Annotated in this window: 64 protein-coding genes and 1 riboswitch (1 of these 65 cut by a window edge); of the genes, 6 read left to right on the top strand and 58 right to left on the bottom strand. The window is 40.5% G+C overall.

Annotated elements, in window-relative coordinates; translation table 11 throughout:
• The 21 genes from BK139_RS15585 to BK139_RS15485 all read right to left on the bottom strand — a co-directional run.
• Positions 1–150 carry the 5' end (the start) of a prephenate dehydrogenase gene (locus BK139_RS15585; protein WP_076260485.1) on the bottom strand. The gene continues 957 nt to the left of window position 1, outside the view, so the window shows 150 of its 1107 coding nt (coding positions 1–150); it begins with the start codon at positions 148–150; its stop codon lies beyond the left edge, outside the window.
• A gap of 95 nt (positions 151–245) precedes the next feature.
• Positions 246–1346, bottom strand: coding sequence for a histidinol-phosphate transaminase (hisC, locus tag BK139_RS15580; RefSeq protein ID WP_076260482.1), 1101 nt, complete (start codon positions 1344–1346; stop codon positions 246–248).
• Between the two features lie 87 nt (positions 1347–1433).
• Positions 1434–1808, bottom strand: a complete 375-nt coding sequence (gene aroH, locus BK139_RS15575; RefSeq protein ID WP_076260480.1) for a chorismate mutase — start codon at positions 1806–1808, stop codon at positions 1434–1436.
• 274 nt (positions 1809–2082) lie between these two features.
• The gene (aroB, locus tag BK139_RS15570) at positions 2083–3159 is read right to left on the bottom strand and encodes a 3-dehydroquinate synthase (RefSeq protein ID WP_076260478.1); all 1077 of its coding nucleotides are present in this window, start codon (positions 3157–3159) and stop codon (positions 2083–2085) included.
• A complete protein-coding gene (aroC, locus tag BK139_RS15565) occupies positions 3159–4331 on the bottom strand; it encodes a chorismate synthase (RefSeq protein ID WP_076260476.1) in 1173 nt (390 codons plus the stop codon). Before aroC ends, aroB begins: the two co-directional genes overlap by 1 nt.
• 201 nt (positions 4332–4532) lie before the next feature.
• Positions 4533–5306: a CheR family methyltransferase gene (locus tag BK139_RS15560; protein ID WP_076260474.1), complete on the bottom strand. Its 774-nt coding sequence runs from the start codon at positions 5304–5306 to the stop codon at positions 4533–4535.
• A 120-nt stretch (positions 5307–5426) separates the two neighbouring features.
• Positions 5427–5873 (bottom strand): nucleoside-diphosphate kinase, encoded by a 447-nt coding sequence (gene ndk, locus BK139_RS15555; RefSeq protein WP_035330143.1) that lies wholly within the window; start codon positions 5871–5873, stop codon positions 5427–5429.
• A gap of 166 nt (positions 5874–6039) precedes the next feature.
• Complete coding sequence (gene hepT / locus BK139_RS15550) at positions 6040–7002, bottom strand: heptaprenyl diphosphate synthase component II (protein WP_076260472.1); 963 nt, start codon at positions 7000–7002, stop codon at positions 6040–6042.
• A gap of 80 nt (positions 7003–7082) precedes the next feature.
• A complete protein-coding gene (gene menG, locus BK139_RS15545; protein ID WP_076260470.1) occupies positions 7083–7784 on the bottom strand; it encodes a demethylmenaquinone methyltransferase in 702 nt (233 codons plus the stop codon).
• Positions 7785–7787: 3 nt separating this feature from the next.
• Complete coding sequence (locus BK139_RS15540; RefSeq protein WP_076260468.1) at positions 7788–8597, bottom strand: heptaprenyl diphosphate synthase component 1; 810 nt, start codon at positions 8595–8597, stop codon at positions 7788–7790.
• A gap of 280 nt (positions 8598–8877) precedes the next feature.
• Positions 8878–9114, bottom strand: coding sequence for a trp RNA-binding attenuation protein MtrB (gene mtrB / locus BK139_RS15535; protein ID WP_048008168.1), 237 nt, complete (start codon positions 9112–9114; stop codon positions 8878–8880).
• 120 nt (positions 9115–9234) lie between these two features.
• On the bottom strand, positions 9235–9801 hold the full coding sequence (gene folE / locus BK139_RS15530) for a GTP cyclohydrolase I FolE (protein ID WP_035330138.1): 567 nt from the start codon (positions 9799–9801) through the stop codon (positions 9235–9237).
• Between the two features lie 222 nt (positions 9802–10023).
• Positions 10024–10296, bottom strand: coding sequence for a non-specific DNA-binding protein Hbs (gene hbs / locus BK139_RS15525; protein ID WP_009332755.1), 273 nt, complete (start codon positions 10294–10296; stop codon positions 10024–10026).
• Between the two features lie 590 nt (positions 10297–10886).
• The gene (gene spoIVA / locus BK139_RS15520) at positions 10887–12365 is read right to left on the bottom strand and encodes a stage IV sporulation protein A (RefSeq protein WP_076260466.1); all 1479 of its coding nucleotides are present in this window, start codon (positions 12363–12365) and stop codon (positions 10887–10889) included.
• A 350-nt stretch (positions 12366–12715) separates the two neighbouring features.
• On the bottom strand, positions 12716–13429 hold the full coding sequence (locus tag BK139_RS15515) for a hypothetical protein (RefSeq protein ID WP_076260463.1): 714 nt from the start codon (positions 13427–13429) through the stop codon (positions 12716–12718).
• 25 nt (positions 13430–13454) lie between these two features.
• Positions 13455–13658 carry a DUF2768 domain-containing protein gene (locus BK139_RS15510; protein WP_076260460.1) on the bottom strand — a complete coding sequence of 68 codons (204 nt, stop codon included), beginning with the start codon at positions 13656–13658 and terminating at the stop codon, positions 13455–13457.
• Between the two features lie 243 nt (positions 13659–13901).
• Positions 13902–14963, bottom strand: coding sequence for an NAD(P)H-dependent glycerol-3-phosphate dehydrogenase (locus tag BK139_RS15505; protein WP_175609138.1), 1062 nt, complete (start codon positions 14961–14963; stop codon positions 13902–13904).
• A 95-nt stretch (positions 14964–15058) separates the two neighbouring features.
• Positions 15059–16369, bottom strand: coding sequence for a ribosome biogenesis GTPase Der (gene der / locus BK139_RS15500; protein WP_076260458.1), 1311 nt, complete (start codon positions 16367–16369; stop codon positions 15059–15061).
• 240 nt (positions 16370–16609) lie between these two features.
• Positions 16610–16795 carry a capping complex subunit for YIEGIA gene (locus BK139_RS15495; RefSeq protein WP_048008161.1) on the bottom strand — a complete coding sequence of 62 codons (186 nt, stop codon included), beginning with the start codon at positions 16793–16795 and terminating at the stop codon, positions 16610–16612.
• 3 nt (positions 16796–16798) lie between these two features.
• On the bottom strand, positions 16799–17686 hold the full coding sequence (locus BK139_RS15490; RefSeq protein ID WP_076260456.1) for a YIEGIA family protein: 888 nt from the start codon (positions 17684–17686) through the stop codon (positions 16799–16801).
• Complete coding sequence (locus tag BK139_RS15485; protein WP_076260453.1) at positions 17683–18291, bottom strand: YphA family membrane protein; 609 nt, start codon at positions 18289–18291, stop codon at positions 17683–17685. The genes BK139_RS15490 and BK139_RS15485 overlap by 4 nt, the downstream gene beginning before the upstream one ends.
• A gap of 147 nt (positions 18292–18438) precedes the next feature.
• Between BK139_RS15485 and BK139_RS15480 the strand changes: the two genes are divergently transcribed.
• Positions 18439–18582: a YpzI family protein gene (locus BK139_RS15480; protein ID WP_076260451.1), complete on the top strand. Its 144-nt coding sequence runs from the start codon at positions 18439–18441 to the stop codon at positions 18580–18582.
• Positions 18583–18652: 70 nt separating this feature from the next.
• Here the strand turns inward: BK139_RS15480 and fni are convergent, their stop codons facing one another.
• From fni to prsW, 9 genes are all read right to left on the bottom strand, one after another.
• The gene (gene fni, locus BK139_RS15475) at positions 18653–19714 is read right to left on the bottom strand and encodes a type 2 isopentenyl-diphosphate Delta-isomerase (RefSeq protein ID WP_076260448.1); all 1062 of its coding nucleotides are present in this window, start codon (positions 19712–19714) and stop codon (positions 18653–18655) included.
• A 12-nt stretch (positions 19715–19726) separates the two neighbouring features.
• Positions 19727–20866, bottom strand: a complete 1140-nt coding sequence (gene rpsA / locus BK139_RS15470) for a 30S ribosomal protein S1 (RefSeq protein WP_076260446.1) — start codon at positions 20864–20866, stop codon at positions 19727–19729.
• A gap of 254 nt (positions 20867–21120) precedes the next feature.
• Positions 21121–21702 (bottom strand): lysophospholipid acyltransferase family protein, encoded by a 582-nt coding sequence (locus tag BK139_RS15465; protein WP_076260444.1) that lies wholly within the window; start codon positions 21700–21702, stop codon positions 21121–21123.
• Positions 21699–22379, bottom strand: coding sequence for a (d)CMP kinase (cmk, locus tag BK139_RS15460; RefSeq protein ID WP_076260442.1), 681 nt, complete (start codon positions 22377–22379; stop codon positions 21699–21701). Before cmk ends, BK139_RS15465 begins: the two co-directional genes overlap by 4 nt.
• 167 nt (positions 22380–22546) lie before the next feature.
• Positions 22547–22768 carry a YpfB family protein gene (locus BK139_RS15455; protein ID WP_440231836.1) on the bottom strand — a complete coding sequence of 74 codons (222 nt, stop codon included), beginning with the start codon at positions 22766–22768 and terminating at the stop codon, positions 22547–22549.
• A 49-nt stretch (positions 22769–22817) separates the two neighbouring features.
• Positions 22818–23477 carry a flagellar brake protein gene (locus tag BK139_RS15450; protein WP_076260440.1) on the bottom strand — a complete coding sequence of 220 codons (660 nt, stop codon included), beginning with the start codon at positions 23475–23477 and terminating at the stop codon, positions 22818–22820.
• A 263-nt stretch (positions 23478–23740) separates the two neighbouring features.
• On the bottom strand, positions 23741–25090 hold the full coding sequence (gene ypeB, locus BK139_RS15445) for a germination protein YpeB (protein ID WP_076260437.1): 1350 nt from the start codon (positions 25088–25090) through the stop codon (positions 23741–23743).
• A gap of 14 nt (positions 25091–25104) precedes the next feature.
• On the bottom strand, positions 25105–25941 hold the full coding sequence (gene sleB / locus BK139_RS15440; protein WP_076260435.1) for a spore cortex-lytic enzyme: 837 nt from the start codon (positions 25939–25941) through the stop codon (positions 25105–25107).
• A gap of 525 nt (positions 25942–26466) precedes the next feature.
• Positions 26467–27156, bottom strand: a complete 690-nt coding sequence (gene prsW, locus BK139_RS15435) for a glutamic-type intramembrane protease PrsW (RefSeq protein WP_076260433.1) — start codon at positions 27154–27156, stop codon at positions 26467–26469.
• Between the two features lie 132 nt (positions 27157–27288).
• Between prsW and BK139_RS15430 the strand changes: the two genes are divergently transcribed.
• Entirely contained in the window at positions 27289–28257 is a 969-nt protein-coding gene (locus BK139_RS15430; RefSeq protein WP_076260430.1) for an asparaginase, read from the top strand.
• Positions 28258–28279: 22 nt separating this feature from the next.
• On the opposite strand, the gene BK139_RS15425 is transcribed toward BK139_RS15430, so the two are convergent.
• From BK139_RS15425 to BK139_RS15395, 7 genes are all read right to left on the bottom strand, one after another.
• Positions 28280–29260, bottom strand: coding sequence for a YpdA family putative bacillithiol disulfide reductase (locus BK139_RS15425; protein WP_076260427.1), 981 nt, complete (start codon positions 29258–29260; stop codon positions 28280–28282).
• Between the two features lie 115 nt (positions 29261–29375).
• A complete protein-coding gene (locus tag BK139_RS15420; RefSeq protein ID WP_076260425.1) occupies positions 29376–30650 on the bottom strand; it encodes a Glu/Leu/Phe/Val family dehydrogenase in 1275 nt (424 codons plus the stop codon).
• Between the two features lie 390 nt (positions 30651–31040).
• On the bottom strand, positions 31041–31622 hold the full coding sequence (locus BK139_RS15415) for a genetic competence negative regulator (protein ID WP_076260422.1): 582 nt from the start codon (positions 31620–31622) through the stop codon (positions 31041–31043).
• Positions 31623–31748: 126 nt separating this feature from the next.
• Positions 31749–32654 (bottom strand): MerR family transcriptional regulator, encoded by a 906-nt coding sequence (locus BK139_RS15410; RefSeq protein WP_076260420.1) that lies wholly within the window; start codon positions 32652–32654, stop codon positions 31749–31751.
• 122 nt (positions 32655–32776) lie between these two features.
• Complete coding sequence (locus BK139_RS15405) at positions 32777–33565, bottom strand: metallophosphoesterase (protein ID WP_076260418.1); 789 nt, start codon at positions 33563–33565, stop codon at positions 32777–32779.
• Positions 33566–33593: 28 nt separating this feature from the next.
• Positions 33594–33998, bottom strand: a complete 405-nt coding sequence (locus BK139_RS15400; RefSeq protein ID WP_076260416.1) for a hypothetical protein — start codon at positions 33996–33998, stop codon at positions 33594–33596.
• Between the two features lie 59 nt (positions 33999–34057).
• Positions 34058–34690 (bottom strand): CBS domain-containing protein, encoded by a 633-nt coding sequence (locus tag BK139_RS15395; protein WP_061792426.1) that lies wholly within the window; start codon positions 34688–34690, stop codon positions 34058–34060.
• Positions 34691–34836: 146 nt separating this feature from the next.
• Here BK139_RS15395 and BK139_RS15390 point away from each other — a divergent pair, with 146 nt between their 5' ends.
• The 3 genes from BK139_RS15390 to cotJC all read left to right on the top strand — a co-directional run bounded on the left by BK139_RS15390 (position 34837) and on the right by cotJC (position 35971).
• A complete protein-coding gene (locus tag BK139_RS15390; protein ID WP_076260414.1) occupies positions 34837–35064 on the top strand; it encodes a spore coat associated protein CotJA in 228 nt (75 codons plus the stop codon).
• A complete protein-coding gene (locus tag BK139_RS15385) occupies positions 35064–35324 on the top strand; it encodes a spore coat protein CotJB (RefSeq protein WP_048008141.1) in 261 nt (86 codons plus the stop codon). Before BK139_RS15390 ends, BK139_RS15385 begins: the two co-directional genes overlap by 1 nt.
• Before the next feature lie 77 nt (positions 35325–35401).
• Entirely contained in the window at positions 35402–35971 is a 570-nt protein-coding gene (gene cotJC, locus BK139_RS15380) for a spore coat protein CotJC (RefSeq protein WP_061792468.1), read from the top strand.
• 38 nt (positions 35972–36009) lie between these two features.
• On the opposite strand, the gene BK139_RS15375 is transcribed toward cotJC, so the two are convergent.
• From BK139_RS15375 to BK139_RS15355, 5 genes are all read right to left on the bottom strand, one after another.
• Positions 36010–36468: a YpbF family protein gene (locus tag BK139_RS15375; RefSeq protein ID WP_076260412.1), complete on the bottom strand. Its 459-nt coding sequence runs from the start codon at positions 36466–36468 to the stop codon at positions 36010–36012.
• Between the two features lie 88 nt (positions 36469–36556).
• Complete coding sequence (locus BK139_RS15370) at positions 36557–37291, bottom strand: LysM peptidoglycan-binding domain-containing protein (RefSeq protein WP_076260410.1); 735 nt, start codon at positions 37289–37291, stop codon at positions 36557–36559.
• Positions 37292–37343: 52 nt separating this feature from the next.
• On the bottom strand, positions 37344–37955 hold the full coding sequence (locus BK139_RS15365) for a CPBP family intramembrane glutamic endopeptidase (protein ID WP_076260408.1): 612 nt from the start codon (positions 37953–37955) through the stop codon (positions 37344–37346).
• A gap of 6 nt (positions 37956–37961) precedes the next feature.
• Positions 37962–39461 carry a RecQ family ATP-dependent DNA helicase gene (locus BK139_RS15360; RefSeq protein WP_076260406.1) on the bottom strand — a complete coding sequence of 500 codons (1500 nt, stop codon included), beginning with the start codon at positions 39459–39461 and terminating at the stop codon, positions 37962–37964.
• Positions 39458–40294 carry a YpbB family protein gene (locus BK139_RS15355; RefSeq protein ID WP_286148979.1) on the bottom strand — a complete coding sequence of 279 codons (837 nt, stop codon included), beginning with the start codon at positions 40292–40294 and terminating at the stop codon, positions 39458–39460. Before BK139_RS15355 ends, BK139_RS15360 begins: the two co-directional genes overlap by 4 nt.
• Positions 40295–40775: 481 nt before the next feature.
• On the opposite strand from BK139_RS15355, the gene BK139_RS15350 reads away from it, so the two are divergent.
• The gene (locus BK139_RS15350) at positions 40776–41024 is read left to right on the top strand and encodes a ferredoxin (RefSeq protein WP_026584182.1); all 249 of its coding nucleotides are present in this window, start codon (positions 40776–40778) and stop codon (positions 41022–41024) included.
• A gap of 125 nt (positions 41025–41149) precedes the next feature.
• Here the strand turns inward: BK139_RS15350 and BK139_RS15345 are convergent, their stop codons facing one another.
• The 16 genes from BK139_RS15345 to BK139_RS15270 form a co-directional block, all read right to left on the bottom strand.
• Positions 41150–41734, bottom strand: coding sequence for an ECF transporter S component (locus tag BK139_RS15345; RefSeq protein WP_076260402.1), 585 nt, complete (start codon positions 41732–41734; stop codon positions 41150–41152).
• Positions 41735–41896: 162 nt separating this feature from the next.
• Positions 41897–42068, bottom strand: a riboswitch (FMN riboswitch).
• Positions 42069–42224: 156 nt separating this feature from the next.
• Positions 42225–43037, bottom strand: coding sequence for a histidinol-phosphatase (locus BK139_RS15340; RefSeq protein ID WP_076260400.1), 813 nt, complete (start codon positions 43035–43037; stop codon positions 42225–42227).
• Positions 43038–43105: 68 nt separating this feature from the next.
• Positions 43106–44005, bottom strand: a complete 900-nt coding sequence (locus BK139_RS15335) for a M23 family metallopeptidase (protein ID WP_076260399.1) — start codon at positions 44003–44005, stop codon at positions 43106–43108.
• 213 nt (positions 44006–44218) lie between these two features.
• Positions 44219–45481, bottom strand: coding sequence for a hypothetical protein (locus tag BK139_RS15330; protein ID WP_076260397.1), 1263 nt, complete (start codon positions 45479–45481; stop codon positions 44219–44221).
• Entirely contained in the window at positions 45456–46007 is a 552-nt protein-coding gene (gene sigX / locus BK139_RS15325) for an RNA polymerase sigma factor SigX (RefSeq protein ID WP_048008130.1), read from the bottom strand. The genes BK139_RS15330 and sigX overlap by 26 nt, the downstream gene beginning before the upstream one ends.
• Positions 46008–46259: 252 nt before the next feature.
• Positions 46260–48044: an ATP-binding protein gene (locus BK139_RS15320; RefSeq protein ID WP_076260395.1), complete on the bottom strand. Its 1785-nt coding sequence runs from the start codon at positions 48042–48044 to the stop codon at positions 46260–46262.
• Positions 48041–48757: a response regulator transcription factor gene (locus BK139_RS15315; protein WP_048008128.1), complete on the bottom strand. Its 717-nt coding sequence runs from the start codon at positions 48755–48757 to the stop codon at positions 48041–48043. Before BK139_RS15315 ends, BK139_RS15320 begins: the two co-directional genes overlap by 4 nt.
• Positions 48758–48759: 2 nt before the next feature.
• Positions 48760–49023, bottom strand: coding sequence for a hypothetical protein (locus tag BK139_RS15310; RefSeq protein ID WP_076260393.1), 264 nt, complete (start codon positions 49021–49023; stop codon positions 48760–48762).
• A gap of 93 nt (positions 49024–49116) precedes the next feature.
• Positions 49117–50298 (bottom strand): c-type cytochrome biogenesis protein CcsB, encoded by a 1182-nt coding sequence (gene ccsB / locus BK139_RS15305; RefSeq protein WP_048008127.1) that lies wholly within the window; start codon positions 50296–50298, stop codon positions 49117–49119.
• A gap of 12 nt (positions 50299–50310) precedes the next feature.
• Complete coding sequence (gene resB / locus BK139_RS15300) at positions 50311–51942, bottom strand: cytochrome c biogenesis protein ResB (protein ID WP_076260391.1); 1632 nt, start codon at positions 51940–51942, stop codon at positions 50311–50313.
• A gap of 19 nt (positions 51943–51961) precedes the next feature.
• On the bottom strand, positions 51962–52486 hold the full coding sequence (gene resA, locus BK139_RS15295) for a thiol-disulfide oxidoreductase ResA (protein WP_048008125.1): 525 nt from the start codon (positions 52484–52486) through the stop codon (positions 51962–51964).
• 185 nt (positions 52487–52671) lie between these two features.
• The gene (rluB, locus tag BK139_RS15290) at positions 52672–53397 is read right to left on the bottom strand and encodes a 23S rRNA pseudouridine(2605) synthase RluB (protein ID WP_076260389.1); all 726 of its coding nucleotides are present in this window, start codon (positions 53395–53397) and stop codon (positions 52672–52674) included.
• A 210-nt stretch (positions 53398–53607) separates the two neighbouring features.
• Positions 53608–54144 carry a spore maturation protein gene (locus BK139_RS15285; RefSeq protein WP_048008123.1) on the bottom strand — a complete coding sequence of 179 codons (537 nt, stop codon included), beginning with the start codon at positions 54142–54144 and terminating at the stop codon, positions 53608–53610.
• Positions 54145–54151: 7 nt separating this feature from the next.
• Positions 54152–54739 (bottom strand): nucleoside recognition domain-containing protein, encoded by a 588-nt coding sequence (locus BK139_RS15280; RefSeq protein WP_035330092.1) that lies wholly within the window; start codon positions 54737–54739, stop codon positions 54152–54154.
• A complete protein-coding gene (locus tag BK139_RS15275; RefSeq protein WP_076260387.1) occupies positions 54732–55883 on the bottom strand; it encodes a D-alanyl-D-alanine carboxypeptidase family protein in 1152 nt (383 codons plus the stop codon). The genes BK139_RS15280 and BK139_RS15275 overlap by 8 nt, the downstream gene beginning before the upstream one ends.
• A 222-nt stretch (positions 55884–56105) precedes the next feature.
• Entirely contained in the window at positions 56106–56996 is an 891-nt protein-coding gene (locus tag BK139_RS15270; protein ID WP_076260385.1) for a superoxide dismutase, read from the bottom strand.
• Positions 56997–57232 lie beyond the last annotated feature (236 nt).

Genomic DNA, 57232 nt, shown 5'->3' with positions numbered 1-57232 from the left:
GTCTGCGACCCCCAGCATTTCGGCAAGGCGCCCCTGCTCTTTATTTACATCAAAGCCAATGATCGTGCTTTCACTATGTTTTCTTTTTATTGATAAGGCCAAAGAACCTCCGATCAAACCAAGGCCAATAATAAAGATCTTCCCTCTCATCCTCTCACCGCCTTTATTAAAAATAATTCAGAGGCATCATGATGCCTCTGAATGGTTATCAAAATAGTGTTCAATACTGCTAACCTAAAATTTCCCTAAAATGCTGCAGCCTGCTTTGCAAGATATTGATCCATAGCGGCAAGCACACCATCATTCTGTTCCTTAGAACCTACCGTGACACGGACATAGCCCTGGAAGCCAAGTGCCTTGCCGGAACGGACGATATACCCTTTTTGAAGCAAAAATTGAAATACTTCATCTGAATCGGCATTAAAGTTCATTAAAATAAAATTCCCCTGTGAAGGATAATAACCCAGTCCGTGCTCTTCACAGAAAGCATAGAATTGTTCCAGCCCTTCGCGATTTTTCTGTTTGCACTCTTCAATGAAATTCTGATCCCCTATGGCTGCAGCAGCGGCAGCCTGAGCAAACTTATTAACATTAAACGGCTCTCTTACCGGTTCCAGAGCTCTGATAGTTTGAGGATCCGCAATTCCATAGCCTACCCGCAGGCTTGCTAATCCATATATTTTAGAGAACGTTCGCAGGACAATCAAATTTTTAAAATTCCCGATTAAATCCAATGAATTGCAGTAATCCTCTGCTGTAACATATTCATAATAAGCTTCATCAAGGACAACCAATACATCTTGAGGCACCTTTTTCAGAAATGGAAGCAATGCAGACTCATTAATATAGTTCCCTGTCGGATTGTTTGGACTGCACACCCAAACTACAGCAGTTTTTTCATCGATGGCAGCCAGCATTCCATCAAGGTCATGCTCACCTTCAACCAGTGGAATTTCCCTGATTTCCGCACCTTCTACCACAGCATTATGCCTATATTGCGGAAATGTTGGCGCCGCCATAACAGTATTGGTTTCCGGACTTAATAAAGCTCTGGAAATCATTTGAATAATTTCATCCGAACCATTGCCAAAAATCAGCTGGTCTTCCTGTATGCTTAAGTGCCCAGCCAAAACCGACCGCAGCTCAGAAGCATAACCATCGGGATACAGGGCAAAAAATGATGGCGACTGATTCATCGTAAAAAGAACTTTTTCAGAGCATCCAAAAGGATTCTCATTTGAAGCAAGCTTAACTATTTGATTCAGTCCATATTCCTTTTTTACTTGATCAATTGATTTTCCCGGCTGGTAAGGAGTTAAATTCAACAGCTGTTCCTTCCATTTCATTCAAATCCACCTCTTTTTTTATCGCTTTCACTAATTATCGTATTAAAGTGTTGTTGATCTGCTCCTATATTATCACAAAACTCTCCATTAAGAAGAGTTCGTGGTATTTAGATCTGGCCGAAGCTTGATGGCTCCACGCAAATAAATATGGCGGATATTCTGCTGAGGTGCATCTGTATTCACATGCATCATTAACCGGATACAATTAGGGAGTGATCCTTCAACAGGAATTTCTTTCATGCACATGACAGGAACATATGTCCAGCCTTCTATTGAACGGATTGCCTTTGCGGGAAAGGCTGCTGTTAATTCTTCCGTAACGGATATAAAGACAGAAGCTACATTTTCAGATAAAATCTTATTCTCCTGAATCATTTGCCTGATCAGCAGCTCAGTCGCTTCTAATATCTCAGCTTCACAATTCTTACCTACGGTGACGGCTCCCCTCACCCCTCGAATCACTTGCAGCACCTCCCATTGCTGTTTTGTCAGCCTTTTTATCGCAGTCTAACGGGCAGTAAGACCCCCACTTCAAGACTTAGTTGAATCAAAGAAGGATAAGTGGAGGTCAACTGCCCGTAAGGCCCGAAGAACAAAGACTAAAAACGTCACATCCTGTGGCAACGTCTTTGTGACCCACTTCCTGTGGGCCTCAACTAACAATCAGCGGGGGATAAAGCCCCCCCCCCACTGATTGAAGTTTCACTTTATCTCTTAGTCATATAGTCAAGCCTATTTATTTTGTAAAAAGATCAAGCTCCCGCAAAATCAGGTCATCAGAAACCTGATATATGACAGGCTTACCCACTTCCTCTAAAAGGACAAAGCGGACATTCTGGCCTTCTGATTTTTTATCCTGCTTCATCCGCTCAAGCAGTTTTGAATGTGATAAATCTTCAGGGAGATCTGTTTTGTAGCCAAGCTGATCAAGCCAGCGCTTGAATTCGTTAACATCAAAGCAAAGATTCAGCAGTGTTTTACTTAATTGAAGTGCGAATAGCATACCTACTGCAACAGATTCGCCATGTGTCCATTCCCCATAGCCTTTCTCCGCTTCAATTGCATGGCCCAGGGTATGGCCGAAATTCAGAAATGCCCGAACCCCGGCTTCCTTTTCATCCTCTGCAACGATCCTGCCTTTAATCTCTATTCCCTTTGTGAGCATCTTGCTTAATTCATCAGAGGGAAGGCTCTCAAGGGTAAGGATGTTGTTTTTAAGGTTCAAATAAAAGTATCTATCATCTATAAGGCTATGCTTTATGACTTCTGCAAACCCTGAGCGCAGCTCTTTTTGAGGCAGGGAATCAAGAAACGCAAGGTCATAAAATACTGCCTGGGGCTGGTAAAAAGACCCTACCATATTTTTTCCTGAAGGATGGTTGATGGCAACTTTTCCTCCCACAGCGCTATCATGTGCCAGGATGGTAGTTGGAATCTGAATGAAGGGTATTCCCCTCATAAATGTGGCTGCCACAAAACCTGCCAAATCTCCGACAGCTCCCCCGCCAAATGCCAGGATCAGAGATTTTCGGTCAAGTTTTTGTTCCAGAGCAAATGATAAACACTGGTAGTATACTTCAAAGGTTTTGGCTTTCTCGCCGCTTGGCACTGTACAGACTTTTGGCTCCAGCCCCTTAAGTGCCGCTTCCAGCTCTGGCAGGTGTAAGTCCCTAACTGTTTCATCGGTAATGATCATTACATTCGTCAAGGCTGGAAAAGTATCTTTAATATATGATCCCAATCCTTCAATTGCTCCGGTCCCTATATAAACCGTATAGGCTCTATCGGGTGTTTTGATTAAAATCCTTTTCATTAAAACTCCCTCGCAAATTGCCTTTGCTGTTCAACGGACGCTTTTAATGTCTCAAACCGGTCAGAATAGAACTGGTCTACAATGGCTGAAGCCAGTTCCCAGGCAATCACATTTTCTGCAACGACTGCAGCTGCCGGCACTGCACAGCTGTCAGAACGCTCTATGCTTGCTGAGAAAGGTTCCTTTGTTTCAATATCGACACTCTGCAGCGGTTTATAGAGTGTCGGTATTGGCTTCATTACTCCTCTGATGACGATTGGCATTCCAGTTGACATGCCCCCTTCTAAGCCGCCAAGACGGTTCGTTTTCCGATAATAGCCCTTATCCGGATCCCATGCGATTTCATCATGAACTTCACTTCCAGGCTTCCTTGCAGCCTCGAAACCTATGCCAAACTCCACACCTTTAAAAGCATTAATGCTCACCATTGCACCTGCAAGCTTTGAATCAAGCTTTCGGTCATAGTGTACATAACTTCCAACTCCCGGCGGCATTCCTTCAACAATAACCTCCACTACTCCGCCAATGGAATCGCCATTTTCCTTAGCGGAATCAATCGCAGCCATCATTTTTTGGGCGGCAGCCTGATCCAGGCAGCGAACAGGCGATTCTTCTGTAATTTTCTTTAACTCCTTAAGTGAAGAATAATCTCTTTGGCCTGAAACAACACCGCCAATTTCAATAACATGTGCTGCAACCTCAATCCCCAGCTGAGAAAGCAGTTTTTTTGCAGCTGCACCGGCAGCCACTCTTACTGTGGTTTCTCTGGCTGAAGAACGCTCCAAAACATTTCTCATATCCCTGTGTCCATATTTTAGTGCTCCATTTAAATCAGCATGGCCTGGGCGAGGACGGGAAATTTTTCTTTTCACTTCTGCCTCATCCTCAGTATTAAGAGGATCCTGGCCCATAATTTTTGTCCAGTGCTTCCAATCATTATTCTCAACAACGAGTGCTACCGGGGATCCCAGTGTGTATCCATGTCTGATCCCCGCTGTTATTTGAACAGTATCTTTTTCAATTTGCATCCTTCTGCCTCTGCCATAACCTTTCTGGCGTCTGGCAAGCTCTTCGTTTATATCTGAATCTACGAGCGGCATTCCTGCTGGCAGTCCCTCTATTATAGTAGTCAGCTGCGGTCCGTGAGATTCACCAGATGTAAGATATCTCAAAACTCTTTCCCCCTTCAACTCATTAAAGGATTATGTATCAATATAACATAATGATAAATATAAGAATAGATAAAATTGAAAATTCCTATAATATTTTATTTCTTCTTATGAATGGAGCCATTTTAACACGAATAGTTATTTACTACCAAACTAAAAAACAAAAGAAAAAGAGGATGACCAAATAATCATCCTCCTTGTTTATTATTCTTTTCTATAAAAAAAAGTTTCAGCAGATTCCAGTTGATAGCGGCCTGAGTTAAAAATCTGTTCAGTGCTTCCAACAAAGAATATCCCATCTTTTCTTAATGCACCGCTGAATTTATGATAAAGCTGATCCTTTGCTTCCTCTGTAAAATATATTAGAACGTTCCTGCATACGATAAGATCATACGGACCGCCAAAATCATCTGAAAGGAGATTTTGCTTTTTAAAGGTTACTGTCCTTTTTATATCCTCGGATATTTTATAGAAACTTCCTTCGCGCTGAAAAAACTTTTGTTTCATCATGTCAGGAACTTCATTTAGCGAACGCTCAGGGTAAATACCCATCCGTGCCCTTGCCAGGGCATTTTCATCAATATCAGTTGCAGTTATCCTGATTTCGGACATTGGCAGCATTTTTGATAAAATCATGGCAATTGTATAAGGTTCTTCACCAGTGGAACAGGCTGCACTCCAGATTTTCAGATTCCTATTTTGATCTAATAGTCCGGGCAGAATATTTTTTTCGAGCACCTCCCACCTTTGTGAATTCCGGTAAAATTCGGAAACATTTATTGTCATCCTGTCCAAAAAGTCATTCAGCAGTTCTCTATTATTGACTATCGCGCTAAAAAAACTTCCAAATGATTGAAAGCCTTTTTTCTCATACAGGGATATGAGCCTTCTCTTCATTTGAGCTTCTTTGTACAGAGAAAGATCAATTCCTGTTTTTCTTTTTATATTTTGAATAAATTCCTGATAATCGTCTGCCATTCTATTTCCCCTCTGATATTATCGGTGAGTTTTTTTCTTTTATCGTTATATCCATCCAGTTGAAAAAATGAATTCGGTTACAAAAAAAGCACTTGTCATGGACAAGTACTTTTAAATAAATTAGTTAATCCAGTCATTCATTAATTTTTTGTATTCCACTTTCTCTTCTTCTTTGAAGAAAAGGCCAATTTCACGTTCTGCACTTACAGGTGAATCGGATCCATGGATTACATTTTTTCCAACTGTAATGCCGAAATCTCCTCGGATTGTTCCTGGAGCAGCATCTTTAGGATTTGTTGAACCCATCATCTGACGAGCTGTTGCGATAACATTTTCACCTTCCCACACCATTGCGAAAACTGGTCCGGATGTAATAAAGTCAACAAGCTCTCCAAAGAATGGACGCTCTTTATGCTCTCCATAATGCTCTTCCGCAAGTTCCTGGCTAATGCTCATTAGCTTGCCACCTACTAGCTGAAAGCCTTTCTTTTCGAAACGGGAAACGATTTCCCCGATTAAATTGCGCTGTACACCGTCTGGTTTAACCATTAAAAAAGTTCTTTCCATTGAATTCCACTCCTAAAACTTATGTATAGTTATAATGTTAATCCACGAAAATATTAACATTGTTTTGAAAATTTAGCAACAGAAATTTGAAAGCGCTTTTAATTTTAACTTCCCAAAAACAGAAATTGCCGGCACCCGGTAGAGTGCTGGCAATAGATACAGTAAATTAAAATTTTCTTTTGCCTATAAATTTTGCAATATCCCGTAAAGCTTTCTTGGACCTGGAATGAGGCAGCTCTTCGAGTACCCCTAAAGCTTTCTGCAGATATTTATCACTAATTTGAAGAGACTTTTCAATTGCACCGGAGTCTTTGACCAAGGCAATTATGTTCTCTATATCACTTCTTTCAGTTCCTTCGTGGACTCTCCTGATTTGTTCGGAGATTCTATGATCCTCCATTGCAAATAAAGCAGGAAGGGTAATGTTTCCCTGATGGAGATCTCCTCCTGCCGGCTTGCCAAGTTCTTTTTCTGTGCCGACAAAATCCAGGACATCGTCGATGATCTGATAGGACATTCCCACATAATAGCCGAATTTAAAAAGTTTTCTATGTATATCTTCCTCTACATTAGCCGCAATTCCTCCAAGCTGACAGCTCACAGCAATCAGCATGGCTGTTTTCCTTTTAATTCTCCGGAAATATGTCCTGATATTCTGGTCATAGTTATACTTATCTTTAATTTGCTCTATTTCGCCTATACACAGCTCCACAAGTGTATGAGAGAGAATTTTATGGGCATGCGGATTTTCCACATTTGTAATTAATTCCAGTGCACGCGCAAAAATATAATCACCGGTATACATGGCAATTTTATTATCCCATTTTGCTTTGATGGTAGGCTGTCCCCTGCGCAGTTCTGCATCATCAATAACATCATCATGGACAAGCGACGCCATATGGATAAGCTCCAGTGATACAGCTACGTTTTTAATTTTATCAATATCGTATTCTCCGAACTTCGCAGCCAGCAAAACGAAAACTGGGCGGATTCTTTTCCCCCCGGCCTGCAGCAGATGCAGGGAAGCCTGATGCAATAGGGGAGACTCAGCTTTAATCGTCTCCTCCAACTCGTTTTCTATAACATTTAAATCTGAATTTAAAAATGAATACATCATTTTCAATTTCATTGAATACTCACCCAGCTTATCGATCCCGTCTGATCTATTCTCTATCTTCCATGAGAAACATACAGAACAAGTTATTATTTTTATTTCGTTCCAATGTGTACGGCAGCCACTCCGCCGCTATAAGGCTTGAATGTAACGTTATTAAAGCCTGCTTCCTCGAACATTCCTGCAAGTTCTTTCATCCCGGGAAAGTCTCTCGCAGATTCCTGCAGCCAGGAATATTCATTAAAACTTTTGGCAAAAAGCTTTCCGAACATAGGCATAATAAAGCGGAAGTAGAAATAATATGCCTGCTTGTATCCGAACATTGTTGGCTGAGAAGTCTCCAGACAAACTGCTAACCCCCCCGGCTTTACAACACGGTGCATTTCTTTTAACACCTGCAGGTAATCCGGAACGTTGCGCAGACCAAAACCGATTGTAACATAATCGAAGGAATTGTCAGCGAAAGGAAGCTCCATTGCATTACCATGGACAAGCTCAACTTGCTTCAGTTTCCGCTCCTTGATTTTTTCCTCACCGATTTTCAGCATATTTTTGCTGAAATCCAAGCCTGTCACTTTACCGCTTTCACCTACGGCTTCAGCGAGCGCAATGGACCAATCGGCTGTACCGCAGCATACATCAAGCGCTTTTGCACCTTTTTGAACATTCATCTTTTTCATTGTATCTTTGCGCCATCTTAAATGCTGCTGAAAGCTGATAACCGAATTCATTTTATCGTAGTTGCCATAAATCTTTTCAAATACGCTATGAACACGTTCTTCTTTTGATTGCTGCATATTTTATCCTTCTTCCACAAAAGTTTTAGCCACAGACTGATTATTATTGAAAATGCAGTGAATACGCTGCTCTAATAATTCATTTGCCATAGGAAATTTAAGCAGTGATTGATCGACAATATTCCTTGAAAAATCAATATACCTGTCGCAAATGAGAATTAAATATTTCCGCTGCTCAGCAGACATCTCTTTCACTTTTGGGAAAGTCAGCTTTTTAAGCGCTTCAAAAACAACTGAGGTGCCTTCCTTCATGAACTGCTGCTTCTCCATAATCAGGCGCTTAATGAATAAAAGATTGGATATTACGTCTTTCCATGCTGTTTTGCTGAATGCATCAGCCAGCTTTTCAAAAAGTGAAGCCTCTACTTTCCTGACTGAACTCATCAGAGTGTCGACCGCTTCAGGAGATTTCTGATATAGTGAAATTTTATGCTCATTTACATCTTTGATCCCATCTGCGAAGACCCTGATCATGTTGATATCATCAAGAGCTGCGAGAATCTTGTAATATAATCCGCTGTAATAAACACCAGCAAGGACAGTAAGCTGTCTATGTTTAAGACCTTTGTCTTCAGATTCATCGTTCTTAACAAGTTCGTGGGTATCAAGGGCGATTTGGATAAGCATTGCAGTTACTGCATATTTTTCTGCTTTTGATTCAGGTATCTCCACATCATCAAGTAAAGAGATAAAAAGCAGAAGCTTGTCTTCATCAATAACAGGTGAATCAATATACCTGAGCAGATAAGGGTGGTTAACTTTTTTTTCAATCTGTTCTTTCACATCTGCTAATTTAATCTTCACATCATGCATGCCATCACCCTTGTTTCCCCTTAATTTTCTTTTCCCAACCGCTATTTCTCCATGTGAATACTGCGACAAAGAGAACGGATACAAAACGCCTTACACATTATTATCTATTTTTAGCAAATTCATGGTTTCCTATTAAATATAAAACGGGCAAAAAAACCTTTTACCCGGTATCTTGTATTCAAGAGAATTATTCAAGCAGAGACAATTATATCATAAATGACAGGAACATGTCAGGACATTATCTTATGAAAATATTCTGCCCTTCAATTCCAGGGGAAAGCTATTTCTTAGCCTCACTTTCAAGTTCTCCATAGCTAGTCATGATCCTGGCATTCCCCCGGATCTTAATCGCAGAAGTATGCTCAGTAAATTGCGCAATCATGACTTCTCCCTGGTCAAGTTTTTCTGAATGGTGGAATCTTGTATCGGATCCTCTTGTTAACCCTATTACATTAACACCGTCTTCTTTTGCTTTAATTACAATATAATCGTTTCCTGATGGATTCTTCTTTTCCATTCATACCATCCTTTGCTAAATGTTGGTGATTGATAATTATTTACAAAAAAAGGCTAAAAGTTTTATCTTTCAGCCTTTGACCTGTTTATTGCCTAAATTCATTCATAAACAGAGTCCATATTATTGTTTTATCAGTGAAAGGACTTCTGCACGTGCTCTTGCATCCTCTGCAAATACGCCTCTTACTGCTGATGTCACCGTTTTTGAACCGGGCTTTTTAACTCCTCGCATTGTCATGCACATATGCTCTGCTTCCACAACAACCATCACACCATGCGGCTCAAGCTTTTCCAGGATCGAATTTGCTACAGTAGATGTAATGCGTTCCTGAAGCTGAGGACGTTTCGCAACTGCCTCTACAGCTCTGGCAAGTTTGCTTAAACCTGTTACTCTGCCATTCCGCGGAATGTATGCTACATGGGCAACCCCAAAGAAAGGCACAAGATGATGCTCACACATAGAGTAGAATGGAATATCTTTAACTAAAACAAGCTCTTCATGGTCTTCGCCAAATACTGTTTCAAAGTATTCTTTAGGATCCTGGTTCAGTCCCATAAAAACTTCTTCATACATTTTAGCGACTCGCTTTGGTGTATCAAGAAGTCCTTCCCGATTTGGGTCTTCACCGATTGCTTCCAATATTAAACGCACCGCATCTTCGATCTGGGCACGATTTACCTCTGCCATAATTATGCCTCCTATGTATTAACACTGTGGTAATAATATGTTCATATTAGCATAACCCCCTCATTCAGGCAAAACTGAAACTTCTTTCTAAGAGTTCTAATAAAATACCTGGAACAGGGTGAATCCTCTGCTTTTTAAGGGCCAGTAACGCAAAAAAAGAAAAAACCGCGAATATATCGCGGTTTTTAGCTCAAGCATAAGCTTTAAGCACTTGTATGTAGATTATTTAACTGCATCTTTAAGCGCTTTGCCTGGTTTGAAAGCAGGAACTTTGCTTGCAGCGATTTCGATTTCTTCGCCAGTTTGCGGGTTGCGTCCTTTGCGGGCAGCACGTTCGCGAACTTCAAAGTTTCCGAAACCGATTAGTTGTACCTTATCACCATTTTTCAAAGCATCAAGGATTGTATCGAAAACAGCATCAACTGCTTTAGTCGCGTCTTTTTTAGAAAGTTCGCCAGCCTCAGCAACTGCGTTAATTAGTTCTGTTTTGTTCATGCCTTTCACCTCCTCCCAAATATGGATAAAACCCAGTAAAATAAGATTCCTTACATACATTTGTAAACAAAATTACTGAATTCTATACGTTATGGCGTGTTTTTGTTTAACAAGCCTTATATTAAATGATAAATTGAAATTTTTCAATCAAAAAATCATTATAAACCCTTTTAAAATAAGGGTTTGGCCGCCATAACGGTAATTCTGTTAAAAGATTATCACAATCAAATGCTGTTATCAAGAATATTTCATGATTTAATGGGAATCTTTTCTTATCTGCAACATATTTGTAATACGCTGACCTGGTTTTAATACCCTAAGCGTGCGGGTTGAAACATATTTTTTCAAATTGCAAGGTTTGCCATTTCCTTTAAGGTGCTCTGGGTTCGGACTTAGAACATTGGATTTTAGCTTTTTATGTCCGAAGTTGGCGCAGGTTCTGACTCAGTTCACTGGATTTTCCCTTTTTGTGTTCGAAGTTGGCACGGGTTCTGACTCTGAGCACTGGATTTCCCCATCTTTGTCCGAGGTTGGCACAGATCTCGACTCATTCCGCCGCCAATAAAAAAAGACTCCAAAAGGAGCCTTCATTAAAGAATTATCGCAATTAATCCGCCAGAGCCTTCGTTGATGATTCTTTCTAAAGTCTCTTTGAGTTTATATCTTGCGTTTTCAGGCATTAGGGACAATTTTGCCTGAATTCCTTCTCTTACGATGGAGCTGAGGCTGCGTCCAAAGATGTCGGAGTTCCAGATTGAAAGCGGATCATCTTCAAAGTCCTGCATCAGGTATCGGACGAGTTCTTCGCTTTGCTTTTCCGTTCCGATGATAGGAGAGAACTCAGATTCCACATCTACTTTTATCATATGAATGGATGGAGCAACAGCCTTAAGCCTTACACCAAAGCGTGATCCATGACGTGTAATTTCCGGTTCATCGAGGCTCATATCAGCCAGTGAAGGAGCAGCAATGCCGTAGCCGGTTTGCTTCACCATTCTCAGTGCATCGGAAATTTGGTCATACTCTGCTTTAGCATGGGCAAATTCCTGCATCAGCTCAAGCAAGTGGTCTTTTCCGCGGATTTCAACACCCACTATCTCTTTAAGGACCTCATCGTAAAGATCGTCCGGCGCATATAAATCAATTTCGGCTACTCCCTGCCCCATTTCAATTCCTGCAAGGCCTGCCCGGTCAATGAATTCAAAGTCGCTGAATTGATGGACCACACGGTCAACATCTCTTAGCCTCTTAATATCCTTAACCGTTTCTTTAACTGCTTCCTGATAGCTTTCACGAAGCCAGTGATCTTCATGCAGCACCATTACCCAGCTTGGAAGATTTACATTCACTTCCAGTACCGGGAACTCGTAAAGAGCTTCACGCATAACATTTAATACATCTGATTCTCTCATGCCCTCTACGCTCATGGCCAGGACAGGGATATCATATTTTTCAGCAAGATCATTTCTGAGGGCATCCGTATTTGGGTGATGTGGCTGGACGCTGTTAATGATCATGATAAACGGCTTGCCAACTTCCTTTAACTCCTCAATAACTCTTTCTTCAGCCTCAATATAGTTTGCACGCGGTATCTCCCCAATTGTTCCGTCTGTTGTAATTACCACTCCGATTGTAGAATGCTCCTGAATCACCTTTCTTGTTCCTATTTCAGCAGCTTCGTGAAAAGGAATCGGCTCTTCATACCATGGTGTATTGATCATTCTCGGGCCATTTTCGTCTTCATAGCCCTTCGCTCCCGGCACTGTATAACCCACACAGTCCACAAGCCTGATATTTACATCCAGCCCTTCTGCTACATGAACTGTAGCAGCCTGGTTAGGAACAAATTTCGGTTCTGTGGTCATAATTGTCTTGCCGGCAGCACTTTGGGGAAGCTCATCCTGTGTGCGGGCACGTTCTGCTTCGTTTTCCATATTTGGCAGTACAACCAATTCCATGAACTTTTTTATAAATGTAGATTTGCCGGTGCGAACTGCGCCAACTACTCCGAAATATATATCGCCGCCAGTTCTTTCGGCAATATCTTTAAAAATATCAACCTTTTCCAAGTGATCCCCTCCTGAAATCTTGAGTTAATGGGATAATATTATCCTATCTATTATGTTTGGACATTATATGTGTATGATGTTGTCCTACATTGTTATGACAGTTTTTTTCTTTTTTGCCCCCCTATCTAGGAAAGTGCACTGCACCTGTCAGCCCAGCTGGAGAATCTTCAATCCTATAACAGTCTGGAATGGACAGCAGGCCATTCCAAATTTCCTTTTTTATTTACAAACTCACCTGCGCCTTTATTTCTTTGCCTTTATGCTTTTAGTCATTAGTTGAAGAGTGGTTATAAAAATAAATAAAAAATAACCCTTCTCCTACAATATATTTTGCAGGAGAAGGGTTATGACTATTTCACCAAAAAGATTGGATCATTTGTGCCAGGCTCAATTGTATAAGGCAGTGAATAGGCGGGAACAAAATCAGAATCCTCCACAAGAAGACTTCTAATATCCTTTCCAGGTTCAGGTTTGTTCTTCTTATTCTCCAATACCTTATACAAATCAACCCGATAATCTACATATACCTCAGCATTTCCGGTTACGACGTATGGAAGGCTCTGGCCGCTATACGGACTGAGGGCTTTTGGCTCTTCCTTAAATCCTAATTTTTTGAAATCCATTGTATAAACATTTTCAGCAATTTGCTCTTTATATGGCGGGAATCCATGTGCCTTAACCCTCAGGTTAATATCCCTGATTGTTTCCGCAATTCTCAAATCAAAAATTTTCACTTTCGGATCTGTTTCTGCGTCAACAATCACATATTGAAAAACTCCTCCGGATTCAAAAGCATTTCCAGGGGGTTCTGCCATGTATTCCGGAGCAATTTTCTTGAAGTCAATTGGATACTTTTGATAGATAGGGGTTGTCTGGCCCTTGGTTTTTATTGGCAGGAGACCTCCATTTGCTTCCCTATATTGATCCACTGCAGACTGTACAGACTGAATCTGATCCTTATAGGCTATCTGGTTTTGAGATAATTTCTCTTTAGGGTACATACAGCCTGTCAAAATCAAAGCACAGCTTAGTAAAAGCAAAAACATGTTAATAGCTTTTTTCATGTAATCAACCCTTTATGTAAAAGTGCTAGCTGCTTGTCGGACCGCTGAACACGACAATCACTATAATAATTCCGCTTATTATCATTAAAAAGTAGGCAACGATAGCTGTTATAAGCTTAAAAACTCCAGCTTTCAGCTTGTAGCGGCTAAGATAAATCAATATTATGGATAAAAACATGAATCCCATCGAAGCAAGGGATATCCACATTTTCATTAAAGCCGGCGACATACAAATCAACTCCCTTTTCCGAAGTGTATTATACCATATTAAATGGATAAATCTAAAAGCTTTTCATCACGAAAAAATGAAGACAAAAAAAACTGAGGCAAAGAAGGGGCAATTCTTTACCTCAGCCATTTGACTAAATAACCCAGCACCCTGTTCATTACACTAGTTTGCTTCGTTGCATTGTATGCAGGAACCTGCTGTCTCGCATCATCTAATGCCTATATTTTTAAATTTAAATAGATATCAGATTTTTTTATTCCCGCTTTGATCTTCCAAAACGTTAGCAAGGTCTTCCATCTCATGTGTTTTCCCTCTTGCCATCAGTAGATCAACAGCATCCTTCGCATTAACATTATTAAAAAGGACATCATACAGAACATTGGTAATAGGCATTTTTACGTCATATTTTTGAGCCAGCTGATGTGCTGCTTTTGTTGTTCTGACACCCTCTACGACCATGCCCATATTATCCAGGACTTCCTGCAGATTATGTCCTTTTCCAAGAAGGTTGCCTGCTCTCCAATTGCGTGAATGGACCGAAGTACATGTAACGATCAAATCCCCGATTCCAGCTAATCCGGAGAAAGTAAGCGGACTTGCCCCCATCTTCATTCCGAGACGGGCAATTTCAGCAAGACCTCTCGTTATCAGAGCTGCCTTTGCATTGTCTCCATAACCTAAGCCATCTGTAATTCCCGCAGCAAGGGCAATAATATTTTTCAAAGCACCGCCAATTTCCACTCCAATGATATCTGGGTTGGTATATACTCTGAAATTGTTATTAATAAACAGATCCTGAATTTTTTCGGCAGCATTCATATTTTTTGATGATACTGTTACAGTTGTCGGATGTCTGAGACTAACTTCTTCCGCATGGCTTGGGCCAGATAGCACAACTACACTGTCCAGAAGATCTCCGGGCATTTCCTCTTCAATCATTTCAGATATCCTGAGAAGTGAATCAGGTTCAATTCCTTTACTTACATGTACAATAGTTAGGGGCTCTCTTCTAATTCCCTTGATCTTCCCCATTACTTCACGAATGGCCTTTGTCGGAACTGCCAAAATCAGCGTATCTGTTCCGGTTAAAGCCTCTTCAAGCGATGTGTATCCTTTTATTTCTGCAGGCAGCTGTATCCCTGATAAATATTTTTGATTAGTATGGTGCTTATTAATTTCCTCTATCTGATCAGGATTATGGCCCCAAAGTCTGACATCATGCTCATTATCTGCAAGCACCATCGCCAGGGCAGTACCCCAGCTGCCGGCACCAGCTACAGCTACGCTTTCTTTTTTCCGCTCCATTTGATCACTGCCTTTTAATGTATTTGGATGCATCAAAAATTCATCCGATTCTGCAGCCAGACACATTATAAAGCTATCCGGCCGGAGTTATCGCATTATTTTCTTTCCCTTGCAAATATCTTAATAGGTGTGCCTTCAAAACCAAAAGCGTCCCTGATTCGGTTTTCCAGGAACCTTTCATAAGAAAAATGAAGAAGTTCAGGATCATTGACAAATACAACAAATGTCGGCGGCTTTACAGCAACCTGTGTGGTGTAATAAATTCTGAGGCGTCTTCCTTTATCTGTTGGCGTCGGATTCATTGCAACAGCATCCATGACAACATCATTCAGGGCGCTTGTTTCAACACGCAAAGAATGATTTTCACTGGCTGTGTTAATCATTGGAATAAGTGTATGAATACGCTTTTTCGTTTTGGCAGAAAGGAAAACAACAGGTGCATAATCCAGGAATTGAAAATGCTCACGGATATTTTGTTCAAATGCCTTCATTGTTTTCTCATCTTTTTCAACAGCATCCCACTTATTGACAACGATAACAACAGCTCTGCCTGCTTCATGAGCATAACCGGCTATGCGCTTATCCTGTTCAATGATTCCTTCTTCCCCATCAATGACCACCAGGACAACATCGGAACGTTCAATTGCCCTCAAAGCTCTTAGTACACTATATTTTTCTGTTGTTTCATACACTTTCCCTTTTTTTCGCATACCCGCAGTATCAATGATGACATATTCCTGTCCATCCACTTTCACCTTCGAGTCGATTGCATCTCTTGTAGTGCCTGCAATATTGCTGACAATGACCCGTTCTTCGCCAAGCATTGCATTTACAAGGGAGGATTTCCCGACATTCGGACGGCCAATTAATGAAAACTTAATGACATCTTCTCCATATTCACTTTGGCCATGTTTTGGGAAATGCTTGGCAGCTTCATCAAGCAAGTCTCCAAGACCAAGACCATGGGAACCTGAAATCGGAAACGGCTCACCAAAGCCAAGTGCATAAAAGTCATAAATCAAATCCCGCATCTCAGGGTTATCGATTTTATTCACACCCAGAACTACAGGCTTTTTGGCTTTATATAAAATTTTCGCAACTTCTTCATCTGCGCTTGTGACACCCTCTCTTCCGTTCACAAGAAAGACAATGACATCTGCTTCATCTATCGCAATTTCTGCCTGAAGACGAATTTGCTCTAAAAATGGCTCGTCCCCAATATCAATTCCGCCTGTATCAATAATATTAAAATCATGAGTCAGCCATTCTGCAGAACTATAAATTCTGTCCCTGGTCACTCCCGGAATATCTTCGACAATTGATATCCGTTCTCCTACAATTCTGTTAAATATCGTTGATTTTCCAACGTTAGGACGCCCGACAATAGCCAAAACTGGTTTTGCCATGAACATCACCCTTTCGATTCTTTATTCTTAAATTGTTTAACTTTGAGTCTATGTTACAGAAATGCCTGTTACTTAAAGTAAGCATACAGATGGCTGTCCACAATAACACTACATTGATGTTAAAACCATCCAAAGCGCTTTACATTTATAAAATAAACCCTTCTCACAGATAGAAGGGTCTAACTTAGATATTTTAACAAAGAGAAACCTTCACGGCAATGAAAAACTTGGAAACCTCCTTTAATGCTTAACAATTACATATAGTTCTTCTGTTAAGGCATGGGCAATTCCGTCTAGAATTGCTTCAAGATTGGCTGCAATGATTTCCATTTCTTTTTTATCTTCACAATGAAAAACAGCAGTTCCTGAAGGTATCTTGGATGGATTTGTTGTAATTGCAGCCAGTATGTATTTTTCAAGCACCATAAACTAACTTCCTTTCCCGTTCGTTTGCCGTTCAGAAGGCATCCTAATCGCATTTTCGAGTGTCGGGACTGCTTCAATGACTTTTAGGGCTTTATTAATATCCTTTTCCTGGGGCAAAACAAATACTCCTACACGCCCATCATCCAGATCCCTTTTCGCCAGAGGAACAAGCGCAGGAGTCCCGGAATCCCGGTAAACACCCAAAGCCGTAGAAACATCATGCAATATAGCCTGCCTCTGTCCCAGATTGGCAATAGTGGACCGGGCATTGAAATTTTTTGGATTTAAAATAAATCCCATGCCATATCGGAGCACTTCCTCTTGCCTTTCAGGCAAGCCTATATTCATAATGTAAATATTGTCCACATACAAGCCCGCTCCATCAAAACGCGGTTCCATAAATTCAACATCAACAATATCCTTCAGCTTTCCACCCGACATTAATTTCGTGCAAATCAGTATGGCAAGAACGGCTGCCGCAAGACCTCCCCATATATTAAACAGCAGATAGCCTAGAGTACTAAGCAATGATGTGAAGATTACAAGATAATTCCTGCTTTCAAAGGCTATTGCTACACCTTCTATATATGTTTTGCCTCTTGGAACCATTTCATAGCTGTCCAGCTCAGTAAGTGTGTTTCTCTCCATATTTCTGACTTCTCTAAACTGGGATGCTGCAAGAGTCAGAAAGGTGATGGCTGTGAAGTCTTCCTCCATAATTGAAGGAATAGCTACAGTTCCCAGGCCTGCAGCAATGAATCCCAGTGCAACATGTATAATTTTCCCATGCAAATATGTAGGGTATTGACGGTAATCGGTCCGAAGCATATAAATACGGGTCAAGGTTCCTGTTGCCAGACCAAAAAGGATCGGGTACGTGTATTCACTCATGACAATTTTTGTTTCTCCCTTTCAAAATGTTTAAAGTTGGCTTCAATATATTTGACCGTCCAATGTACTGCAATCCATAAAGCAGATATGGAAATTGAAATGCCCATAATATCCAAAAAGGCCAATGACCCAATCGTATACGGAAAGGAAAATGGTTTAAGGATAAAGGCATATAGAAATTCTCCCTGGATTCCCCCGAGCAATATTAACGGCAGCCTGAGCATTCTGTTTTTTTGCAGGAGTACAGCCATATAAACCATAAGGACAGAAAGCATCCATTCCCGGGAAAAAATCACCCAAACAGGATCAAACAGTTCAAAAAGGTGAAATGTGACATAGGCCATCATCAGGATGAATGTGCAAAAAAGGAAATAAAGTTTGCTCAGTTTTTTTAGTCTCCCGGCGTAAATATATAGTGATACAAGCAGAAAAAGTCCAGCGATGCCAATTTCATAATTAAGGATATTAAGTGTCAAGGGTGACAGGATCATTAAACATAAGATCCAGGCAGACAATAAAAACCTGAATTTATTAGTTCGAGCCATAAAAAAAGTCGCCATAATCCAAACCATCCAGGAAATCCAATAAAAAAATAATCCTTCCATCCTCTACCTCCTATCATTTCCATTATGCCTACTTCGTATGTAAATTAACCCTGTAAGTTCAAAAGCTGCGCCTTTAGAATCCCAGATGCCTTTTTTTGCATAATTCTCTTCCGGTCACTTCATCTTAATAACATGGAGGTGTTAAATATGGGCAAAGACAGACAGGAAAGAAAGCTGAAAAATAGCGGAAAAGTGGAGTCCGATCGCGACCAGGCACTTCACTATCCTGGAGCTTCCAAGATGCAGAGTCCCGAAGAAGCCAGATCTCTGAATGATTCGAAATACAGTTAAGAAAAGCTGCTGCGCCTTGCTATGCACTGCAGCCAGAATGAAAAAAATAGCTCTCGTCAAATGACGAGAGCTATTTTTTGATGGTCCGCCTGGAATATGCTTTTGTATCAATTCCGCGTTCATTCAGCCAATGGTGGGTTCTTCCAGATATAATAATAGGAGACTGCTGGAGTTCCGCAATGCTTTTAGCCCCCAAGGCAGTCATGATCATCTTCAATTCAGAATGAATACTGTTAATCTCTTCGATAAGTGCCTCAAGTCCTTCTTTCATCAGGACCTTTAAAAAGAATCCCGCCATCCCAGCAGCTCCTGCACCAAGTGCAATTGCCTTTGCTATTTCATGGCTTGTCCGAATGCCCCCGGAAGCAATAACAGAAACGCCTGCTTTTAAAGATGAAGCTTCTGCAATGGAGACAGCTGTCGGTATTCCCCATTCATCGAAAAACGTTAACAGCCTATCTCTTCTTGCATTTTCAATACGGGAGAAATTTGTTCCTCCAAAACCGCCGATATCAATGCCTGTAACGCCGACGGAAGCAAGCATTGAAGCTGCTTCTTTATTTATGCCAAACCCTACTTCTTTTACTACTATTGGAACTTCGGAATGGGCGACGATATTTTCAATTCTTTCTAATGCACCGCGAAAATCACGGTCCCCTTCCGGCATGGTCAATTCCTGTACAGCATTTAAATGAATTTGCAGTGCATCTGCTTCAATCATATCAACTGCTGCTTTTGCCTGATCGATTGTAGCTTCACTTCCTAAGTTGCCAAAAATAATGCCTCGGGGGTTTTCTCGTCTGACAATCCTGTAGGATTCTGCTTCACTTGGATCCTTAAGTGCAGACATCTGAGACCCTACTGCCATAGCAAGGCCTGTTGATTTGGCAGCCAAGGCGAGATCCCGGTTAATTTGAACCGTTCTTTCTCCTCCGCCTCCTGTCATGGCATTTATAAAAATTGGCGAACTTAATGAAAGTTCGCCAATTGAAGTGCCTAAATCTGCCTGATCCAGAAACGCATCAGGAAGGCTTTGATGTACAAAAGCAACATCCGCTAAACCGGTATTGCTGCTCTGGCCTGTTGCTAAAGCATGCTGGATATGATCCCATTTACGTTTTGATCTGGACACAATTTATCACCATTACTTTTTTAAATTCTTTAGCTGGTCGCCAATCATATCACCAAGCGAGAAGCCTTTTGTTTCTTCAGGAAGTTCATAGTCAGTCACTTCTTCCTGCTCTTTTTCAAGAAGATCTTTAATGCTCAATGACAGACGCTGATCCTGTTCGTTCACATCAAGAACCTTCACTTTCACTTCCTGTCCTTCGCTTAGAACTTCATGTGGAGTTCCGATATGCTTATGAGCAATTTGAGAAATATGGACAAGTCCTTCAACACCAGGGAAAACTTCAACAAATGCTCCGTATGAAACAAGTCTTCTTACTGTTCCATCAAGTGTGCTGCCTTTAGGAGCCTTCTCGCTGATGTTATCCCATGGTCCAGGCAGAGTCTCCTTAATGGATAGTGAAATGCGTTCATTGTCGCGGTCAACGCTTAATACTTTCACTTTTACTTTTTGGCCTTCCTCGACAACATCTGAAGGCTTTTCCACATGCTCATAGGAAAGCTGGGAAATATGAACAAGTCCATCGATTCCGCCGATATCAACAAATGCTCCAAAGTCAGTAATTCTTTGAACTGTTCCATCCAGAATCTGGCCTGCCTGAAGGGACTCCAGCACTTGATGTTTCTGCTTGCCTTTTTCTTCCTCTATTACAGCACGATGCGAAAGAATCAGGCGATTTTTATCTTTATCAAGCTCAACAATTTTAAATGTCATCGTTTTGCCTTTATAGTCAGTAAAATCTTCAACAAAATGAGCTTCAACCAGGGAAGCAGGAACAAATCCGCGAACCCCCAGGTCTACTACTAATCCGCCTTTAACTACATCTTTTATTTCTGCTTCAAAAACTTCACCCTCATTGAATTTCTTTTCGAGAGTTTCCCATGACTTACCGGCATCAACTTTACGCTTTGAAAGAATAAGAGCATCTTCCTCGACTTTTAAAACCTCAAGCTCGAGTTGATCCCCTTCAGATACCGCATCGCCGGCTTTTTCAATGTGCAGGCTTGAAAGCTCGCTGATTGGGATAATCCCATCCAGTTTGCTGTCAGCAAGATCAACGATGACTTGCTTTTCTTCAACCTTGGTAACTTGGCCTTTTACCTTGTCACCCACCTCAAAATTTTTAACTTCTACTTGATTCATTTCTTCTGACATATGTATTCCTCCTTAATCCAATGGCTGCTTTCAAATTTTTAATCTGTATTCAACTGCCTGCCATCCAGGCAAGAACCCTGTGTCAGCAGCAGAAATACTCGAATGGCTAATTATTTGCAGGCTATTTTTCAACTGTTTTTGATTATAAAATTGTTCAGTAAAGGAAAGCCTTATTTTTCGAATATTTTCGCCTTTTAAAAAAATGCCTTTTTACTAACTTCTTACAAAAGAAGTTTTTTGTCAAGCAAGAAGGTCTAAGAGTAATCTTCAATTAATTTACGGATTTCAGACATAATCATATCGGTGGTTTCCTCCGCTGATGCCTTTCTTTCTCTGAGCTCTTTCATATTAATTGGTTTCCCGTAAACAACTTTTAATTTTGAAAAAGCTTTATAAGGACCAATAATGGCGCAAGGAACAACATGCGCTTCCGATCTGAGAGCAAAAAAACCTGCTCCGGCCAGCCCTTTTCCCAGCTGTCCCGTTTTACTCCTAGTACCCTCCGGAAACAGACCTAAAACATTTCCTTCTTTTAGAATTCCAAGACCTTTTCTTAATGCTTCCCTGTCACTCATTCCTCTTTTGACAGGAAAAGCATTTAGATGGGGAACAATTTTCCCGAGGACCGGAACATTAAAAAGCTCTTCTTTGGCCATAAAATATACTGGCCTTGGTGCATTAATGCCGACTACGGGAGGATCCAGATTATCTATATGATTAGAGCAAAGGAGAACTCCGCCTTCTTCCGGAAAGTTCTCCTTTCCGATTACTTCAAATCTGTAAATGGGTTTTAGTACTCCATAGACTGCCGCTTTGGCAAAAGCGTAGAGATTCACTTAGAACCAATCCTTTCAATAGCCAGATCCATTATCCTGTCGACTACCTGCCCAATTGACAAGGATGTTGTATCAATCTCTTTTGCATCAGCCGCTTTTCTTAATGGAGCTATTTCACGTTCAGAATCCAGCTTGTCCCTAAGAGAGATTTCCTCTTTCAGCTTGTCCAGGTCAGATGAATATCCCTTTTGGATATTTTCGTTATGCCGCCTAAGAGCTCTTTCATCGACAGAAGCCAGAAGGAAAACCTTCACTTCTGCATGGGGCAGGACATGTGTTCCGATATCCCTGCCATCCATTACCACTCCTCCATTTAAAGCAAAGCTTTGCTGGCGCGAAACCATTTCTTCCCTAACCAGCTTATGCATGGAGACAACGGAAACAGAATTTGTCACTTCAGAAGTCCTGATTTCATTTGTCACATCCTGGCCGTCCATATAAATTAGCTGCCCTTTTTCACCTGGCTGCAGTTCAATAACTGTATTGTTTAAAATCTCCATAAGAGAGGCTTCATCTTCAAGGCTTGCATTTTTCTGAATTGCTTTATAAGTCAAGGCTCGATACATGGCACCAGTATCAATATATATGTAAGATAATTTCTCCGCCACGATCTTTGCTACTGTACTTTTCCCTGCAGCAGCTGGGCCGTCAATTGCGATTGATATACGTTTACTCATAGTTCCTCCTGTGTAACCCTGGCCGCTTTATCCCCAGGTTTATTCCGCTTTATTTTAACATAAGAAGTCTGCTTCAGTGCATAAATAAGCTGTATTTTAAGTCTTACAAATTTTTAAAAGCAGTCTTTAAAAATTTCACCACAAAAAAATAAGCAGGCGCCTGCCTGCTAATTATTTTTCCTGAAAGTTTCAAGCAGCTCAGTAAAATTCTGATCTGTGACACCTTCATACTGTGTCAGCTGCTTTAATTCCGGAAAAGCATCCATATGATGAAAGAAAAATTGAGTGATCAGCAGGAAAACAAATTGCACAATTATTAACTTAAGAATAATCCTCTCTACCGTTTTCATCATTGCCATCTCTCCAACTGAAATATAAAATTTAGCCATAGACTTCACCATCTATTATGAGAGATGAATATAAAAAATATTCCTTTATTCATTTTTCCAGGCCTTTTTTCTTCATGGCCAATTGCCTATCGAAACAAAATCGCAGAAGCATTTGCCTATCCTGCGGGGTTATATCCATGAACTGTACAGAAATAAGCGATATACCATTTCTTGGTTCAGAAACTCTTATTACTTTACTTTTAAGCTTCAAATAATAATTTACACCGTTTTGCATGGCTAATACGAAATAAGTAAGTATTTGCATATTGGCTTTTAAGGAATTGTCCATCTTAGCGATGATTGCAGCCCCGCCTGCACTTATATCATCCGTAACGGATACAAAAGGAGTAAACTCTTTATTTACCGCATGGATTGCAACATCAACAGGTGTTTCAACCCGTACAAACTGCCGCCTTTGAATTTTCACTAAATGTTCATCCCCGGGATATGATAAAATCATCATCGGGATTTTTTGCTTAACTCTTCCGAGAACCTCGCTTTCGAAAAGGTATACTGTTCCATCATCAGCCAAAAAGGTAGCCTTCAGCTGAGTACCATCGACCAGAAATGCAGTTTTATTCGTTTCCTGATTTATTGGATAATCAATATATAGGTTATTTCCTTCTCTTTCGGCAAGCTTGCATTTATAATTCTCAGGTTTTTCAGAGTACGTCAATTCGAGCATCAATGCTTCACCAATATTTATCACACTTCCACACTTCCCCATAATAAAAGGATAATCTTGTCATTTAATTATGAACGCTATATAAGAATCCTGCAATAACATTTTTATTTCTTTATAGGCAAAAAGACTCAGTTATTTTGAATAGATTACTGTTCTTCACCTCTCAATGCTGTCCGTCGATTTTCCGCTCAAGGCTGCTCGCTTCAATCAATTCTGCAAAAAAAATACAAAAATCAACAAACCTTCGAAAATAGCCAAATAAAAAAAGAAAGCCTATCCGGCTTTCTCTACACTACATCTTCATATATTGGTTCTGCATTCTTAAGCTTTTCTACTTTTTCTTCCTGTCCAGTTTCTGCATTTATATAAATCCTGTAGGTATCTTCACCCAGTGTGCCCATAAATTCATAACAGGAAACTTCCTGATTCAAATCGTTAATAATTATTGCACGCCTGTCTTCCATGACCTTCAGCTGCGGATTCACCCTGGATCTTGCCTCTTCTGCAGTAATTGCAGGCTCAGGAATTTCACGCTGGTGATGAGATTTTAAATAATCCTCAGCAGAAAAAGCAGTCATGCTGCCATTGTCAAGCGCAATTTTCACACGAATGGAGTCTGGATAAATTCTTACACCATCCTGATTCGACACGAAGGTGAATACCCCTAAATTGTCATATTGGGCACTTTCGAATAAATCCAGGTCTTTAAAACCATTGTCCTTAAGAAATTTAACTGCATTATTGCTTGCTTCATTAAGACTTACTTTTTGTTTCGCCACTTTCCGGTCGAGGATAAACCAGATTGGATAGCCGCCTTTTTTGGTAATATCCATGTTTGCTTCTTCATTTGTTTTCTTGTTTTGGATACTTACACTGAAAAACCCGTAATCAGATCCTTTGCCGTTTTCCGTTACTCTGATATTCACATTCTTTCCCAAACCTGCATAATGCTGACCAATACGTGCAGCTTCTTTTTCTGTTATTTCTTTGCCCTTCAGATATTTGTAGTTTTCATCCTTTTTCTGCATATTTACAAATGCAGGCCCAAAGTCTGTCTCTCCATAGCCTTCAACTGTTTTTTCCACTGTTTTAAAGCCATCTATGATTGTATTATCTGCAGGTTCTTTATTGGACGCGAGAGCCATTTCCACATCCATCCACCTTAAGTTTTTTTCAAGAACCATATGCTGTACTTTACGTAAATCCTGCTGAACATCCGCAGATTGCTTATAAAGCTGTTTGAGCGTTTGGTATTCCTTTTCCGATAATGGCTCCTTCTCTAAGTCTCTTACTGCTGTCCGATAACTGAAATCTCCGATATTGGATAGAAACTCTTCGGTTTTATTGAAAGGAAGAAGTGTCAGAGGCAGCTGGCCTACATCCGAGTGGGCTTCTGAAGTCAATCTCCATACTTCTGCCAATTCAGGTGATAGTGAAGCTCTCGAATTCATCGCTAACGTTGTTCCGATTTTGTCATGCAATAGATCGACTTGATAAGTTAAATCATGAAATGCTCTTTGATAATTATTTTCAGCATTAATGAGGATTGCATTTTTCTCCCGGTGTTCCTGATAACCCCAAAACGCTGTACCGGCAACACCCAGCGCAAGTACCCCAATAAGAATTCCTCTAAGCATGATTATTCACCCCTCTATTTACAGAATATATGTTTTCCAATCCGCTTGATTTGCGGCCGTGTCCAAATCCATCCGCTTGTAGCGGTATCCGGATTAAAATAATACAGCGCCTCTCCTGTCGGATCCCATCCATTAATCGCATCCAGCACTGCTTTTTTTGCCGTCTCATTCGGCGTTAGCCATATCTGGCCATCGGCAACGGCAGTAAAAGCACGAGGCTCAAAAATAACACCAGAAACAGTATTTGGGAATGAAGCACTGTTTACACGGTTTAAGATAACTGCAGCAACTGCCACCTGGCCTGTATAAGGTTCTCCTCTTGATTCTCCATAGACTGCATTGGCCATTAGCTGAATATCATTTTCCGAGAATCCATTAGGGACATTTGAAGCAGTGGGCTGTTTGGGAGCTTCCTGCTGCTGTGCTGTTCCCCCCGTTGACCCTTGCTGAGGCTTAGTCTGCTTTTCAGTTTCCACCCCGCCATAATGGGTAAATTTATTGCCCTTATTGATTTGTTCTTTCACATATTGTTCATTATATTTAGATGCTTTCACGAGCTTGTTTTTTGTTTCCTGGCCTGCAAGCCCGTCAATGGGAAGTCCAAATTCATATTGGAAGTTCCTAAGTGCCCAATAGGTTCCCCACCCAAAGACTCCATCAATCTTCCCATTGTAAAAGCCTAGATACTGCAGTCGGGATTGAAGTTCTATTACATCGTCACCTACAGCCCCGTGCTGAATCACCTGATTTGAAAAGGCATTGGCTTTTTCCATATTCCCGCTCAATGGAATTCCCAGAACACAAAGGGAGATTATGAGTAACACCTTTCCAGCCATAAATTTCTTTTTCATGGATTATAACCTCCAAAAGTCAATCTTTTATCATTGACCCTATTTTTTGTAGTCCCTGGCTTTTTATTCAATAACTTGAATCATTTATTAAGGTTGCCGGCAAATAAGAAAAGCGCAAGCGCCTTGCCCACCCCCGACAAGCACAAGACGAGCCTCCTGGAAAGGCGTTCTTTGCCTTTTTGGGAGGATTGCCCGAAATGTGGAGGCGACTGCTCTTTCAAAGAACGCAGACTAAGAGCGCCACGTCCTGTGGCAACGTCTGCATGACCCGCATCCTCCCAAAAGCTGTAGCTTTTGGTCGTGCGATGTTTATGCTGACGAAGCCTTCCTTGTCCTGCGGGCCTCAGGCATAAGACGGTTCCTGTAAGAAGGCGTATTTCCTTCTGGAAGGAAACGGCTTATGATCCCGAGTCCCTAGGAGCCGAAACAAGACAAGCTTGTGACATCGAGGGGGTAGGCGCTGGAGCTAGACAGTTATCTAACTTCAGAATTTATACATTCTTATCTTTATAAAAAAACCCTCCATCAGGAATGGAGAGTTTTCTGTATTTCAAATTGATTATTCATATGCCTTACGCTATGAGCCCTTGCTTTTTTTACTTTTCTTAAGCCCAGCCACCAAAGGAAGATCATAAAAGGAAACATGATAAAGATCCAATGTTTTAGGGAAATAAGGATATAGTCGTAAATACCGTGGAGGAGAAAAGGTATAAAAAGTGAAAAGGCTATCCATTTTCTTGTAGATGTTGCCGAGAATTTTCCTTTTCCTATATAATAGCCCATGATAACACCGAAGAGAGCATGACTGGAAACCGGGAGCAAGGCCCTCCCAAGTGCGTGTTCCACCCCTAGCCCGATGAGATAGAAGATATTTTCTGCAGTAGCAAAGCCGAGTGATACAGAGGCACCATACACAATTCCATCATATGGTTCATCAAAGGTTATATGCTGATAAATAGTATAGAATAATATAAACCATTTAAAGAACTCTTCAAGCATGCTTGATGATAGAAAAGCATCCGCAAAACTGGACTGGAGCACCCCTTCAGCTTCTAAAACATATTGAATGAACATGATGGGGAACACAAGCAAGGCACCAAACAAAAAAGTTTTAAAAACCATTGATATGGGTTCTGACTCATATTGATCTTTTAAATAAAAATAACTTAATAGTGCCAGTCCCGGCGCGATGCCAGCGGATAATATTCCCAGCATGAGCTGTCCTCTTTTCAATCTGTTTTCTTAATCGTATCATGATATAGAGAGAATTAAAATGATTATTCAAATATTGGAAAAGAAATATTTCACTTCATATTTATTTTTCAAAGCGAAAATTGGGGGATTCACATGGAGAAAAAAAAGATACTTGTTATACACACAGGAGGCACCATTTCAATGAGCGAGGATGCAGCAACAGGTGCCGTAAAACCAACAGATAATAATCCATTAACTGAAAAAACAAAAGAACTGCTGTCCCTTGCAGAATTACTGGTTGAAGAGCCATTCCACCTTCCTTCACCGCATATTACGCCAAAGGAAATGCTTAAATTAAAGGAAATCATTGAAAACAGCCTTGCAAAGGAAGAGATTAGCGGCGTAGTGATTACCCATGGAACTGATACATTAGAAGAGACAGCCTACTTTTTGGACTTAAGTGTGAAAACATCCCTTCCGATCGTTGTTACAGGTGCAATGAGATCGAGTAATGAAATCGGTTCAGACGGACTTTACAACCTCATTTCTTCTATTCGTGTGGCTGCATGTGAAGAAGCAAAAGACAAAGGGGTCCTAGTCGTTTTAAATGATGAAATCCATACAGCAGAAAATGTTACAAAAACACATACGAGTAATGTCTCTACTTTCCAGAGCCCTCAGTATGGGCCAATTGGAATAGTCACAAAGAGAGGTGTATTATTCCATAACACGCCGACAAATAGAGAATACTACCCAATGGATACAGTTGAAAAAAAAGTCACACTCATTAAAGCTTTTGCCGGAATGGATTCTTCTTTGCTTCATGCGATAGGGAACTTAGATTTCGATGGTGTTGTTATCGAAGCACTTGGACAAGGCAATCTGCCTCCGGCCACAATTGAGGGCATTAAAGCCCTTACTGAAAAAAACATTCCGATTGTATTGGTTTCCCGCTGCTTCAATGGAATTGCACAAGATGTTTATGGTTATGACGGAGGCGGAAAACACCTCAAGGACATGGGGGTTATATTTTCAAATGGGCTTAATGGACAAAAAGCCAGGATTAAACTGTTAATAGGACTGGAAACACAGCAAAATATCGAAGAGATTTTTCAAATATAATTAAAAGGCTGATCTGAAATGATCAGCCTTTGCAGTTTCCGCTCTCTTTTTCAATTATTGCTTTTGCTATTTGTCCGCCGTGAAATCTTCCATTTTCAATAAAAATTTCGTTAGCATTATTTCCGGCAGCTATTACACCTGCAATAAATATTCCAGGGACATTCGTTTCCATTGTTTCAGGGTTAAAGTGAGGGCGCCCGGTTTCATCATTAATTTGAATCCCCATATTTCTTAAAAATCCGTGATCAGGATGATAACCAGTCATGGCAAACACAAAATCGTTCTTAATGTCAAAGGTTTTACCATCCACTGAATATAATAGCTTGTTTTCACTAATTTCTTTCACATGTGCATTGAATTCCATTTTAATGACGCCATTTCTCACTAAAGCCTCAAACTCAGGCAGAATCCAGGGCTTTATGCTTGGTGAATATTCTGTTCCACGATATATCACCGTAACTCTTGCTCCTGCTTTTACCAGTTCAATTGCTGCATCAACGCTTGAGTTCTTCCCTCCGATAACTGCTACGTCTTTATCAAAGAATGGGTGAGCTTCTTTGAAATAGTGAAATACCTTTGAAAGATCCTCACCGGGAACTTCCATGAAATTGGGATTATCATAATAACCTGTAGCAATTATGACGTTATTGACTGTATAAGCCCCCTTATCAGTTTGTACTTCAAATGCTTCGGAATGATTTTTTACTACATTTAGAACTTTTTCGTAAGCATTGATCTTAATGCCCTTCCTTTTCACCACTTCCCGGTAATACGTTAGCGCCTGGTTTCTCTTAGGCTTGTAATTTTCCGTTATGAAGGGCACCCCGCCGATTTCGAGCTTCTCACTTGTGCTGAAGAAAGTCTGGTGTGTCGGGTAGTTGTATATTGCATTTACGATATTGCCCTTTTCGATAACAAGGGGGTTTTTTCCAGCTTCCTGAAGGGCTATGGCAGCTGCCAGTCCGCAGGGCCCTCCCCCAACAATAATAGCGTCTATATTCAAGATTCTCACTCCTTAAATGCCAAAAACAAGTATTTCATGCTGCTGTTTATAAAAAATCTCCCATCAGTTTATGATAGGAGATTTTTTATGATTATTCAAATGTGAAGATTTACAGTTAAATCCACCCGCGGAATCTTGAAGCTTCCGCCATTTTTCTGACACCTACCATATAGGCAGCCAGACGCATATCGACACGGCGTGTTTGGGATGTCTGATAGATATTATCGAATGACTTAACCATGACTTTCTCAAGCTTTTCTTCTACTTCTTCTTCAGTCCAGTAATATCCCTGATTATTTTGAACCCATTCGAAATAGGATACTGTTACACCGCCGGCAGAAGCCAGTACATCAGGGACAAGCAGGATTCCCCGCTCAGACAGAATCCGTGTTGCTTCCAAAGTAGTTGGACCGTTAGCCGCCTCCACTACAATGCCAGCTCTTATGTTAGGTGCATTTTCTTCTGTTATCTGGTTTTCTATGGCTGCCGGGACCAGAATATCGCAATCAAGTTCAAGCAGCTCTTTATTTGAAATTGTATCATTAAACAATTTTGTCACAGTGCCAAAGCTGTCACGGCGATCCAAGAGATAATCAATATCAAGGCCGTTCGGATCATATAAACCGCCATAAGCATCTGAAATACCAACAACCTTTGCACCTGCATCATGCATAAACTTTGAGAGGAAACTTCCAGCGTTTCCGAATCCCTGAACAACAACTCTTGCACCTTCAAGGTTGATGCCTTTTTTCTTGGCAGCTTCCCGAATGCAAATTGTAACCCCTTTAGCTGTTGCTGATTCCCGTCCATGGGAACCCCCAAGTACAAGTGGTTTACCGGTAATAAAGCCTGGGGAATTAAATTCATCAATCCGGCTGTATTCATCCATCATCCATGCCATGATCTGCGAGTTGGTAAATACATCAGGCGCAGGAATATCCTTAGTAGGACCTACAATTTGACTGATTGCCCGAACATATCCGCGGCTTAACCGCTCTAACTCACCGAAGGACATATCGCGCGGGTCACAAACGATTCCGCCTTTACCTCCGCCATATGGAAGATCTACAATTCCGCATTTCAAGCTCATCCAAATTGACAGTGCCTTTACTTCCTTTTCAGTTACATTCGGGTGAAAACGAATACCGCCTTTAGTAGGACCAACAGCATCATTATGCTGGGCCCGGTAGCCAGTAAAGACTTTTACTGTTCCGTCATCCATCCGTACAGGAATTTTCACTGTCATCATACGAATTGGCTCTTTAAGAAGCTCATAAACCTCATCAGAATAACCCAGCTTCCCTAAAGCCTTATGTATGACCGTTTGAGTCGACTTTAAAACGTCCAATTTTTCAGCTTTATTTGAATCAGTACCTTTCTCGGCTACCATTTGTAAACCTCCTAGAAAAATCACTTTCATTAGTTGTCCGCTTCCATGGAATAGTATACACCTTTGCCTAATTTATGCAAGAAGAATAATACAGTTTTCCGCATTTTTTGATATTTTTATGAAAACGCTATCAGCGTTGATATTAAAGGGAATTTTCTGTTTACTCCCAGTACTCCTTTTCCCGCTGAAGAGCAATAGAAACATCCTGTTTCCTTTTGTAAAGTAAAAGCTTTATATATGATATTATTGCAGCTGTTTGACTATATTTGGTTTACCCAATTTTTATATAATTCATGAGCTATTAATCCAGATTCGTTGCTGGATGCAGCAAATGCATATTGCAAAAGAGTGACCTGCATAAAAAAAAGAGGTTGGATCCCCTCTTCCACATTAAGAGAAATATTCCACCAGCTTTTTTACAGCATCGGCTTCAATCAGCACTTTCCCATATTCCTGAATAACGTGAATGCTTGTAAAAGCTGAATCACCGTACTCAGCTAAAATGGCAATTACCCGGTGAATATTTTTTTCCCCCTCCAAATCTCTTGCATGATAAAAATACTTTTCTTTATAATAGTACAGGCTTCCTTCCTCAATCTGCACGCTGTTCAGACTTCTTGCCATTTGAATTACATCTTCAAAATCCCGGAATTCGAATAATATATCTTCACTGCCATCAACAGTTACCTGCATTTCAATAAAACCATCCTCAAGGAGCTCTTCATCCATCTGCTCCTCCATTGTAACAATCATCACCATTCCCTGTGCCTGCATGGAGAATATTTCCACTGCAACTGAGCCATGAATGTCTACACCGAATTCTTCACTTGCTTCTTCCAGCATTTCATGAAAAAGCTGATGCCATTTTAATGAATCCTTCAAGACATCTTCCTTAGTCAGTCCCCTATCATTCAAGTCATCTAAAGTGAGAAAGATTTTAATTTTATTATAATTCAATCGTTCTAAGCGCATGGTAAGCCCCCTGACCTGAACCAACTCTTTGGTTTAGTGTATGATATATTGCTTAGTTTGTGAGTCGTCTTTTTTTCTGTGACTAAAAAAAGAAAAGACCCGGCAATTTACCGCCAGATCATTTGTTTATAGGAGCCGTTCTTTAATCCACTCTTCCCATTCTTGCGGAGAACTGCCGGGTATAAACTGTTTATAATTCATTTTTTCTTCATTACTTAGTGAATCAATGCCGAATCCCCCAATGCCTACATGGATGTTTCCATAAGTCCCCGTAAGTCGCTCTGAAAGTTTAAGGGTTTCCGGCACGTTGGACTTCATTGTACACGACAGAAATAAAAACTTGGGTTTAACCACTTCAATTACAGTGTCAATATCTTCATCAGCTATGCTTGTCCCAAGGTAAACAACCTCAAATCCTCTTCTCCGCAGAAACAACGTAAAAATTAAAAGTCCTAATTCGTGAGCTTCTCCAGGGCCGCAAACTGCGACCACCTTTGGCAGAACCCCGTTATGCGGAAAGGAATGCAGAATCATCCCTATTCTTGATCTTAATATGGACGAGGCAAAGTGCTCATGAGCACTGGTAATTTTCCCCTCCTCCCATAGGTGTCCAATTTTCACTAAAAGAGAGCCTAGTATATCAATTAAGACTTTATCTATTGTGTAAAAACTAAAAGCCTGATTAATCAAATCATGCGCTTTCGATTCATTAAAATGAAGGAGAGCTTCAAGAAGCTCATTGGCGAGGGCACCCGACCGGTCTCCTTCCTTATCCATCTGAAGCGGCTCGGCATTTAATTCCTTGTTCTCCAGAAGGGAAACAGCCTGGCTGATGGAAAAGCCCTGATCTACTTTCCTGATCAGCCATTTTAATATTTTGATATGCTCTTCGTTGTATAGTCTATGGCCGGATTCATTTCTCTTTGGAGCAACGATTTGATATCGCCTTTCCCACGCCCTTAAGGTTCCTGGCTGAATGCCGAGCATCTTAGAAACAGCCTTAATATTATATTTACCTTCTTCAGTTGCCATGCTAAAGCCCTCCCTTCAATGCTAATTAGCAAATATCGCTGGACAGCGATTAAATTTCAAAATTTATACCTACTTAAAAAGTATAAAAACGACCGTAAGAATTGTAAAATCTGGATGTGTTTTCATTTTGAAGATAAGATATCAGCTTTTTTTAAGGTGATGAAGTGTGTTTCAGACTTTGCCCCCAGCCTCAAAGGCACTCCAGTCGTTCCATAGCCGTTGCTGATCAGAATTGTTGTTTGCGGCAGCACTTTTATCCGTCCCTTTTCATAAGGGCTATACCCCAAAATATGTATTTGGCCCCCATGCGTATGCCCGCTTAAGACAAGGTGAATATTTTGTTCTTTTTCTATACTATTAATGATTCTTGGATCATGGCTGACAAGAACCCGAAAACCATCAGAGCCTGCATCCTTAAGTGCAAGGTCGAGCCGATGCCTCTCTTTGCTGAGATCATCTGTTCCCAGCAGAATAAAACGCTCACCTTCCGATGATTCAAAGGAGAGGGCAGTGTTATCAAGAATTTTCACTCCGCATTCGAGGAGGAGGGCGTCGAGCTGATGGTAATCCACTTCATAATCATTATTCCCCCACACGAAATAGACAGGCCCGCATTCCTTCAAACTCAGCAGGTTTTTCTTTACTCTATCAAAAGGAACTCCTTTTTCCAAGAGATCGCCGCCGATAATCACCAGATCAGGCTTCTTCTCTTTTATCTTCCCGATTATGGTTTCTGATACTGTCCTCTTATGAATATCAGAAATAAAAAAAAGCTTTATTTCACCAAAGCTTTCAGGAAATTCAGGAAAAGAAAGCTCTTTATATATAATTCTATCTGCAAAAGCCTCCCTAAGCATAAACAATAGTAAACCTGCACCGCCAATTAAGGCTAAAGCTATTAAGTATATCATAAATCCTCCTGCCATCAATCGCCTTTACTCAATCACCAGCAAAATTGATTTTCTTGAAATCTAAAGAAATAATACCATAGATTGCTGAAAAACAGAAAAGGGCAAACGCTTCCCATGGCGAAAGGACTGACAAAGTAAAAAAGCATACCATCAGCAATAAGATCACAACAGCCCCAAACAAAGCATTCCTTTCTTTCAATGACTTGATATTTTTAAAAACTCCGGCAGTCCATTCGATGATCATCCTAATGATTTCTGCGTTGGCTATAAAGGAGATAAGAAAAAAAGTCATTCCCAGGACAAAGCCTGCCGGCTCGAGCACAAAAATAACAATCATATCTGAAATGCCCATGGGAATAGACACCGGAAAAAATTTAATATATAAAATGCCGCCAATAAAGCCTGTCACCAGCTTCAGCAAAATAATAAACAATAAAAATCCCTCCCATACAGAGTGTATGAGAAGGATTTTTTTTGTTGACTATATATGCATTAATCTTCTGTAATATCCAGAACACGGAAACCGGATTTTTCAAGCCGGCTGATGAACTTATCCATATTATCATTTTTCTCCACTTTCATCACGATGCGGCGAACCAGCTTGTCTGTTTCATCAAAAGTAACAAGGGATATGATGTGTTCATGGAAATAATGGGCGATTTCGGCCAAACGGGCGATTCGCCCTTCCGCTTCCACAGAGGTAAACGCAATCCTGACACCGGGTTTATTCGTCCCGAAAGCAGATTGAAATTGAGCAAGAACATCAAAGCGGGTAACGATGCCAAGAAATTTACGATTTTCGCCCAAAACAGCAAGTAAAGGAAAATCCTTTAAATCCAGAAGTGTTTTTTCAAAGATTTCATTTCCCTGCAAATATTGCTCCTGATGTGTGGCAATATCTTTTACGAGTGTTCCTCCAAGAAACTCTTCCTTTGATTTTCCTGACAAAAAGAAGTTCTCATATATTCCATATCTGGTAATTATGCCGGCATATTGATCGCCATCCAACACAGGAAGTCCATCGATCTGGTTATCCTCAAGCAAATCCAGAGCATCTTTCAATGCTTCATCTTGTCTGATCGTTTTACAGTTATGTTTAGGAATCATAATACTTTTCACAAACATTGCCATCACCTCAAGAGTAATATTAATTAGACCTAACATATATTTCGCCATTTATTCAACTTTTCCCTCTTTTTATTGGAGTAAACGATCATAAAAACACTGTGTTTCTCATAAGTTTCAATGACGCATAAAAAGGAGGGATTATGATGAATACACTCCGTAAGACCTGGCACCCATATGTTAGCCCCTTTGACCCCTGCACTCCTATAAAGGTCAAAACTTATTCCACACCTCCAAACCTTTATATGGGTTTTCAGCCGCCAGGACTGGAACAATTTACACCCATGCAGGCCTTAAAAACAGGAACTCTGTGGAAGGCTTTCTATGATCCATGGTACAGTCCCTATGAAAAAGCCAGGGAGGGACAGCAATAATGAAACAATTACCCGCAGATTACTACCAGCTTCTTGAACAGCTTCAGGCTGTAGACTTTGTTCTTGTTGAGCTGACTTTATACCTTGATACTCACAATAATGATACAGAAGCCATTAAGCAATTCAACCATTATGCAAAAGAACGGAAAAAACTGAGAAATGCCATCGAAAGCAAATATGGTCCATTAATGCAATTTGGCCACAGTTATTCGGGACAGCCATGGAATTGGGATGATCCCCCGTGGCCATGGCAGGTATAATTTGATTTTCAGGCGCCTTCTTCATAGGAAGGCGCTCAAGGCTTACTAACGGACTTCCAAAGGAGGCTGAGAAAAAAATGTGGGTTTATGAAAAAAAACTGCAATATCCGGTGAAGGTAAGCACTTGCAATCCTAAACTGGCAAAGTATCTAATAGAGCAATATGGGGGTGCGGACGGTGAACTTGCGGCCGCACTAAGATATTTGAATCAGCGATATACTATTCCGGATAAAGTCATCGGACTTCTTACAGATATTGGAACAGAGGAGTTTGCACATTTGGAAATGATTGCTACAATGATTTACAAATTAACGAAGGATGCAACGCCTGATCAAATGAAGGCTGCAGGCCTGGATGCCCATTATGCTAACCATGATAATGCTCTGTTTTATCATAATGCTGCAGGTGTGCCTTGGACGGCTTCTTATATCCAGGCAAAAGGCGATCCAATAGCAGATTTATACGAAGATATCGCCGCAGAAGAGAAAGCAAGGGCAACCTATCAGTGGATTATAAATATGAGTGATGATCCGGATCTAAATGACGGACTCCGGTTTTTAAGAGAAAGAGAGATCATCCATTCCCAGCGCTTCAGAGAAGCCGTTGAGATTCTAAAGGAAGAACGGGATAAAAAGAAATTCTTCTAAATACTTAACAAAAAGAAGCAGGCAGGCTGCTTCTTTTTTCATTTGTTCTCATGATAAAGGTTTATATCATAATTTTTTTTCATCATTTCGAAAACGTTATGGCGATTTTTCCATTCATCTTCTTTTTTCCAGAGATCTTTGCTCTTATCAATTATTTCACACCTTAGTGCATGAAATTCTTTTTCTGCTTTATCTCTTTTTTCTCTCAAAAGATTCATAAACCCATAAACGCCAACCGTAAAAACTAGTAAATAGAAATTAGCAGACTGTTTGACAAAAGCCGAAAACATCGATGCAAACGAGTAAGAGTAAGGCTGCATAACACTTTTATAAAGGTAAAAAAAGAATAAAAAGGATATAAAAACGGTCGCCCACATGGCAATTAAATGCCAGGACTTGAATCGATCAAACTTTTGTTTTCTCTCCACAACTTTCTCAAGCATTTTTCTTGTTGCCTGGTCTGTACGTTCGTCAAGCATTCTAATCGGCGATTCCAAAAACGCTCCCTCCCTTTCATAATAAATGTATGAGCTTGTACATTATTCTATGACTGGGAGAGAAGACAGCATTTGGTCATAGACTCTTTTATTGCTCAAGAGGAATTTTTAATACCTGGCCCGTTTGTATTTCATTTGACGGCAAATTGTTGGCTTTCTTTATTATTTCAATTCCGGATTGGGATTTATAATAGGTCATGGCAATTCGAAAGATTGTTTCCTTTGGTTTAACCGTATGGTAGACAACTTTGACTTCCTTTTTTAATTCTTCCTGTGTCCCGGCAGTTTTCGACGGGTCTGTACTTTCAGAAGCTGTTTGCCTGGCCTGCTTTTCGGAAGCGGATTCAGAACCTTTATCTTCTTCATCAGGCTTTTGAGAAGTCTGTTTTTCCTGCTGGTCGCTGGCAGCTTCTTTTTCATGTGACTCTTTAGCTTTTTCAGGTTTCTCAGCTTCAGTTTTCTCAGTTTCCCGCTCTTCTCTTACTTCAATGGTTGTCCCTTCATCATCATCATTTGTGGCAAAAACGACCGTTTCAGAACCAATTTCTTCAGATTCTGCATTTAACCCGGTATTGGTGCTTTTATCACTGCTTACATATTGATAAATGCTGAAAATGGTAATCGGGAGAAGGATAAAAAATAAAGCCAGCAAACGAATAACAGGGTATTTAACTCTCCATTTATTTTTTTTTCTTTTTTCCTGATGTATACGGCTCCGCGGCGGCAAAGCGGATTTTTGCCCGCTGTCTCCCGTTTCCTGTTTTCTGTCAATCCTCTTGCGGAGTCTTTCAGCCTGATCTCTATATGGGTCTTCTTTATTCATGTTTCATCCCTTCCTGTAAATAAAATCATAAGAAGTTTATTTGACGCTGCTGTTAGCTATTGTTCATTGCCTTTTCCTCTTTTGATTTTTTCAGGTACCGTTTTCGAATCAGGATACCCAGAAGAAAATCAATCAGAAAATGCATAACAATCGTAACAAGCAAATTATTGGATATATGATAAATATAACCTATAAAAAAGCTTAATGTAATAATATTTACAAACAAAAACCAATTAAAAAGATATCGATAATGAACAAGTGCAAAAATAAGACTGGAGATTGCAAGTCCAAAATGGGTCTGAATGACACCTCTGAACAGAAGTTCTTCGCTTATTGCCACCACTGCTGCAATAAAAGCAATATGAAGAATATGGCGGTTTTGAAAGATTTTCTTATTTAACCCTCCATCATCATACATTTCCTCAGGGAGGAGCTTCATCAAAACAATATCAATCAGGACAACAGCCAATCCTGCCGCTGCCCCAATGACAAGAATATTAATATCATCAAGTACAAAAAGAGCCTGGAATTCCTCAAAGCTGTTAAATAATATAATACTAAGGATGAAAGCAATGGCTAAAATAAGCACCTGAGTAAGATAAAGATGGAATAATAGTTCCTTGTCAGTTAATTCCTTAATGACGTCCTCGTATTTTTTCTTCAACTCGGTTCACTCACTTGGAATCAGGAGATATTCTAAATGATTTTTCCAATCATAAAGCATACTATCCTGATTATCTGATTTTGTGTTTCTTATGAATTCATCAAATTGCAAACCGCATATATCACAGCAGTATTGGACCGGGGTATTTTTTTCCTCATCAAAAAAGGAAAGTATATTTTCTCTCCGGCAGTTTTTTGTGTGTATCCACCTATACACTTCCTCAATGCTATTTCTTTTCAATTTGATTCTGCCTTCGCAGTACGCATTCATTTCCTGCAGAATCCTTTTATACCCCAGTCCGGATTTGGCTTTCCGTTCAAAAAAGTCATTAAATATTCTCCACTGAATTTCTGTTAAACCGGAACGCTGTTTAATTTGTTCTTCATAAGCACTGACATTCGTGATCGCATTCGGGTTTTCTTCCATCCAGCTGCTGATCCAATCAATTTGAGACTTGTCAGGAAATTCATTTTCTGCAATTTGTATGGGAAGCTGCTCATCACCTGGTGTATAGAGCATAATAGCTATACTTTGTTTTCCATCCCTTCCTGCCCGTCCAATTTCCTGCAAATAAGATTCAATCTGAAGAGGCATATGAAAGTGTATCACATACCGGATATTATCTTTATTGATGCCCATGCCAAAGGCGCTTGTAGCGCAAATAAGATCGAGCTGCCCATGGATAAACTGCTGCTGCACAAGGATGCGGCTTTCCTGGTCTGTTCCCCCATGATAAGCCATCACTCTTTTAGCTCCATTTCCCCTAAGCATATCGGCTGTTTGTTCAGCCATTTTTTTGCTGGAAAAATATATTATGCCAGGACCCTCAAGGCTCTCAGCAAGCTCCACAAGCCTCTTTGTTTTCACACGGAAATTTTCTGCTTTTTCTACAGTTAGCGCTATATTAGGACGGTCAACCGAATAAATAAATTCGCTGCAGTCAAGAATGCCGAGTGACTTTTTTATATCTGCTTTAACCTCATGCGTAGCTGTGGCAGTTAAAGCAAGCGTAACCGGGTTCCCTATCTTTTGTCTCACTTCGCCAAGCTTTAAATAATCTGGCCTGAAATCATATCCCCATTGGGAGATACAATGAGCTTCATCAACAACAAATAAAGCGATGCGCAATTTTTTCAACTGAGATTGTATTGATTCATAATAGAGCATTTCGGGTGAAATAAAGATAAACTTATACTGATTCAGATTAGTTAATGCCTGTTTTTTTTCAGAACGGGATAGAAAAGAATTGAATGCTATCACCTTTTTTTCCCCATTCATCATAAGCTGTTCTGCCTGATCCTGCATCAGGGACAGCAAAGGAGAAATTATAATCACCTGGCCTTCAATCATATATCCCGGCAGCTGATAACAAAGGGATTTTCCTGTACCTGTAGGCAGCATGGCAACAGTATTCCTTCCTGCGAGCACAGATTCAATAATTTCCTTTTGTCCAGGTCTGAAGGCAGAGTATCCAAATTTTCTTTCCAAAAGTTCGTCCAATCTCATTGTCCCTCTCCAAGCTTTGCCATTACTAATCTGATTTCAAAATAATCGGATTCAGGCACTATTTGACGTATTTGCTTTAATTGCATTGAATCAGCACGATTAGCTGCATGAAGGATCAGCTTCTGTTTTTCCTCTGAGACATAACGTGTGATATTAAACCGGCTGTCGTTTAATGCTACTTCCACAACATGATCCTCAATAGTACTTTTTTTCAATCTTCTCATTTTAGCTATATCATCCAAATCCAGTCCCTGTTTTAACATTGTGTAAGTCTTTTGGGCAGACAATGTTAGCTGAACTTCATTTCCTGCATCGCTCAAGATCTTATTGATTAGCGGATATTCGGCAGAATTATCTCTTGCGCTTGCCAGTATATGATGAATAGCTCCAAGGAACTGATGGTGGTAATAATCCTGGCTGATTCCAAGCTGTTCAGAAGCCTGAACAGCTGTGAGGCCAATACGGTTATAGCCTGTCAGCCTCAATGTCAGCACAGCAGGATTAATATCATTCAGCTCTTCGAGGCACTGGCCAAGTTCCCTGTACAGCATAACCCCAACTTCATCGCGGGCAAATCCAGATGTTCTCAGAAAGTCTTTCAGCCATTCATGAATATCTCTTTTTCTTTGGATAGGAAGGTATTTTACATTGTTATTATTTAAGTGGGATATTACCTGAATTAAAAGCGTAATCCTCTCCCAAAACAATTCACTTGTACTAAGATACAGCCATCCGTTTAATGATGAAGGTATTGGACATTCTAAAAGAGATCTTTCGAGCTCTTTCTTCCCTTCTGCAGTTAAAATGTAATGCTTTTCATCAATGGCAGTCATCCACCTGCTGCTTAGGATTTCTTCTGCAAGATGATCCAGTACTCCCCTGCTTAAATTTCCAAATGTACGAAAAAAAGGGGTTAGTTGAAATAGATGAGCATCTTGGATGGTCTGGGAAGACTTTTTTCCATTGAGCAAATGTAAAATGGAATATATAGTTCTTTGTCCCTGCAACTCGTTAACACAGTACATTATTACAGATTTCAAATAAGGTCTTTGCATTATGTTCACCTTACGGCTTAAGATTTTTTATTTTTTCATTACCTTCTTTTTCTTACTTCTATTTTATCATGAAAAAAATCGGCAGGCCGTTTTAATTATTTCTAACAGGGTAAATTATGCCTAAACCCTTATGTGATAAGCATTCTCAATACATTTTCTATTGAAAAGTTGAACATACAGTTTTACAATAGGATGTGAGGAATGTGTTACCATCATCTTGATGGGAGATTAATTGTTTAATTCTTGGGAGGTTTTTTTCATGGCAAAGTATACAATTGTTGACAAAGAAACATGCATTGCATGTGGAGCTTGCGGCGCAGCTGCACCGGACATTTATGATTACGATGATGAAGGCATCGCATTTGTTACCCTTGATGATAACCAGGGTATTGTTGAGATTCCAGATGTATTGATTGACGATATGATGGATGCATTCGAAGGCTGCCCAACCGATTCAATCAAAGTTGCTGATGACGCTTTTGATGGCGATCCGCTTAAATACGAATAATCCCTCAGCCATACTCTAATCTTTGTTAAGCTACTGCTCCCTTTCAACTAGAAAGGGAGTTTTTTTAGGCTTTCAAATTGAAAAAGCAGCGGAACATTTGCCGCTGCTTTAAATTTATATATTCATTATGCTGCACTTTTTAATACAGCCTGCTTTTCTACCCAGGTTCTCATGCGTGTAAAAATGAGCATGAAAACAATTGAAATAATAAGTCCTTTTAAAATATTGAATGGCAAAATCCCGGTCACAATCATTGTTCTCATTTCAGGCGCTGACATTGCCGGGAAATTCAGGAAGAATGTATATGCCGGCAGAATGACAAGGTAATTAAGCACACTCATAATAACAGCCATCACCATGGTGCCGATTACGAGCCCAAACGTCATGCCCTTTTTGGTCTTCAGTTTGCTGTATACATAATAAGTAGGCAAGACGAACAAAATGCCTGCCACAAAGTTTGCAATGTGTCCGACAGGTACACCTGTTGCACTTCCTGTCATGAAGTAATCAAGAATATTTTTAATAAGCTCCACTAAAATTCCTGCCGCCGGACCAAAGATTAACGCTGCGATCAATGCAGGAATATCGCTGAAGTCAATCATCAAAAATTGCGGAAACGGCGGAATTGGAAAATTGAGCAGCATTAATACATAAGAGATGCTGCTTAGCATTCCGATGGCAACCATTGATTTGATATTAAGTTTTTTCAAGTTCCTCTCTCCTTTTTAGGACTATCTCTCCTATAGAAGAAAGGTTCGGCTAAGCAAATATCTTCGCAATAAATAACCCTCAAGCTAAAATAACTTGAGGGAGAGTTGCGAAGGCACGCTTAATAACGTTCAAAACCAGCATTTTTTGAACGTCTGCAGAACCTCCATCTTCTCCCATCCAGACTGTACTGTCGGCTTTGGAATCGCACCAAATCCTGCCCAATTAAATGCAAAGCGTTTTTCGACCAAAACGCTTCTCTCAGGCTCGCGGGCTTAGAGTTAAGATTAACCCATCACCGCCGGTCGGGAATTTCACCCTGCCCCGAAGATAGACCGTATTTATTTATACAGATTAATTATACTGAAAAAAAGTTATTCTGTGAAGGGATTTGTTTAGCTGTATGGATTTGTAACATATATATCCATGTCCATACCTATTAAGATTTTTATGGATAATGCAAAAAAGGGCGGCTCTGCCATCCCTTTTGCATTATCCAAGCGGATATTCCTTTCTTTCTCCTTTGGAAAAAGTCATGATGGACTCATAGCCCACTTCTTTTGCAAGAGCAATTGCCTTATCAAAATCGGCACCTACATGTTCAGGAAAGTGGGCATCAGATGAAAGTACAATCGGGATTTTTTTCTCATAGCATTTTTGCAGGAGCCGTTTGTCCGGGTATAGTTCACCTACTGGCTTTCGCAGACCGGCTGTGCTGATTTCTACACATGTCTTGGATTCTGCCAGTGCATTGGCTGCACGATCATACTGCTCCAGCAAAAATTCTTCGTCCTTTGGAACATATTTAAAGATTTTCACGAGGTCCAGATGGCCTACAATATCAAATAAATTGGATTGGGCCAGTGTGACCACTTGATCAAAATACTTCCGGTATACCTCATAAAGATCCCGTTTATCCCATTCTTTTCTAAATTCAGCTAAATCTATGCCGAAATCTCCAACCCAATGAATGGATCCAATTACATAATCAAATGAGTAACTGTTAATAAACTTTGCCATTTCATCATGCTTGCCCGGCGTGTAGTCCATTTCTATAGACATTTTCACATCTATGTTAGTACTCCACGCTTCTTGAAAAACATTCACATAGTCCTTCATATCATAAAAGCGTCTTTCGTTTACCCATGGATTTTGCAGAATATCTGCTGTCTGATAGAAATGATATGCATGTTCCGAAATCCCAAAAGATTCAATCCCTTTTTGAGCAGCAGCATCTGTGAATTTTTTTAAATAGTCCAGGCTTAACGTGCCGTTTTCAAGATGGTTATGATAGTCTGTAAGCATTACTCTAACTCCCCCAGTTTTTTACCTATTATACTTTAAGGGAGTAAAGCGGTGCAATCATTTCTATTCTATTTTTTGTGAATGATTAGAATTTGTCCAATTTTGATAACATCTGAATTTGCATTGTTTAACTCTTTAATAGCTTCTGCTGTTGTATCATGCATTTTCGCTATAGAAGTTAATGTATCACCTTGTTTAACAGTGTATTCACTAAAGTTGCCGGGTTTTATCAACAGTTTTTGACCTGTAAGAATGCGATCAGGATTAATATTATTTAAACTGGCAATATCACCGGGCTGCAGATTATAGTGTGCAGCGATGGTCCATACTGTTTCCCCGGTTTTAACTATATGGTAGGTTTCACCGGAATCATTTGTTATTTGCCCGGAATTAAAATTAGACGGCCGGGCTGAAACTTCACGTGCATTTTCAGTTCTTGCCGCAGCATTTACAGCTTGTCCAACTTCTCCCATGCCAAATGCCACAGAGGGATCAACTGCATTTATTTTATCAGGTGTCCATGCCTGCGCATGTATTTCAAAATGAAGATGGACTCCTGAAGAGTCACCCGTGCTTCCCATCAATCCGATTTTCTGTCCGAGTGAAACTATTTCACCTTGAGCAGATAATCGTTTATTCAGATGGGCGTATACTGTTTCGGTTTGATTGTTATGTTTAATAAATATCACATTTCCGTATGTTTGAGAGTAATACGACCTGGACACAATTCCAGCGTCAGCGGCATAAACCGGAGAACCGGAATCTCCGGCAATATCAATGCCCTTATGCTGACCACTTCTTGTACCATACGTGTCCGTAATTACACCATCTGCCGGCCAAACCCAATGCTCTGTCAACTCAGAAATTTTTGGCTCAGCAGCTTTAGAATGCTTCCCTCCCAGAAATAGCAGACTCACACAAAGAGCCATTATTCCTGCGATAAAGAAACGCCTTATGTAATCCTTCATTCTTTTCCTCCTATGATGTCAGCTGAAATATCCGCACGAGCGCATTCTTTCCGCACCCTCTTACACCCTATGACAGCTTGTACTCTTTTAGAACAATTAACAATAAAGCTCATAAAAGCACAGTGATTAGTATTCTTCCAGCAGCAAGGTTTTTATGCAGATATGGAGGAACTTTATCCTAAAATGGAAAAGACGGCCACACAGGGCCGTCTTCTAATTTGGCAAATCTCGTTTATTAGCTGCTACAGGTACCTTTAATTCCTCAGTAAGATCAAACTTGCCTATTTTATCAACATCTGCATTTTCTAATTTGACCGTGTCGAAATCAAAGTCTTTTGCCGTAAGAAGGATTGCTTCGATTGCATGAAGTGTTGGTGCATTATCGATTATTTCTGATTCATTATTAAAACGGATTATGAGTTTGCTATCCTTTATTTCTTCTATTTCAAAATCAACATCATCCGGTATGGATGCCTGTAAATTATTTTCAGTCCTATTTTGTTTCATAGCTTTCAGAGCATCTTTTACCGAATTGAGCTCTTCTCTTAACGGCACCAGGAATGGTGTTGAATCTGCACCATTAGGATATAAGAAATAATAAATTAAGTTACCATTGCTATTTTCCGGGATAAATTCGTCTCTATATCCATAATGGCCGAACTCAATGCCGACTTTCCCTTCCGTTCTGAGGTCAATCTTTTCTATATCCAGATTGTTCATTATATTCGCCAAAACCTTCTCTAAAAGTAACTCTGAGGAGGAGGAAAAACTATATGGGTGATCCGCCGGCACATCAACTGTCAGGATATTATTTTCCTGGTCGTGAGTTAAATTTGCTTTTAAAGGATAGTAATCATCTAAACCCCAAGCATCTTCAGTAAGTTTGCTCATCGTGTCTTCAAACAAAGCAAATTTCGTCCTGGCCGGGTCATCATCAACCAGAACGCTGACTGGTACAATATTTTGAGCCTCCTTATCCGGAATTGCATAGGTCAGGACTTCTTTTCCTGCCAAATCTTCTTCATATACGGCAGTAGGGCTTGCTACGGATGAAACAGACTTCATGCTTATATCATCGCTTGAGTCTTTTTCCGGGTCACCGGAAAGCTGCGCATGATCCTCTTGTGGATCTTCATCTTTAGCAAGAGGTTCCGGATCCAAGTCTTCGTCTTTGGCTTCCGATATACTGTAATTGTCATCTGTTATTTTTTCAGATGATTGTGTCTGATCTGATTTAATTTCGACTTGTTTATCAGCAGACTCCTGCCAATTCATAAGGTTCGGGGCAAGAATGAAAAGCAGGAGCAAGGCAGCAGCCGCTGCTGCAGCAGGCATGATCCATGTTCTTTTCTTTTGTTTGCCCATCTTGATTTGTATGGTTTGATAAATTTCTCTTGGGTCTCGACTATCTTTAATCTTTGGCATCTGGCTCAGCAATTCCTGAAGCTGCTCATCGCTCCATTTTGATTCCTTCATTATCCATTCCCTCCTTTGCCTTAAAATGTTCCATATGATTTTTCAACACCTTTAACGCACGGTGCTGCGTTGTCTTTACCTTACTTTCAGTCCAGCCAAGTGAATCAGCTGTTTCTGTAATGGTGAGTTCATGTATATATCTCATAATAATGACTAGCCTCTGGTCAATGGTGCATAAATCAAGACAGCGATAGATCATCTGGATTTCTTCCCGTTGAACAGCAATTTCATCAGGCAAGGGGTGTTCATCCTTTACCTGCTGAGTTGACCAGTCAAATTTCTCCATAATCTTTTGTTTCCAGCCCTTTTGCTTGCGAAAGGAATCAATGGCAACATTCCGCGCAATTGAAAAGAGCCAGGTTTTTTCGCTGCTTTTCCCTTCAAATCTTTCATATGACTTTAACACTCTTATATAGACTTCCTGGACTAAATCCTCAGCCAGTTCCTTGTTTTTGACCATATAAAAAAGAAATTGAAAAACGTCCTGATGGTATTTTTTATAAAGTTCATCAAAAACGGAGTCCATGAATTCCCCTCCCCGTTCAATAAAATAGTCGTTCTCTCTCTAAAAAAAGTTACAGTTTAACTATATTATTATTGTGCAGAAAAACGCAAGAGCCTGTTTGGGCGGGGGATTACTCCCTGCCTTCAGATACGAACGGCCAATGCCTTTTCATTATAATTCAAAAAGAAAGGGAAGGAAATTCTTGCATCTCCTTCCCCAGCCTATGATTAATTGTTTCCCGTGTATCAAGAACAATCGCCACAATTCCCGTCTTTATCCGTCATTTCGAGGGATAAATATTGAAAATGTCGTACCATGTCCGGTCTTACTTTGAACCGTAATATGACCTTTATGAGCTTCAATAATATTTTTTGCAATTGCGAGTCCAAGGCCAGTTCCGGAGCGGCCCCTTGTCCTTGCTTTGTCAGCTTTGTAAAAACGCTCAAATACAAAGGGCAGGTCTTCTTCGGGGATTCCCGAGCCAGAGTCTTTCACTTCGATAAGCAGTCCCCGTTCATCACTCCGTTCGATAACTTTAACCTCTCCGTTATGGGGGGTATGCCGGATGGCATTATCAATCAGATTGGTCATAACCTGTTCTATTCTGTCCGGATCCAATTGAATAGATAAATTTTCGCTTTGCAAATCATGTTCCAGGTTAATTTCCTTCTCTTTTGCGAGTCCCTGGAATTTTCTGGTGATTCTTTGCAGAAAGGAGTTTACATCAGTTTCTTCCATTGTCAGCTGAATATGCCCAGCTTCCATTCTGGCAAGATCAAGCAATTCGTTCACAAGCCGGCCCATTCTCAGGGATTCATCATAAATGACACTTGCCATCTCTTTTTTCTCTTCATCCGTTCCCGCAATATCATCGACGATCGCTTCACTATATCCTTGCATCATAGAAATTGGCGTCCTTAATTCATGAGAAACATTAGCTATAAAATCGTTGCGGAGCTTATCAAGCTTACGCTCCTCTGTCATATCCCTGATAACTGCAACCGCTCCCCTAATATATTTTTTATTATAAAGAGGGCTAACGATTATCACCCATGAACGGCCCTGTATTGGGATTTCACCAATCTGTTCCTTCTCCGTATTAACAGCAAGCTGGAAGAGCTCCATTACTTTGGAAGGAACTTCCTCCGTATTATTCTCGATGTCATCCAGCTCATAAAACCAGCTTTGCAGAAAACGCTCTGCAGGAGGATTCGTAATCAGTATCGTTCCATCCCGGTTGAAGGTGATTACCCCATCAGCCATCCCGCTTAAAATGCTTGCCAGCTGTTCTTTTTCCTGGCTTAAGGCATTCATATTAAATTTCAGCTGTCTGCCCATTTGATTAAAAGCCATGGCTAATTCGCCAACCTCATCATTAGTCAGAATCGGAACTTTCGTATCAAATTTACCTCTTGCTACCTCAAAGGCAGCTTCTTTCATTTTTCTCAGTGGAGCATTGATTCTTGTCGATAAGAAAAAAGCAAAGATGGTTGTTAAAATGATGGCAACTCCCGCAGCCAGCAAAATAAACTTTGTGGTTGAACGCAATGTTTCGTGCATTACCTCAATGGACTGATAAATAAAAACGGCTCCATTGCTGCCGTCACCTTCAAGCGGGACTCCAATGATAAGAATTTTGCTGTCGTCATCTGCGGATACGTCTGTATACTCCGGATTAACGGATGTTACTTTTTTTACAGTCTTGTCTTTCGCAAGAACTTCTTTCAAATCATCTTCCTCGGTGAGGTAGGAAATGGGCAGTTTTAATGAATCTGTATGGTTTGGAGAATAGTAGTACTCTTTCGGCGAGTTAATAATAACTACTTTTGTAACATCATCGACAAGCTCCCAGGAAATTTCCAAACCGACATCACGATTATGTTCTTTTAAAATTCTGGTTATTTTATGGGCAGTATTCGATAATCCTTTTTCTGTTTCATTTATATGGTAATTCTCAAAGAATTCCAGCAGCATGACTGTTAAAATAAGCAGTACAAAGGAAACTAATAAAAGAATTGTGCCCCAAAGCTTTCCGGCAACACTCCTAAAGAGCATCATTCATTAATAACCTCAAACTTGTAGCCCACTCCCCAAACGGTGACAATCATTCTGGCAGCCTGCTCAGAAACTTTATTCAGTTTTTCACGCAAACGCTTCACATGAGTATCAACTGTTCGCAAATCTCCGAAAAATTCATAATGCCATACTTCTTTAAGCAGATGCTCCCTGTCAAAAACCTTATCCGGCGCCTTTGCCAGGAAATAAAGCAGTTCATATTCCTTTGGCGTCAAACTGACTTCTTTTCCATCAGCCAATACTTTGTGAGCATCATTATCGATCGTTAGATGAGGAAATACGATTACATCTTTTGCTGTTGTTTCTGTCTGCAGGTAAGTAGTTTTAGAAGATCTGCGCAATAAAGCCTTCACACGCAGGACAACTTCCCTGGGACTGAAAGGCTTTACGATATAATCATCAGTGCCGACTTCAAATCCCTGTACGCGATTAACTTCTTCCCCTTTAGCTGTAAGCATGATCACAGGGGTAGCTTTTTTTTCTCTCAGTTCTCTGCAGACTTCTATTCCGTCTTTGCCGGGCATCATTAAATCCAATAGGATGACATCATAATCATTTGCCAGGGCTTTTGACAAAGCCTGGTTACCATTCTCTGCTTCATCAATTGAAAAATTTTCACGCTCAAGGTACATCTTCAATAAACGGCGGATTCTTTCTTCATCATCCACTAGTAATATTTTCACTTGGTTTTCCATTTTCAAGTCCCCCTAACGTTCAATAAAAAATCTTTAATTAAAGCCTTCACTATTGTGAAGTGAAGGCTTGTATGATTATTATCAGGAATATTATCTTTGAATTTTGGGAACGGTCTAGCTCCAGCGCCTACCCCCTCGAGGTCACAAGCTTGTCTTGTTTCGGCTCCTAGGGACTCGGGATCATAAGCCGTTTCCTTCCAGAAGGAAATACGCCTTCTTACAGGAACCGGCTTATGCCTGTCGTCCCTGGACAGTCGCCTCCACATTTCGGGCAATCCTCCCAAAAAGGCAAAGAACGCCTTTCCGTAAGGATCGTCTTGTGCTGGTCGGGGGTGAGCAAGGCGCCTCCGCTTTTCTTGTTATGATCCAGCGTAGGAGTGCAATCCGGCAATGACCAGGTTTACCGCCACCAGATTAAACATGATAATGATAAATCCGATTACAGCAAGCCATGCAGACTTTTCGCCATGCCAGCCCTTTGAAAGGCGAAGGTGCAGGTAGGCAGCATAAAATAGGAAGGTAATGAGAGCCCATACTTCCTTTGGATCCCATCCCCAGAAACGAGTCCATGCAATTTGTGCCCATATCATGGCAAAAATCAAAGCTCCTAGTGTAAAGACCGGAAATCCTATTAATACTGAGCGGTAAGCGATTTCGTCAACCAAATCAAGATTAATATTTTTGGCAAGCGGCTGAAGTGCAGCTCCAACCCTTTTGCGTAGAACCAATCTTAGAGCAAGATATAGAATGACACCTGAAGCCAAAGACCATATAACGGTATTTAATTTTTTAGCATTAATAATTGCAGGCATTTCCGCAAGCGGTTCAAATTTACCTTCTGTAATCAGCTGACCCTCGTGAGGACCTGTTAAAGCAGGCATATGATATTCGAGAACGTCTTCCTGACCGTTCTTATCAATCCAGTTAAATTCCGCCTTGTAGCCTGAAGCTGAGAAGCTTGAGCTTATAATAATAAATCCAAGTGTACAAACCAGGCCAAACATAACGGCTTCCAGCCAGAATCTCTGTTTGCTTTGCTTAGTTTGATCCACTGACTTTACCAGATAAATTAATCCGGCAGCGAAGCTTACAGCCAAAATAGCCTGCCCAACTGCAGCTGTTGTAACATGAATATGAAGCCAATCACTTTGCAGGGCGGGGATCAGCGGTGAAACCTCCCGCGGAAACATACTTGCATAAGCAATCATCAGTACCGCAACCGGGAGCGTAAAGACTCCTAAAATAGGTGTTTTATAAATTAAGTAAATCACTATAAAAGCACCAACAAGCGACATTCCAAAGAATGTTGTAAATTCGAAAAGGTTGCTGACAGGCGCATGCCCGGCTGCAATCCACCTTGTAATAAAGTAGCCAAGCTGTGCAGCAAACCCGATAATCGAGATCCATAATCCAATTGCTGCCCATCTGTTTGGCCCTTGTTTCGTTCTATTCTTATCCTTTATAGAGCCGGCAAAAAAGACAGTAGCAATTAAATAGAGGATAAAAGCTGTGTATAGTAAATTGCTGCTTATTGTAACCACTCAGATTCCTCCTTAGCCTTTCTTTTCACTTTGATTTTGCAGCTGATCTTCCGGCATCTTAATTCCGGTTCCATCCAATGCTGCTTCAATTTCCCTTTTAAGTCCATGCCAGTTTTTGTTAGTGTGTCCTGCTACCCACACTTCTCCATTAACGCGGCGCAGCCAAACTCTCCGATGGTTCCAATAAGATCCCTGTGCAACACCTATCATGAAAATAACACCGCCCAATGCGATAATCCATAATGTTAAATCTTTTCGGACGGTCAAGGCCGATACATTTTTGGTATCTACGCCTTTAAAGGCCATCTTGTATTCATTATCGCCGAATGGTTCAATAGTCTGTCTGATCGCAACAAAACTTATTTCGCCATCAGGCTTATCCGGAGTAAACATTTTAAAAACAAAGGCAGGATTATTAGGAATTCTGGACTTTGTAACAGGTTCTCCATTTTCATCAAATTCAAAATCGGGAAAATAGCTGACAACTTCTGCTTTATAGCCATTTCCAAGATCATATTCATCCTGTGGATGATTCAGGTCGACTGTTAAGTCCCCGTATTCCTCACCCGTTTTTTTATTTGTAAGGGCAAATGACATTTTGTTAAGTTCATTAAGTTTATAATCTACTTGGTATAATGCAAAGTTCTCAAACTTAAGAGGTTTATTTACCTTAATTTCATAGTCCTTAACTTTCTTGAGATCAGCCTCTTCACCTGCAACAGTATCGCCCTGTTTTTTATAAAGAGTGACATTGGACTGATAATTTTTAGCTACCATTCCTGCTTTGTCAATCGCTTCCCCAAACACTTCGTTATCTTTCTCTTTATCATACATTTCAAGGATGAAGCCGTCATTTTTAAGGTAGTATTCACCATTGGTTTCCGGAATGACCTTTGTTTCGCCTTCCCGGATCCAAAGAATTTTGTCAACATACATGCCCGGTACAAAACGGAGCATTCCGCCAATTAAAAATATGATAAGTCCCACATGGTTAACGTATGGGCCCCATCTTGAGAAACGTCCTTTTTCAGCAAGGATGTTTCCATTCTCTTCCCGGATGCTGTATTTCTTGGATTTTAATTTTTCTTTTGCCATTGTGAAGGCCTTATCAGTATCTTCTGGCTGTGACGCACCAAAAACCCTCTGGCGCTGCAGATAGCTTTCATGACGGCTTACCTTCTGCTTTTTTAAAGCTCTATACAATGGAACAACCCTATCCAGACTGCAGATTACAAGAGATATACCAATTGAGGCAATCAAAATCAAATACCACCATGAGCTGTATAGATTATGAAATCCAAGGTCGTAGTATAATTTACCAATCCATCCATATTGGTCTTCGTAATATTCTTCAGCAGGCATGATTGGCGGAATATACATTTCCTGAGGCAGTATTGTTCCAACGGCTGATGCTATCAGCGTTATTACGATCAGCCAGACTCCAACCTTAACAGATGAGAAGAAATTCCATATCTTATCAATTATCGTTTTATTATAGGTTTGCGAGCGGCGTGCACTGCCTTCATACCGCATATCGAGAAGTTTTTTGTCTTTTTCTTTTTCTTCCAATACCTTCCCGCACGACTCACATAGTATCGTACCTATGGGATTAACATGGCCGCAGTCGCATTTTACTTCTTTCATATATAAAACTCCCCGTAACTTATGGTTTAATCTGTTCCATATAGTTCTTGATCGTTTCTTCCGTCATCTCACCTGTAATATACTTGACAACCTTTCCATCTTTATCAATGAGAAAAGTGGCAGGAAGAGGATTAATTCCGTAAGCAGATTGGACTTGGCCATCCTTATCAATTACAATCGGGAAGGCCAGATCGTAACGCTCAGAAAATTTATTTACTGCTAAATCTGTCTCGCCGACATTAACAGCCAAAACCTGAACACCCTCATCTTTAAATTGCTCATATTGATTGTTCATATATGGCATTTCCTTCTCACAGGGTTTGCACCATGTACCCCAGAAATTCAGGAAAACACCCTGGCCTTCATAATCGGATAACCTGTGTTTATTGCCATCCATATCTGTCAGTACAAAATCAGGTGCCTTTTCCCCAACAGCAACCTTTTGAATTTTATCTTTCGTAAAATTTGCGTATAGCGTATATGCTACGGCAGCACCAAGGACAAGCAATATGACTGTTCTCATTACCAGACGCTGCTTTTTCATAAAAAACTTCCCCTCCTAAGGCATCGTAATCAGGCCAAAAGACCGTACCTTAACAAATTTATATGTAACATATGGAAAAGATTTTTGCCTCATAGCTGTTTACTATTATAGCATTTTTCATCATACCTATATTGTTTACAAATTAGCGTAACTGTGACACTTCTATGAATTTTTCTGAAGGCTGACTATTTCTTCTTCATCGCGAGTGTCCGGAGCTGCTTAACTTCATGGGCAGTAAGTTCTCTTGCATCCCCCGCTGATAATCCCTGCAGAGTGAGGAACCCATATCTCTCCCTCTTCAGTTTCAGAACAGGATGACCAATGGCTTCAAACATCCTCCTAACCTGGCGGTTGCGTCCTTCATGAATGCTGATTTCCACAATAGCTGTCTGTTTTTTCTTATCCATTGATAACAGCTTGGTTTTGGCAGGTGCTGTTTTTCCATCTTCAAGCACGATCCCTCTTTGAAGGCTCTTCATTTTTTCTTTTGAAGGGATGCCTTTCAACTTGGCAACATAGACTTTTTCAATTTCATTGCTTGGGTGCATTAAAAGATTTGCAAACTCCCCGTCATTGGTAAGAATGAGGATTCCGGATGTATCGTAATCCAGTCTTCCAACAGGGTATATTCTTTGTTTGATTCCCTCAAAGAAATCCGTGACGACTTTTCTGCCCTTGTCATCTGAAACGGCTGAAATGACGCCTCTTGGTTTATAGAGAAGAAAATAAACAGGCTCCTCTCTCTCCAACGGTATTCCATCCACTTCAATGCGGTCAGAAGGAGAGACCTTAACCCCCAGTTCCTTTACTGTTTTTCCGTTAACCCTTACACGGCCTTCACCCATTAGCTCTTCAGCTTTTCTTCGCGAAGCAACCCCCGCATGGGCAATAACTTTCTGCAATCTTTCCATTTATGTCACCTCAAAGTTTTATTAACAATACTTCATACTTTTTCACTCCTAATGAATTATGACATAATTCGTCAAGTTTTCAAAGCAAACCATTGCCAAAACAGCTTAGGTAAGTAATAAACTGTAATTACTGAATGTTGAGATTTGAAAGTAAAATAAAAAAGATACCCACATTCAGGTATCTTTTGTTCCGGATAATTTCATTAATGGCTACATACTGCCAAAAACAAGTGTCACGATCACAATGGATGCTATAATGCCTGCCAAATCGGCCAGCAGCCCGACTTTAAGGGCATCACCCATTTTTTTGATTCCCACTGCTCCAAAGTAGACCGTCAGGACATAAAAAGTTGTATCTGTGCTGCCCTGCAGTACTGAGGCAAGCCTGCCTATAAAGGAGTCGGGACCATGGACAGCAATTAAGTCACTGGTCATTCCCAGTGCTGCAGTTCCTGAGATCGGACGAATGATAGCCAGGGGTACGATATCAGGAGGCACTCCAATTGCCTCCAGTCCGGGCCTGATCAGATTCATAAAATACTCCAGGGCGCCGGAAGCCCTGAAAACTGAGATGGCTACAAGCATCCCGACAAGAAAAGGAATAATGGATACAGCAATTTTTATACCTTCTTTTCCGCCTTCAGTAAAGCTTTCATAGGTAGGAACCTTCTTAAATGTTCCATATATTAATATAAAGCCTATTAAAATAGGAATTAACCAAAGGGAAACAGCTGAAACAATCTCCATCCTAACCTCATCCTTTTCGCGTTCTTCGGTAATAGAAATATCGGTCAATCATTATTGCGGCCAATGTAGAGCAGAATGTAGCCACTAAGGTAGGACCTACGATATCGGTGGGCGAGGCAGAATTATAATTCATCCGTATGGCAATCACGGTTGTAGGAATTAAGGTCAGACTTGAAGTGTTGATGGCCAAAAAGGTTATCATAGAACGGCTCGCTTCATTCTTTCCCCCATTCAATCTTTTCAGTTCTTCCATTGCTTTTATGCCGAGAGGGGTTGCTGCGTTTCCCAAACCGAACATATTGGCCATCATGTTCGATAGCATATATCCCATTGCCGGATGATCACCGGGCACTTCTGGAAAAAGCTTCTTCACAATTGGCCTGAATAAGGATGCAAGCTTATTCAGCAGGCCGGCGTCCTCAGCAATTTTCATCATTCCAAGCCAAAAAACAAGAATGCTAATAAGACCAATGCATAACGTGACCGCTTCTTTTGCACCATTGAAAATGGCTTCGTTCACTTCATTTATAGTGCCGTTTATCATAGCAAAAACTAAGCCTATAGCTGTAAGCATCACCCAAATGATATTAACCATTTGTCTTCACTCCTGCAATTGAGGTGAAAAGACCCTTAAAGTAGTCTATTAGCGACTTATCCTCTTTTACCTCATCATGCTTATAATAGATTGGGAGTTTTTTAATTTTCTGGTCTTCAAAATACACGGTTGCCTGCCCGACCACGTCAGGTGTTGTCCTGCCGTCGTCCCATTCTGATTCATGCTTTAGCAGCTTTATATCAATTTTAAAGTTGTTTTTCTCTTCTTTTGTAACTGGATAATTGTATGAATGCTTTATATAAACCCTCCCTTTATAAAATTCATCATCAATATCCGATATAATTCCCTCAGGCAGGACTTCCACAGAATCATAGGTTCTAAAAGCTGTCTCATACATATTAATATGGTCATTCCAGTCATCCGGCCCATTTAGAGTGACTGCAATCAAATTAAGACTGCCTTTCGATGCTGTTGTTACAAGAGTTCTCTTCGCCCTTTTTGTATATCCTGTTTTCCCCCCTGTGCAATACTCATATAATTCAGTCAGGAGTCTATTTTTATTTTTCCACACCCTGTCCCAGCTTTCATTCGGGTTTGGTGCACGGTGCACCTTTGTTCCTGCAATCTTTTGGTAGGTCTCATTATTCATTGCATACCTGGTCAGCAGAGCCATATCATAAGCAGTCGAATAATGGTCTTCATGATCATCCAGACCATGGGGGTTTGCAAAATGGGTATTCTTCATGCCGATTTCTTCAGCTTTCTTATTCATTAAAAATCCAAATCCTTCAAGGCTTCCGCCAACATGTTCTGCGATTGCGACTGCAGAGTCATTGCCTGAACGAAGCATTAGCCCGAAAACCAGATCCTCAAGCTTTATTTTTTCTCCTGCCTTTAGATATATCGATGACCCTTCCGCTCTGACAGCACGATCACTTATTTTAACCAAATCGTCCATTTTTCCGGATTCTATCGCCAGAATTGCTGTCATGATTTTTGTAATGCTTGCTATTCTCCTTATTTCATTTGCTTCTTTCTGGTAAAGGATACGGCCGGAATCCTGTTCCATTAATATTGCGCTCCGGGCACTTACTGAAACTGAAGCCTCTGTCTTCTGAGGAAAATTCATCATCATCAACGCGGTGACCAAAGCTATGGCCATCAGCCTGCTAAACATTTTCATTGCACAAAACCCCGTCTCCTTTGTGGATGTCAGATTGAGCGAAATACATGATCTCCCCAAAAGGAGGAGCCGCATGTTTTCATTTATTTGTACAAGTTTATGCAGGACAAGTAGTGATATGACTATTATGTTTGACTTGTATTGTGGATTTGAAAATGGCTTGTACATCAAAAAACAGGGGAATACGTTTTGTACTCCCCTGCTGCTTATTTCTGCTCCTGTTTAGAAAGGCTTCCATTTTAATTCAGATGCTTTTAAATACCTGTTTTCTACATCCTTCCAGTTGACAACATTCCACCAATTTTTAATATAATCACCACGGTTATTTTTATATTGCAGATAATAAGCATGTTCCCATACATCCAAAGCCAGCAGAGGGATTGTATCCCACTGAGTTAAAAGCATATGCCTTTCCGATTGAAGTATTTCGAGCCTGCGCGCTCTTGGAGACCACACCAGGATTGCCCAGCCCACTCCTTCTACCTGCTTGGCTGCTTCAGTGAAGTGGCTTTTGAATTTCTCAAAGCTCCCAAAGTATTTGTTCATTTCCTTCAGGAGTGCACCTGAAGGCTTCCCACCGCCTTCAGGACTCATATTATTCCAGAAAATCGTATGCAAATAATGACCGGAACCATGAAAGGCCAGCTCGCGGGACCAGTGTTTTACGAGGCTGTAATCATTATTATTTCTCGCATTTTGAAGCATTAACTCTGCTTTGTTCAAGCCATCTACATATGATTGATGATGCTTATCATGATGCAGCCTCATTATTTCCCCTGAGATATGCGGTTCAAGTGCACTGTAATCGTAAGGGAGCGGAGGTAAAATATGCTTTCCCGCAGAAATGTACGATTCATTCATATAGATATTTCCAAGCTGCTGTCTATTGGAAAAGTAATTCTCCATTTCCGAATGAAGAGAGTCCACTTGTTTCTGCAGCTTTTCCAAAGCTTCTATATCCAGTGGGCCGTTTATTCCATCCATAATTTCGGTAAAATGATCCAGCCTCTGCCACAATTCATTGTTTTGTTCAACATCCTCCGAATCTAAAAAATCTCTTAGCTCTTTGTTCCATTTCGTAACGTCCTTAATGTAATCTTCCATTTTACTCATACAATCCCTCACTCGCTTCCATAAATAGCTCACTTTCTATTTGTATGAGTGAAAGTTTGTACGTTTTCCAATGAAAAAGGAAATCTTCCTGTAACATGCGATAAAGTGAAACTTCAATCAGTGGGGGTTTTCCTTATCCCCCACTGATTTAGTCGCGTTCTAGTGTCGCTAAGATCTCCGCTAGCGCTTCGATCAATCGACACTACGAACCCGATTGGTTCAACTAAGCCTCTGCC

Source organism: Paenibacillus sp. FSL R5-0490, assembly GCF_001956215.1.
Taxonomy (GTDB): domain Bacteria; phylum Bacillota; class Bacilli; order Bacillales; family Cytobacillaceae; genus Cytobacillus.
This window is presented reverse-complemented; position numbering and strand designations above follow the sequence as displayed.

What these genes read in the sequence shown, in the direction of transcription:
- hbs (WP_009332755.1), bottom strand. Translation starts at nt 10,296, where the DNA reads ATGAACAAAACAGAACTAATTAACGCAGTTGCTGAGGCTGGCGAACTT.
- BK139_RS15270 (WP_076260385.1), bottom strand. Translation starts at nt 56,996, where the DNA reads ATGAGTAAAATGGAAGATTACATTAAGGACGTTACGAAATGGAACAAA.
- rpsA (WP_076260446.1), bottom strand. Translation starts at nt 20,866, where the DNA reads ATGTCAGAAGAAATGAATCAAGTAGAAGTTAAAAATTTTGAGGTGGGT.
- prsW (WP_076260433.1), bottom strand. Translation starts at nt 27,156, where the DNA reads ATGCTGGGAATATTATCCGCTGGCATCGCGCCGGGACTGGCACTATTA.
- folE (WP_035330138.1), bottom strand. Translation starts at nt 9,801, where the DNA reads ATGGCAGAGGTAAATCGTGCCCAGATCGAAGATGCGGTGCGTTTAATA.
- BK139_RS15495 (WP_048008161.1), bottom strand. Translation starts at nt 16,795, where the DNA reads ATGGTGCTTGAAAAATACATACTGGCTGCAATTACAACAAATCCATCC.
- BK139_RS15415 (WP_076260422.1), bottom strand. Translation starts at nt 31,622, where the DNA reads ATGCGCTTAGAACGATTGAATTATAATAAAATTAAAATCTTTCTCACT.
- BK139_RS15420 (WP_076260425.1), bottom strand. Translation starts at nt 30,650, where the DNA reads ATGGTAGCCGAGAAAGGTACTGATTCAAATAAAGCTGAAAAATTGGAC.
- BK139_RS15515 (WP_076260463.1), bottom strand. Translation starts at nt 13,429, where the DNA reads ATGAAAAAAGCTATTAACATGTTTTTGCTTTTACTAAGCTGTGCTTTG.
- BK139_RS15370 (WP_076260410.1), bottom strand. Translation starts at nt 37,291, where the DNA reads ATGAATAAAGAAGACCCATATAGAGATCAGGCTGAAAGACTCCGCAAG.
- cotJC (WP_061792468.1), top strand. Translation starts at nt 35,402, where the DNA reads ATGTGGGTTTATGAAAAAAAACTGCAATATCCGGTGAAGGTAAGCACT.
- BK139_RS15280 (WP_035330092.1), bottom strand. Translation starts at nt 54,739, where the DNA reads ATGGTTAATATCATTTGGGTGATGCTTACAGCTATAGGCTTAGTTTTT.
- hepT (WP_076260472.1), bottom strand. Translation starts at nt 7,002, where the DNA reads ATGAAATTGAAAATGATGTATTCATTTTTAAATTCAGATTTAAATGTT.
- BK139_RS15310 (WP_076260393.1), bottom strand. Translation starts at nt 49,023, where the DNA reads ATGTGGAGGCGACTGTCCAGGGACGACAGGCATAAGCCGGTTCCTGTA.
- BK139_RS15385 (WP_048008141.1), top strand. Translation starts at nt 35,064, where the DNA reads ATGAAACAATTACCCGCAGATTACTACCAGCTTCTTGAACAGCTTCAG.
- BK139_RS15360 (WP_076260406.1), bottom strand. Translation starts at nt 39,461, where the DNA reads ATGAGATTGGACGAACTTTTGGAAAGAAAATTTGGATACTCTGCCTTC.
- mtrB (WP_048008168.1), bottom strand. Translation starts at nt 9,114, where the DNA reads ATGGAAAAGAAGAATCCATCAGGAAACGATTATATTGTAATTAAAGCA.
- menG (WP_076260470.1), bottom strand. Translation starts at nt 7,784, where the DNA reads ATGCAGCAATCAAAAGAAGAACGTGTTCATAGCGTATTTGAAAAGATT.
- BK139_RS15330 (WP_076260397.1), bottom strand. Translation starts at nt 45,481, where the DNA reads ATGAAGGAATCAAAATGGAGCGATGAGCAGCTTCAGGAATTGCTGAGC.
- BK139_RS15275 (WP_076260387.1), bottom strand. Translation starts at nt 55,883, where the DNA reads ATGAAAATGTTTAGCAGGCTGATGGCCATAGCTTTGGTCACCGCGTTG.
- BK139_RS15405 (WP_076260418.1), bottom strand. Translation starts at nt 33,565, where the DNA reads ATGATATACTTAATAGCTTTAGCCTTAATTGGCGGTGCAGGTTTACTA.
- BK139_RS15540 (WP_076260468.1), bottom strand. Translation starts at nt 8,597, where the DNA reads ATGCATGATGTGAAGATTAAATTAGCAGATGTGAAAGAACAGATTGAA.
- BK139_RS15490 (WP_076260456.1), bottom strand. Translation starts at nt 17,686, where the DNA reads ATGAGTGAATACACGTACCCGATCCTTTTTGGTCTGGCAACAGGAACC.
- cmk (WP_076260442.1), bottom strand. Translation starts at nt 22,379, where the DNA reads ATGAGTAAACGTATATCAATCGCAATTGACGGCCCAGCTGCTGCAGGG.
- aroB (WP_076260478.1), bottom strand. Translation starts at nt 3,159, where the DNA reads ATGAAAAGGATTTTAATCAAAACACCCGATAGAGCCTATACGGTTTAT.
- BK139_RS15335 (WP_076260399.1), bottom strand. Translation starts at nt 44,005, where the DNA reads ATGAAGGATTACATAAGGCGTTTCTTTATCGCAGGAATAATGGCTCTT.
- resB (WP_076260391.1), bottom strand. Translation starts at nt 51,942, where the DNA reads ATGAAAGAAGTAAAATGCGACTGCGGCCATGTTAATCCCATAGGTACG.
- BK139_RS15455 (WP_440231836.1), bottom strand. Translation starts at nt 22,768, where the DNA reads ATGGCTAAATTTTATATTTCAGTTGGAGAGATGGCAATGATGAAAACG.
- resA (WP_048008125.1), bottom strand. Translation starts at nt 52,486, where the DNA reads ATGAAAAAGCAGCGTCTGGTAATGAGAACAGTCATATTGCTTGTCCTT.
- sigX (WP_048008130.1), bottom strand. Translation starts at nt 46,007, where the DNA reads ATGGACTCCGTTTTTGATGAACTTTATAAAAAATACCATCAGGACGTT.
- BK139_RS15505 (WP_175609138.1), bottom strand. Translation starts at nt 14,963, where the DNA reads ATGGAGCGGAAAAAAGAAAGCGTAGCTGTAGCTGGTGCCGGCAGCTGG.
- BK139_RS15285 (WP_048008123.1), bottom strand. Translation starts at nt 54,144, where the DNA reads ATGGAGATTGTTTCAGCTGTTTCCCTTTGGTTAATTCCTATTTTAATA.
- rluB (WP_076260389.1), bottom strand. Translation starts at nt 53,397, where the DNA reads ATGGAAAGATTGCAGAAAGTTATTGCCCATGCGGGGGTTGCTTCGCGA.
- BK139_RS15355 (WP_286148979.1), bottom strand. Translation starts at nt 40,294, where the DNA reads ATGACTGCCATTGATGAAAAGCATTACATTTTAACTGCAGAAGGGAAG.
- BK139_RS15410 (WP_076260420.1), bottom strand. Translation starts at nt 32,654, where the DNA reads ATGGCAACTGAAGAAGGTAAATATAATATTAAGGCTGTTTCTAAGATG.
- ypeB (WP_076260437.1), bottom strand. Translation starts at nt 25,090, where the DNA reads ATGCTTAGAGGAATTCTTATTGGGGTACTTGCGCTGGGTGTTGCCGGT.
- BK139_RS15340 (WP_076260400.1), bottom strand. Translation starts at nt 43,037, where the DNA reads ATGCTTACAGACTATCATAACCATCTTGAAAACGGCACGTTAAGCCTG.
- BK139_RS15390 (WP_076260414.1), top strand. Translation starts at nt 34,837, where the DNA reads ATGAATACACTCCGTAAGACCTGGCACCCATATGTTAGCCCCTTTGAC.
- hisC (WP_076260482.1), bottom strand. Translation starts at nt 1,346, where the DNA reads ATGAAATGGAAGGAACAGCTGTTGAATTTAACTCCTTACCAGCCGGGA.
- BK139_RS15315 (WP_048008128.1), bottom strand. Translation starts at nt 48,757, where the DNA reads ATGGAAAACCAAGTGAAAATATTACTAGTGGATGATGAAGAAAGAATC.
- BK139_RS15430 (WP_076260430.1), top strand. Translation starts at nt 27,289, where the DNA reads ATGGAGAAAAAAAAGATACTTGTTATACACACAGGAGGCACCATTTCA.
- BK139_RS15560 (WP_076260474.1), bottom strand. Translation starts at nt 5,306, where the DNA reads ATGGCAGACGATTATCAGGAATTTATTCAAAATATAAAAAGAAAAACA.
- BK139_RS15395 (WP_061792426.1), bottom strand. Translation starts at nt 34,690, where the DNA reads ATGTTTGTGAAAAGTATTATGATTCCTAAACATAACTGTAAAACGATC.
- sleB (WP_076260435.1), bottom strand. Translation starts at nt 25,941, where the DNA reads ATGAAAAAGAAATTTATGGCTGGAAAGGTGTTACTCATAATCTCCCTT.
- BK139_RS15320 (WP_076260395.1), bottom strand. Translation starts at nt 48,044, where the DNA reads ATGATGCTCTTTAGGAGTGTTGCCGGAAAGCTTTGGGGCACAATTCTT.
- BK139_RS15510 (WP_076260460.1), bottom strand. Translation starts at nt 13,658, where the DNA reads ATGTCGCCGGCTTTAATGAAAATGTGGATATCCCTTGCTTCGATGGGA.
- der (WP_076260458.1), bottom strand. Translation starts at nt 16,369, where the DNA reads ATGGCAAAACCAGTTTTGGCTATTGTCGGGCGTCCTAACGTTGGAAAA.
- BK139_RS15350 (WP_026584182.1), top strand. Translation starts at nt 40,776, where the DNA reads ATGGCAAAGTATACAATTGTTGACAAAGAAACATGCATTGCATGTGGA.
- BK139_RS15480 (WP_076260451.1), top strand. Translation starts at nt 18,439, where the DNA reads ATGGGCAAAGACAGACAGGAAAGAAAGCTGAAAAATAGCGGAAAAGTG.
- ndk (WP_035330143.1), bottom strand. Translation starts at nt 5,873, where the DNA reads ATGGAAAGAACTTTTTTAATGGTTAAACCAGACGGTGTACAGCGCAAT.
- BK139_RS15485 (WP_076260453.1), bottom strand. Translation starts at nt 18,291, where the DNA reads ATGGAAGGATTATTTTTTTATTGGATTTCCTGGATGGTTTGGATTATG.